Origin of the sequence: Mycobacterium sp. E2479 (assembly GCF_001667925.1) — a bacterium.
Classification (GTDB): domain Bacteria; phylum Actinomycetota; class Actinomycetes; order Mycobacteriales; family Mycobacteriaceae; genus Mycobacterium.
Genome location: NZ_LZJR01000091.1, coordinates 1 through 44,897, shown reverse-complemented (window position 1 = coordinate 44,897; position 44,897 = coordinate 1). Strand labels below are relative to the sequence as shown.

Sequence of the window (44,897 nt, the reverse complement as noted above, 5' to 3'; positions counted from 1 at the left end):
CGCCGAGCGCGATCTGCGTCCGCCGGGTTTTCAACGATAAGGCAGGCACAGATCTCATCTCCGATCACACGTTCGCCGCCATCGGCAATCATCCCCGCCGGTGCGGTTTCACGCCGCTCCCCGGCGGGGCGGCAATTTCAGTCGGCCCGAGCCGGGTCAGCCGCCCTGGCCGGGCTGCTTGGGCTTACCGCATTTGCCGTCAACGGCCTGTCGTAGCTTGATGCTCGTGGCCTGCAGCGCGCCGCTGTTGTCCTGAGTTCCGCGCGCGAGCAGGCATTTGCCCGGCGTGATCGCGTCGGTGTTGGCCGACGACTGCTTGCTGTATTTGGTCTTGTCATCGACCGTCACGGTCGTTTGCTTGGTGTTGCCGCTGGGATCGGTGTTGGTCAGATTGATGGTGTTACCGGACACCGACGCCACCGAGCCCCGGACCCAGGCCGGCTTCGCGGGCGCCTGCGACGGCGGGAGGGACGGCGGCGTAGTGGTCGAACCGCCGGGTGCCGACTGCGGCGGTTTGGGGCACGCACCGTTGACGGACTCGCTGATCTTCACCGACGCGGCGGTGACCACCTGCCCGGGTGCCGATCCCTCGGTCGGCTTCACGCTGACGCAGCTGCCCGGGGTGACGTCCGGCAGCCCGGCCGGCACGGCCTCGGTGATCTTGGTGGTCGAGGTGAAGTTGACCGACGCGGTTGCGTTGTCTTCCTTGGTGACCTGAATGGAGTTGCCCGCCACCGAGGCGATCAGACCGCTGACGCGTGCTTCGGCGTTAGGGGTGGCCGACGTGGTGGTCGGCGTAACCGTGGACGTCGAGGTTGAGGTGGATGTGGAGGTTGAGGTGGAATTGTTCGAAGAGCCGCATGCGGTCAGGGACAATGCGGTGGCTCCCGCGACGGCGCACACCGCTAGCCGCGCGAGCCGGGGAACTTGGCAGCTGGCAGACATCAACGTTTCTCCATTCGTCGGTTTAAAGCCAACGCAATGGTTTACCCGTTTAACCTGTGCCTAACCTGTGGCCCTCAGAACGCCTCTTCGGCCAGGTTCATGATTTCGTCGTCGATGGCCTCGATGACGCCGCGCAACGAGGTCAGCTGCGGCAGCATGTTCTTGGCGAAGAACCCGGCGGTCGCGATCTTGCCCCGGTAGAACGCTTCGTCACGCCCGGCGCCGTCAGCCAGCGCGCGGGTGGCGACGTCGGCCTGCGCCAAAAGTCGCCAACCGATCAGCAGATCGCCGACCGCGAGCAGAAAGCGGACCGATGCCAGGCCCACCTTGTAAATCTCGCCTGGTTGCTGCGCCGCGGACATCAGGTAGCCGGTCAACGCACCCGTCATCGCCGTCACGTCGTCGTACGCGGTCTGCACCAGCTGGGCGATCGGCTTGAGCGCCTCGTCGCATTTGTCGATGGTCGCCGTGATCTGAGTCGTCAAGAACTGCAGGGCCTCACCCCGGTCGCGCACGATCTTGCGGAAGAAGAAGTCGAGCGCCTGGATGGCGGTGGTGCCCTCGTAGAGCGAATCAATCTTGGAATCGCGGATGTACTGCTCGAGCGGATAGTCGGTCAGGAAACCCGAACCGCCCAGTGTTTGCAGCGACTCGGTCAGCACCTCGTAGGCCCGCTCCGAGCTCACCCCCTTGACGATCGGCAGCAGCAGATCGTCGACCCGGTGCGCCATGTCGTGATCGGCACCCGAAACCCGTTGCGCAACCACGTCATCCTGATGAGCCGCGGCGTACATGTAGAGCGCCCGCAGGCCCTCGGCGTACGCCTTCTGGGTCATCAGGCTGCGGCGCACGTCGGGGTGATGGATGATGGTGACCCGCGGCGCGGTCTTGTCGGACATCTGCGTCATGTCCGCGCCCTGTACGCGCTCCTTAGCGAAGGCCAGTGCGTTCAGGTAACCCGTGGACAGGGTGCCGGTCGCTTTGACACCGATCGTCATGCGCGCGTGCTCGATTATGGTGAACATCTGCGAGATGCCGCGGTGCACGTCGCCGACGAGGTAACCGACGGCGGGCACATCCGTTGCGCCGAAAGTCAATTCGCAGGTGGGGGAGGACTTGATGCCCATCTTGTGTTCCACGCCCGTCACGTAAACCCCGTTGCGGGGGCCGAGTTCGAAGGTGTCCGGATCGAACAGGAAGTTGGGCACGTAGAACAGGCTCAGGCCTTTGGTGCCCGGTCCGGCGCCCTCGGGACGGGCGAGCACCAGGTGGAAGATGTTCTCGGCGGTATCACCCACGTCGCCCCCCGAGATGAAGCGCTTGACGCCCTCGATGTGCCATGTGCCGTCGGGTTGTTCGATGGCCTTGGCGCGGCCGGCGCCGACATCGGAGCCCGCGTCGGGTTCGGTGAGCACCATGGTGGCCGCCCAGCCCCGCTCCACGCCATGAGCGGCCCATTGCCGCTGCTGCTCGCTGCCCTCGACGTACAACGCGTTAGACATGACCGGGCCCAGATTGAAGAAATTCGCTGAAGGGTTGGCGCAGATCAGCATTTCGTTGACCGCCCACGCTAGCGGGGGCGGGACGGCCATGCCGCCGATCTCTTCGGCCAGGCCCAGCCGCCACCAGCCGGCCTCCTTGAGCGCTGCCACCGTCTTGACCAGCTCGTCGGGCACGGTGATTTTGTGCTCGGCCGGGTCGAATACCGGCGGATTGCGGTCGGCGAAGGCGAAGGATTCGGCTACCGGGCCTTCGGCAAGGCGCGCGGCTTCGGCCAAAATGGTACGGACCGTGTCCTCGTCGAGGTCGCTGTAGCCGCCGGTGCCCAGGACGGCGCCGACACCGAGCACCTCGAAGAGGTTGAACTCGATATCACGGACGTTAGCGATGTAGTGGCTCAAGGCGATTCCCTCACTGGTCCTCGAGGCGGCGGATCGTCAGCTCAGTCTGTCCGACGCGGGAAAACGTACGCAACCGTAACCAGCGACGGCCGGTAGGGCGCCGCGCGCCGGTAGCTGTCCGCGCGCCGGTGGCCCGTATGCCCAACTCCAGGCGCATCGGGGAACACCGGGTCGGCACCGGGCGTTACAGCAAACGTGACAACACTTGATCTCACGGCTGAGAAGTTCAACGAAACCATCGAGGGCAACGACATCGTGCTCGTCGACTTCTGGGCGTCCTGGTGCGGTCCGTGCCGCCAGTTCGGCCCAACTTTTGCGGCGTCGGCGGAGAAGCACCCCGACATCGTGCACGCCAAAGTGGACACGGAGGCCGAGCAACAGTTGGCCGCGGCCGCCCAGATCCGGTCCATCCCCACGCTGATGGCCTTCAAGAAGGGCAAACTGCTGTTCAACCAGCCCGGAGCGCTGCCGCCGGCCGCACTGGAGGATCTGGTCCAGCAAGTCCGGGCGTTCGACGTGTCAGAAGTCTAGGGCCGCCGCGGCCCGGCACGCCGAATGGCGTTCAAGGACGCGCTGTGCGCGGAAGCACGGTTAGCTACGCGCTAGGTTGCATGGGTGAGTTTGGTACTGGTAGAGCACCCGCGGCCCGGCGTTGCTCTGATAACACTGAATCGGCCCGAGCGGATGAACTCGATGGCGTTCGACGTCATGGTTCCGCTCAAAGAGGCCCTGGAAAAGGTCACCTACGACAATTCGGTGCGGGTGGTGGTGCTGACCGGGGCGGGTCGCGGTTTTTCCTCCGGCGCCGATCACAAGTCCGCGGGCTCGGTGCCCCACGTTGAGGGGCTGACCCGTCCCACCTATGCGCTGCGCTCCATGGAGATCCTCGACGAGGTCATCCTGGCGCTGCGCCGGTTGCACCAACCGGTGATCGCCGCGGTCAACGGCCCCGCCATTGGCGGCGGCTTGTGCCTGGCCCTGGCCGCCGACATTCGGGTGGCTTCGACCAGCGCGTACTTTCGCGCCGCCGGCATCAACAACGGGCTGACCGCCAGCGAGCTGGGCCTGTCCTACCTGTTGCCGCGAGCCATCGGCTCGTCGCGTGCGTTCGAGATCATGCTGACCGGTCGCGATGTCACCGTGGAGGAGGCCGAGCGCATCGGGCTGGTGTCCTGCCAAGTGCCCGAAGAGCAGCTGCTGGACACCTGCTACGCCATCGCCGCGCGGATAGCGGCCTTCTCGCGGCCGGGCATCGAGTTGACCAAGCGCACGCTGTGGAGTGGACTGGACGCCGGTAGCCTGGAAGGGCACATGCAAGCCGAAGGCTTGGGACAGCTTTTCGTCCGCCTGCTCACCGCCAACTTCGAAGAAGCGGTTGCCGCGCGCGCAGAACGTCGACCACCGGTGTTCACCGACGACCAATAAGCCTTTGTTCAACCAAGGAGAGCGATCGTGATCACGGCCACGGACCTCGAGGTCCGCGCTGGCGCGCGCATCCTGCTCTCGCCGGACGGCCCCGATCTGCGCGTGCAGCCCGGCGATCGCATCGGGCTGGTGGGCCGCAACGGCGCCGGTAAGACGACCACCCTGCGCATCCTGGCGGGGGAGACCGAACCGTATGCCGGGGAGATCAACCGTGGCGGCGAAATCGGTTATCTCCCACAGGATCCCAAAGAGGGCGATCTCGATGTGCTGGCGCGTGACCGAGTCTTGTCGGCCCGCGGGCTCGACGTTTTGCTGACCGATCTGGAAAAGCAGCAGGCGTTGATGGCCGAGGTCGCCGACGACGACGCCCGCGACCGCGCGATCCGCCGGTACGGACAGCTGGAGGAGCGTTTCGTCGCCCTTGGCGGTTACGGTGCGGAAAGCGAAGCGAGCCGCATCTGCGCGAGTCTCGGCCTGCCGGAACGGGTGCTGACGCAGCAGCTACGCACCCTGTCCGGCGGGCAGCGCCGCCGGGTGGAACTGGCGCGCATCCTGTTCGCGGCGTCGGAAGGCGGCGCTGGGATGTCGGGTTCGTCGACCACGCTGCTGCTCGACGAGCCGACCAACCACCTGGACGCGGATTCCATCGGCTGGCTGCGGGATTTCCTGCGCGCGCACACCGGTGGGCTGGTGATCATCAGTCACAACGTCGAACTGCTCGCCGACGTCGTCAACCGGGTGTGGTTCCTGGATGCGGTGCGCGGCGAGGTCGACGTCTACAACATGACGTGGCAGAAGTATCTCGACGCGCGGGCCACCGATGAGCAGCGCCGGCGCCGGGAGCGCGCGAACGCCGAACGCAAGGCCGCCGCGCTGCGCTCACAGGCCGCCAAGCTCGGCGCGAAAGCCACCAAAGCCGTTGCCGCGCAAAACATGTTGCGCCGCGCCGACCGGATGATGGCCGTGCTCGACGACGAGCGGGTGGCCGACAAGGTGGCCCGCATCAAGTTCCCCAACCCGGCCGCATGCGGGCGCACGCCGCTGGTGGCCACCGGGCTGAGCAAGTCCTACGGGTCGCTGGAGGTGTTCACCGGTGTCGACCTGGCAATCGACCGGGGCTCGCGGGTGGTGGTGCTGGGCCTCAACGGCGCCGGCAAGACCACCCTGCTGAGAATCCTGGCCGGCACCGAGGCCCGCGACACCGGAGCACTCGAGCCCGGGCACGGCCTGCGGATCGGCTACTTCGCTCAGGAACACGACACGCTCGACAACGATGCGACCGTGTGGGAGAACATCCGCCACGCCGCGCCGGATTCGGGTGAGCAGGATCTGCGCGGTCTGCTGGGCGCATTCATGTTCAGCGGGCCCCAACTCGACCAGCCGGCGGGCACCCTGTCCGGCGGTGAGAAGACCCGCCTGGCGCTGGCCGGTTTGGTGGCGTCGGCCGCCAACGTGCTGTTGCTCGACGAGCCGACGAACAACCTCGACCCGGCCTCGCGCGAGCAGGTGCTCGACGCGCTGCGCAGCTACCAGGGCGCGGTGGTCTTGGTGACGCACGACCCCGGTGCCGCCGAGGCCCTCGACCCACAGCGCGTCGTTCTCTTGCCCGACGGCACCGAAGACTTCTGGTCCGAGGAGTATCGGGATCTCATCGAGCTGGCCTGAATTGATGGCGGCGACCCGCTTCGCCCGGCTGCGCCGCGCTCGCGATCGCCACGACTTCGCGTGCGATTTGGCGAAATCGGCCCGCCGTCGACGGCGGCTTTTTACTCTGGGTGCTTGCGATCGTGTCCCGCGTCGGAGGAGCCATGAAGAGAACGCTGCAAAGGTCGGTCAAGACACGCGACCAGTTGTTGAACGAGCTGCGCCACGCTTACGAAGGCGGAGCCAGTATTCGCAGCCTGGTCGCCAAGACCGGCAGGTCGTATGGGTCCATTCATAGTTTGTTGCGGGAATCGGGCACCACGATGCGCAGCCGCGGCGGCCCCAACCGGACCGCCAAAACCACGCGGGCGTAGCGACACTGCGGAACCACATCCCCTGGTTCGCAGTGGCGTTACGCTTGCTTCTCAGAATCGTTGCGGCGCACCGAATTCTCCACCAGGTCGAGAACCGCGGATAACCGCTGCGGGTCCTCGCCCGACGCCGACCGGGCCACCAGGCCGTCGAGCACCAATTCCAGATAGCATTGCAGCACGTCGCTGGGCACGTCGTCGCGCACCCGGTGTGCCTGGGTCTGCCGGCGCAGCCGATCGGTGGTTGCCGCCGCCAGCTCGGCGGAGCGCTCCGCCCAGCCCTGGCTGAATGCGGGATCGTTGCGCAGCTTGCGGGCGATCTCCAATCTGGTGGCCAGCCAATCGAACTGGTCCGGCGCGGCCAGCATGTCGCGCATCACCTGGATGAGTCCCGCGCGGGAAGCTACGTCGGCCATCCGCTCGGCGTCCTCATGGGCGAGGGCGAAGAACAGCGCATCCTTGTCCCGGAAGTGGTGGAAGATGGCGCCGCGCGACATCCCGATCGCCTTCTCCAATCGGCGCACGGTGGCTTTGTCGTAGCCGTATTCGGCGAAGCAACGGCGGGCGCCGTCGAGGATCTGGCGGCGGCGAGCCGCCAGATGGTCCTCGCTGACCTTGGGCACGGGTGACTGGACTCGGGTAGCGGCTAGCCGGACTTGAGCATGTTGCGCAGCACGTATTGCAGGATGCCGCCGTTACGGTAGTAGTCGGCCTCACCGGGGGTGTCGATGCGCACCACCGCATCGAACTCGACTGCGTCCCCGCCGGAATCCTTGCTCGCCTTGACGTGCACGGTCTTCGGCGTCTTGCCGTTGTTGAGCTCTTCGATCCCGGTGATGTCGAACACCTCGGTGCCGTCCAGCCCCAGATCCTTGGCCGACTTCCCGTCGGGGAACTGCAACGGGATCACGCCCATGCCGATCAGGTTGGAGCGGTGAATCCGCTCGAACGACTCGGCGATCACCGCGCGAACGCCCAGCAGCCGCGTTCCCTTGGCGGCCCAGTCCCGTGACGAGCCCGACCCGTACTCCTTGCCACCCAGCACTACCAGCGGAATGTCTTGTGCCGCATAGTTTTGCGCTGCGTCATAGATGAACGCCTGGGGTGCGCCATCCTGGGTGAAGTCGCGGGTGTAGCCGCCGGATACGTCGTCGAGCAGCAGGTTGCGCAACCTGATGTTGGCGAACGTGCCGCGGATCATCACCTCGTGATTACCGCGCCGGGAGCCAAAAGAGTTGTAGTCCTTGCGCTCCACGCCGTGCTCGTCGAGGTACTGCGCCGCCGGGGTGCCCGGCTTGATGCTGCTGGCGGGGGAGATGTGGTCGGTGGTCACCGAATCGCCCAGCAGCGCCAGCACCCTGGCGCCGGTGATGTCGGCGACCGGCTCGGGCTCGGCCGGCATGCCTTCGAAATACGGCGGCTTACGCACGTACGTCGAGTCGGCGTCCCACTCAAAGGTGTTGCCGCTCGGGGTGGGCAGGTTGCGCCACCGCTCATCGCCCTTGAACACGTCGCCGTAGTTTTTGGTGAACATCTCGGAGTTGATTGCCGAGGCGATGGTGTCGGAGACATCCTTCTGCGAGGGCCAGATGTCTTTCAGGAAGACGTCATTGCCTTCTTTATCTTTGCCCAGCGGCTGCGACTCGAAGTCGAAGTCCATGGTGCCGGCCAGCGCATAGGCGACCACCAGCGGCGGCGATGCCAGGTAGTTCATCTTGACATCGGGGTTGATGCGGCCCTCGAAGTTCCGGTTGCCCGAGAGCACGGCCGTCACCGACAGGTCGTTGTCGTTGATGGCCTTCGAGATTTCGTCGGGCAGCGGACCGGAGTTGCCGATGCAGGTGGTGCACCCGTAGCCGACCAGGTAGAAGCCGAGCTTCTGCAAATACGGCCACAGGCCGGCCTTGTCGTAGTAGTCGTTGACCACCTGCGAGCCGGGCGCCATGGTGGTCTTCACCCAGGGCTTTGACGTCAGTCCCTTCTCGACGGCGTTGCGCGCCAACAGCGCGGCGCCCAGCATCACTTCGGGGTTGGAGGTGTTGGTGCACGACGTGACCGCGGCGATCACCACCGCCCCGTGGTCGAGGACGAATTCGCCTCGCTCGTCGGATTTCACCGTGACGGGGTTACTCGGGCGACCCTTGGCATGCGCGGCCGCCGAGTGCACTTCGGGAACGTCGTCGGCATGTCCGTTCGACACCGCGCCGGGGTCGCTGGCCGGGAAGGTCTCCTCGACCGACTCGTCGAGCTTCGAGTAGCCCTGCTGGCCGTGCTTGTCACCATCGACGTAGCCGAGGATCTGCTCGCGGAAGGTGGACTTGGCGGCCGACAGGGCGATTCGGTCCTGGGGACGCTTGGGTCCGGCGATCGACGGCACCACCGTGGAGAGGTCGAGTTCGAGGTACTCCGAGAACGCGGGCTCGTGGTCGGGGTCGTGCCACAGCCCCTGCTCTTTGGCGTAGGCCTCCACGAGTGCCAGTTGCCGCTCGGTGCGGCCGGTGAACTTCAGGTAGGAGATGGTCTCTTCGTCGATCGGGAAAATGGCTGCAGTGGAACCGAATTCGGGGCTCATGTTACCCAGCGTGGCCCGGTTGGCCAGCGGCACTTCCGACACGCCCTTGCCGTAGAACTCGACGAACTTGCCGACGACGCCGTGCTTGCGCAGCATCTCGGTGACGGTCAGCACGACGTCGGTGGCCGTGACGCCTGCCTGGATCTCACCGGTCAGCTTGAAGCCGACGACCCGCGGGATCAGCATCGACACCGGCTGGCCCAGCATCGCGGCCTCGGCCTCGATACCGCCGACGCCCCAGCCCAGCACGCCCAGGCCGTTGACCATCGTGGTGTGCGAGTCGGTTCCCACACAGGTGTCGGGGTAGGCAACCCCGTCGCGTTCCATCACCACACTGGCCAGGTACTCGATGTTGACCTGGTGGACGATGCCGGTGCCCGGGGGCACCACCTTGAAGTCCTGGAAAGCGCCCTGGCCCCAGCGCAGGAACTGATAGCGCTCGCCGTTGCGCTGGTATTCGATCTCGACGTTGCGCTCGAACGCGTCGGCGGTGCCGAACAGGTCGGCGATCACCGAGTGGTCGATCACCAAGTCCGCGGGCGCCAGCGGGTTGACCTTCTCGGGCTTGCCGCCGAGGTCGGCGATGGCCTCGCGCATGGTAGCCAGGTCCACGATGCACGGCACACCGGTGAAGTCCTGCATCACCACGCGGGCGGGCGTGTACTGGATCTCAACGCTGGGCTCCGCCTTGGGATCCCAGTTCGCGATGGCCTCGATGTGGTCTTTGGTGATGTTGCTGCCGTCCTCATTGCGCAACAGGTTCTCGGCCAGCACCTTGAGGCTGTAGGGCAGTTTCTCGGTATTCGGGACGGCGTCGAGACGATAGATCTGGTAACTCCGGTCGCCAACCTCGAGGGTGTCGCGGGCTTCGAACGAGTTCACGGAATCAGTCACTTCAACTCCCAGAGTCTTTAGTTCTCCCACCGCGACGGGCCGGCGTCGGCGGGGTCGTCCAAACGATGAGGCCGACTTTAACAGTACGCTTGTCCTGCATAACGCCGGCACTCCCGATGACAGTCTCGTCGCCGCCGCCGCCGGTTTAAACCCTCGATGGTGAAGTCGCGTACGGTGCCTCTAGCACTACCGCAGGAGGCGCAGATGACCGGGCACGCTTCGTTCGTTGCACCGCAGGACACCGGGTTCTCCCACCCGGTGCTGCCGCTCTACATTCCGGTGGACGTCGACATGGCCATGGTGAAGGCTCAGGTCGCCGCGACCGGGGTCAGCGCGCCGCCGGCGGCAATGCCGGGCCTGCTGGAGGTGGTGAACCACGCGCATGCCGAGGGCATCAACCTCAAGATCGTGCTGCTCGACCACAACCCCCCGAACGACACCCCGCTGCGCGACATCTCGACGGTCGTCGGTGCGGACTATCACGACGCGACGGTGCTGACGCTCAGCCCGAGCTACGTCGGCAGCTACAGCACGCAGTTCCCCCGCGTCACCCTCGAGGCCGGTGAGGACAACGCCAAGACCGGTAACCCGGTCGTCTCCGCGCAGCATTTCCTGCACGAGCTCGACACGCCCGAATTTCCCTGGACCGGCCTGACGATTTTCCTGTTGATCGCTGTCTTCGCTGCAGCCGTCGGCACCCGGTTGTTGCAGTTGCGTAGCAAGCGCTCAGCAACATCGGACGACACCACGGCAGCCACCGTCGCCGACCCCAATACCCCCGTCTAGCCACAGACATTCGCTTCTTCGGGTTCCGTCAACGAACCGTCGCGACCTCCCTCGGCAAACCAGGTAGGTCACCGTTCGGTCACATTAAACGCACGTAGAGAGTGCGATTTCGGCGGAGCGTTTGCAGGCCCACTAGTGTGACGTACGGTGCAAATGATGCTGGTGTTGTCTTTGGCGCCTTTCGGGGAATCTGTGGCTGGCGCCACCCGTCGTGTTGAGCCGTAGGAGACCTGAGTCGAATGAGACGCACACGCTGCGGGTCTCCTGCGCGACCGGCCGCGAGGCTGCTGCGGCCCGTCGTCCCCTCCGTGTTGAGCCTGGCCCTGCTGATGGCGACGCCCGGCCTCGCGGAAGCCGATCCCACCGCCGACAACCTGGCCGCACTCATCGCCGACGTCGCCAAAGCCAACCAGCGGCTGCAGACCCTGAGCGCCGAGATTCAGACCGAACAAGAAAGCGTCAACAAGGCTTTAGTCGACGTCGAGACCGCGCGGGATAACGCCGCCACCGCCCAACACGACTTGGAGACCAGCCAGCAGTCGGTCAAAGACGCCAACGTCGCCATCGCCGGGGCGCAGCACCGCTTCGACACGTTCGCGGCGGCCACCTATATGAATGGTCCGTCGAACAGCTACCTGACCGCGAGCAGCCCCGACGACATCATCGCCACCGAAGCCGCCGTCAAGAACCTGACCACGAGCTCGCAGACCGTGATGGCCAAGCTGCAGCAGGCCCGCGCCGAAAAGCTGAACAAGGAGTCGGCGGCGCGGCTGGCCAAGCAGAACGCCGACAAGGCCGCCGCCGACGCCAAGGCCAGCCAGGACGCCGCCGTGGCGGCGCTGACCAACTCCAAGCAGAAGTTCGACCAGCAACGCGAAGACATCATTCGCCTTGCCGCCGAACGAGATCGGGCTCAGGTCAAGCTCGAGGCGGCCAAGCGCGAGGCCGCACGTCTTTGGTCCGCAGGTGCCGGCGGGCCCGGCGCGCCCGCGTCGGGTGACCGGTGGGAGACCGGATCGCCGGGCGCCCCGGCGCCGTCGGGCGGGGGGCGTCAGTGGGACGGCGCCTGGGATCCCACGCTGCCGATGATTCCGAGCGCCAACGTTCCCGGCGACCCGATCGCGGTGATCAACCAGGTCCTCGGCATCTCGGCCACCTCGACTCAGGTCACCGCCGGCCTGGGCCGCAACTTCCTGCAGCAGTTGGGCATCCTCAAGCCCGATGACACCGGCATCACCAACGCGGCGCCCGGCGGGGTGGGGGGGCGCATTCCCCGGGTCTACGGGCGGCAGGCCACCGAATACGTAATTCGGCGCGGCATGTCACAGATCGGCGTGCCCTACTCATGGGGCGGCGGCAACGCGGCCGGCCCGAGTAAGGGCATCGACTCCGGCGCGGGCATCACCGGCTTCGACTGTTCGGGTCTGGTGCTGTATTCGTTCGCCGGCGTGGGCATCAAGCTGCCGCACTACTCGGGCTCGCAGTACAACCTGGGCCGCAAGATCCCATCCTCCCAGATGCGTCGCGGCGACGTGATCTTCTACGGCCCCGGCGGCAGCCAGCACGTGACGATCTACCTCGGCGACGGCCAGATGCTCGAGGCCCCCGATATCGGGTTGAAGGTCCGTGTCGCCCCGGTGCGCACCAGCGGCATGACGCCCTACGTGGTCCGATACATCGAGTGGTGATCGAGTGAGTGCTGTACGAGAAGCCATGCGCCGCAATCGGTTTCGCCTCATCAACTTGGCCTGGATCACCGCGGTGGTGACCGGGCTGATGTGTTCTCCCGTCCCGCCGGCTCCGCTTGCCGGGGCCGACCCCGGCGAATGGGACCCCACCCTGCCCGCTCAGATCAGTGCCGGCGCGCCCGGCGACCCGCTCGCCGTCGCCAACGCCTCGCTGCAGGCCACCGCCCAGGCCACCCAGACCACGATGAACCTGGGAAAACAATTCCTGAGCGGTCTCGGGATCAACCTCGGTGGCGATCCGCCCGCTGCGGCGAGCTCTCCCAGCAATCCGGGCGGCAAGATTCCGCGGGCGAACGGCCGGCAGGCCATCGAGTACGTGATCCGCCGGATGGGCTCCCAGATGGGAGTGCCGTATTCCTGGGGCGGTGGTTCGCTGGAAGGACCGAGCAAGGGCGTCGGCGACGGCGCCAACATCACCGGCTTCGACTGCTCGGGCCTGATGCGGTACGGGTTCGCCGGCGTCGGCGTGTTGATCCCACGGTTCTCCGGTGACCAATACAACGCCGGGCGCCACATCCCGCCCGATCAGGCCAGGCGCGGCGACCTGATCTTCTACGGCCCGAACGGCAGCCAGCACGTCACCATGTACCTCGGCAACGGTCAGATGCTGGAGGCGTCCGGCAGCGCCGGGAAGGTTACGGTCAGCCCGGTGCGTAAACCCGGCATGACCCCCTTCCTGACCAGGATCATCGAGTACTGACCGCGAGTACGATTCGGCGGGCGGGTCCCCGGGCCGGGTGTACCAGCGTCGACGGAATTCGGTGGGCCTGGAATAGTTGGACGCGGGCGCGTCGCTGCCCTACGACATCCGTCGTGCCAGCAGTCGTGTCCGATGAGCTTTGTCGGTTGAGCGGTGGAAGGTAGCAGTTCATGACAGCAGCAGGTGGGCCGCCGCCAGGCGCCAGCGGTTACTCGGGCCCGGTCGGGCAATCCGGCCCGGCTCATGAAGGGCCGCCGGGCGGCGGCAATGGACTGGCCGCCGAGGTGCAGACCCTGGAGCGGGCCATCTTCGAGGTCAAACGCATCATCGTCGGCCAGGACCAGCTCGTGGAGCGCATGCTGGTCGGCCTGCTGTCCAAGGGGCACGTGTTGCTCGAGGGTGTCCCCGGCGTTGCCAAGACGCTGGCCGTCGAGACCTTCGCCAAGGTCGTCGGGGGGACATTCGCGCGGATCCAGTTCACGCCCGACCTGGTGCCCACCGACATCATCGGTACCCGGATCTACCGGCAGGGCAAGGAAGAGTTCGACACCGAACTCGGCCCGGTGGTGGTCAACTTCCTGCTCGCCGACGAGATCAACCGCGCGCCCGCCAAGGTGCAGTCGGCGCTGCTGGAGGTCATGCAGGAACGCCACGTGTCGATCGGCGGCAAGACCTTCCCGTTGCCCAACCCGTTCCTGGTGATGGCGACCCAGAACCCGATCGAGCACGAGGGCGTCTACCCGCTGCCCGAGGCCCAACGGGACCGTTTCCTGTTCAAGATCAACGTCGGCTACCCCTCGCCGGAGGAGGAGCGGGAGATCATCTACCGGATGGGCGTGCGCCCACCGGAGCCCAAGCAGATCCTGAACACCGGCGACCTGTTGCGGCTGCAGGAGATCGCCGCGAACGTCTTCGTCCATCACGCACTGGTGGACTACGTCGTGCGCGTGGTGACCGCCACCCGCCATCCCGAACAGCTCGGCATGAACGACGTCAAGACCTGGATCTCGTTCGGTGCGTCGCCACGCGCCTCACTGGGCATCATCGCCGCGTCCCGGTCGCTGGCGCTGGTTCGCGGGCGCGACTATGTGATCCCGCAAGACGTCGTGGATGTCATTCCCGACGTCCTGCGCCACCGGTTGGTGCTCACCTACGACGCGCTTGCCGACGAGATCTCACCGGAGATCGTCATCAACCGGGTGCTGCAGACGGTGGCCCTGCCTCAGGTGAATGCCGTTCCGCAGCAAGGCCATTCGGTGCCCCCGGTGATGCAGCCCGCCGGCGCGGCCAGCGCTCGGTGACCGACGCCAGATCCGCCGCGGGCGGGCCCGCGGCGCCTGTTCATCCGCCATCGATGCATCGCGGCAACATCGACGACCCGAAGCTGTCGGCGGCGCTGCGCACCCTCGAACTCACGGTCAAACGCAAGCTCGACGGCGTCTTGCACGGCGACCACCTCGGCCTGATCCCGGGCCCGGGCTCGGAGCCGGGCGAGTCGCGCGAGTACCAGCCCGGCGACGACGTCCGCCGCATGGACTGGGCTGTCACCGCGCGCACCACGCACCCGCACGTGCGGCAGATGATCGCCGACCGGGAGCTGGAAACGTGGCTGGTGGTCGACATGTCGGCCAGCCTGGACTTCGGTACCACCGTGTGCGAAAAGCGGGACCTGGCCGTCGCGGCCGCGGCCGCCATCACCTTTCTCAACAGCGGCGGCGGCAATCGGCTCGGCGCGATAGTGTCCACCGGCGCCAACATCACCCGGGTGCCCGCGCGCTCCGGGCGCCAGCACGAGCAGACGCTGCTGCGCACCATCGCCACCACTCCGCGCGCACCGGTCGGGGTACGCGGCGATTTGGCGACGGCGATCGACGCGTTGCGCCGTCCGGAACGCCGCCGCGGCATGGCGGTGATCATCAGCGATTTCCTCGGGCCGATCAACTGGATGCGGCCGCTGCGGGCCATCGCAGCCCGGCATGAGGTGCTGGCCATCGAGGTGCTCGACCCCCGCGACGTCGAGCTGCCCGACATCGGCGACGTCGTGCTGCAGGACGCCGAGTCCGGCGTCACCCGCGAATTCACCATCGACGCCCAGTTGCGCGACGATTTCGCCAAGGCCGCCGCGGCCCACCGCGCCGACGTCGCGCGCACGATCCGCAGCTGCGGGGCCCCGATACTTTCGCTGCGCACCGACCGCGACTGGATTGCCGACATCGTGCGGTTTGTCGAATCCCGGCGTCGCGGCGCATTGGCAGGGCGGCAGTGACGCTGCCGCTACTCGGCCCAATGTCGTTGTCGGGCTTTGAACATTCGTGGTTCTTCCTGTTCCTGCTTGTCGTCTTCGGGCTGGCCGCGCTCTACATCCTGATGCAGTTGGCGAGGCAGCGGCGCATGCTGCGGTTCGCCAACATGGAGCTGCTGGAAAGCGTCGCCCCCAAGAGGCCACCCAAGTGGCGGCACCTGCCGGCGATTCTGCTCATCGCCTCGCTGGTGCTGTTCACCATCGCGATGGCGGGTCCGACGAACGACGTCCGGATTCCCCGCAACCGTGCGGTGGTGATGCTGGTCATCGACGTCTCCCAGTCCATGCGAGCCACGGACGTCCAGCCCAATCGCATGGCGGCCGCGCAGGAGGCCGCGAAACAGTTCGCCGACGAACTGACCCCGGGCATCAACCTCGGGCTGATCGCCTACGCGGGAACCGCGACGGTGTTGGTGTCACCGACGACCAACCGGGAATCGACGAAGACCGCGCTGGACAAGCTTCAGTTCGCCGACCGCACCGCCACCGGGGAGGGCATCTTCACCGCTCTGCAGGCCATCGCGACGGTCGGCGCCGTGATCGGCGGCGGCGACAAACCGCCCCCGGCGCGCATCGTGTTGTTCTCCGACGGCAAAGAGACGATGCCGACCAACCCGGACAACCCGAAGGGCGCCTTCACCGCGGCGCGCACTGCCAAGGACCAGGGCGTGCCGATCTCGACCATCTCGTTCGGCACTCCGTACGGCTTCGTCGAGATCAACGACCAGCGCCAGCCGGTGCCCGTCGACGACGAGACGCTGAAGAAGGTCGCCCAGCTGTCGGGTGGGAACGCCTACAGCGCAGCGTCATTGCAGGAACTGAAGGCCGTGTATGCGACGCTGCAGCAGCAGATCGGCTACGAGACCATCAAGGGCGATGCCAGCGTGGGCTGGGTACGGCTGGGTGCGCTGGTGTTGGCGCTGGCGGCGCTGGCGGCGCTGCTGATCAACCGGCGCCTTCCGACCTGACGTTCGACAGCTCGCAGGGAACCGTCAGCCGGCCGCGATGATCGCCGAGGCCGGGTAGGACGCCGGGATTGGGTTGAGATTCGACACCACGGGGGTGCCCGGTGACACCGGGTCGACGCGGCTGAGTGTGAAGCGTGCCCCGGCCGCAATCTCTTGCGGGGTGCAGATGAACTGTGGGGTCGCCTGAAGCCGCCAGCGGTCCTGTGCCAGGCAGGCGCGCTGTCCCTCGCGGGTGACGGCGTCGAGGAGCGCGAGCGCGTCGGCCCAGGATTCGTCGGTGCGTGTTTCCAGCACGATCGGCTTGCCGCGGGCATGCGCGGCCAGGTAGTCCAGCGCGATGGGCACCCCCGTCAGCTCGTCCTGGTCTCGGCGCAAGGCGTCCGTGGTGAGCGCGAACACCACCCCGACCGCCAGGCTGCCCGCGGCGGTGCCGGCCGCCAGGCGGGGGCCTACCGGCTCCGGCCGCGACACCGCCAGCACGATCAGGGCCGACGAGCCCAAGATGAGCAAAGCCAGGGGCAACGCGTAGGAGAAGACGCCTATATACGACTGCCACAGATGGTCCACGCCGTACCAGCAGTAGAAAGCGAAGAGCGCGGTGGCCAAGGCGGTGACCCGGAGCAGATGGCGGGAAAATTCGTGCACCGCGCCGTCAACACCGGCGGGTGCCAGCCGGCGGACCAGCGCCAGATCCGCGGCGAACAACACCACCAGGAACACCGCGCCGAGGGTGGGCCCGGGACCCCAGAACTGCGCGAGAAACCGTGCGGCCGCGACCGGTGGGTTCGGCGCGCGATGGCCGTAGGCCAGGTACTGCGGAATCTCGCCCGGCCAGTGCAGGGCCACGTTGAGCACCATCGGGAGCAGAAACAACGTGAAAACCCCTGAAGCGATCAGCAATTCGCGGCGGTGCGTGAGCAGCCGGCGCCGCTGGGGCAGGAGTGCCGCCAGCGCGATCAAGGGCACCAGAAGCAGGAATTCCGCGTGGCCGTGGACCAGCAAGCCGCCCGCGAGCACCATGATCCACAGGTGGCGCAGCCGTCCGGCAGCCACCGACGCGACCGCGAAAACGTAGAGCAAAAAGGGGGCGAAGCAGACGTGGGGCATCCAGGTGGAGCAAACCAGCTGCGGATGTGCGGCGAGGAAGATCAGGGTGATGCCGGCCGCCGCCAGTAGCGCCGCCACCGAACGCACCCACGTGTACACGATGGTCAGCGCCAGTGCGGTCAGCGCCGCGTTCAGTGCCATGATCGCGATCGCCTGCCCGTTATAGGCCGCCGGAACGACGTGAGTCAGATCGTGCAGCAACCATTCGCCGCCGGCCTGCACGTAGAAGAAAGCCGGGCCGGGATGGTGGAAGCCGACCCTGGAGTAATGCCCGGTCAGCAGGGTGAAATGCTTGGCCTGCAAAGTGAGGATTGAGTTGGCCGCGGGATCTCCGGCCTCGTAGACAGCATGGGCGAACAGCCCGCGGTTGCGCACCAGCAGCAGGACGAGCAATCCGCCCCAGCAGAGCGCGAAGAGCGCCAAGGTGCGGGAGTTGAGCCGTACGAGGCGGGTCAGGGCAGCGGCCATGAGGCTCAAATCCTAGGTGAGCCAAGCGAGGCTTTGCGCGGTGGCGGCGCTGCGGGGTGGATTGACGTTGCACTCGCGCTGAGCCGATTGCAGCCCTGGCCGGCCGAGGCGATAAGTTGGCCGGGTGACTGACATGGCCACCGAACAAGCCACCGAACCCGCCGCCAACGGCGGCAAACCGCCATTCGTATCCCGTTCGGTCCTGGTCACCGGCGGAAACCGGGGCATCGGGCTGGCGATCGCACAGCGGCTGGCCGCCGACGGCCACAAGGTGGCGATCACGCACCGCGGGTCCGGAGCGCCCGAGGGACTGTTCGGCGTCGAATGTGACGTCACCGACAACGACGCCGTCGACCGCGCCTTCAAAGAAGTCGAGGAGCACCAGGGTTCGGTGGAAGTGCTGGTGTCCAACGCCGGGGTCTCCGCGGACGCGTTCCTGATCCGGATGACCGAGGAGAGGTTCGAGAAGGTCATCAACGCCAACCTCACCGGAGCGTTCCGCGTCGCCCAGCGCGCCTCGCGCAGCATGCAGAAAAAGCGGTTCGGCCGGATGATCTTCGTGGGCTCGGTCTCCGGCAGCTGGGGCATCGGTAACCAGTCCAACTACGCGGCTTCCAAGGCCGGGCTGATCGGTATGGCCCGCTCGATCTCTCGCGAGCTGTCCAAGGCGAACGTGACCGCGAACGTGGTGGCCCCCGGCTACATCGACACGGAGATGACCCGCGCGCTGGATGAGCGGATTCAGGCCGGCGCGCTGGAATTCATTCCCGCGAAGCGGGTAGGCACCGCCGCGGAGGTCGCCGGGGTGGTCAGCTTCCTGGCATCGGAGGACGCCAGTTACATCGCCGGCGCCGTCATCCCGGTCGATGGCGGCATGGGCATGGGCCACTGAGTAACGACACGATCTTCAACCAGTAAGGACGAACATGGCAGGACTGCTCGACGGCAAACGGATTCTGGTCTCCGGGATCATCACCGATTCGTCGATCGCGTTTCACATCGCCAAGGCGGCCCAGGAGGCGGGAGCGCAGTTGGTGCTGACCGGGTTCGACCGGTTGCGCCTGATTCAGCGCATCGCCGACCGGCTGCCGGAGCACGCGCCGTTGATCGAACTCGACGTGCAGAACGAAGAGCACCTGAACTCGCTCGCCGAGCGGGTGACGTCCGAGATCGGCGAGGGCAACAAGCTCGACGGTGTGGTGCACTCGATCGGATTCATGCCGCAGACGGGAATGGGCATCAACCCGTTCTTCGATGCCCCGTACGAGGATGTCTCCAAAGGCATTCACATCTCGGCGTATTCGTACGCCTCGCTAGCCAAGGCCACGCTGCCGATCATGAACGCCGGGGGCTCCATCGTGGGCATGGACTTCGACCCCAGTCGGGCGATGCCGGCCTACAACTGGATGACGGTGGCCAAGAGCGCGCTGGAATCGGTCAACCGATTCGTGGCACGCGAGGCGGGCAAATTCGGTGTGCGCTCCAATCTCGTTGCCGCGGGCCCCATCCGGACGCTGGCCATGAGCGCGATCGTCGGCGGTGCGCTGGGCGAAGAGGCCGGCGCGCAGATGCAGCTGCTCGAGGAGGGCTGGGACCAGCGCGCCCCGATCGGCTGGAACATGAAGGACCCGACGCCGGTGGCGAAGACGGTGTGCGCGTTGCTCTCGGACTGGCTGCCGGCGACGACTGGGACGATCATCTACGCCGACGGTGGCGCAAGCACCCAATTATTGTAAACGGCAATGGAATTCGATGCCGTCCTGCTGCTGTCCTTCGGTGGGCCGCAGGGCCCTGAGCAGGTCCGGCCGTTTCTGGAGAACGTAACCCGGGGCCGCAACGTGCCGCCGGAACGTCTCGACCGCGTCGCCGAGCACTATTTGCATTTCGGCGGCGTGTCGCCGATCAACCGGATCAACCTGGCGCTGATCGACCAGTTGCGCGCCGAGCTCGCAGACCGAGGCCTGAAACTGCCGGTCTATTTCGGCAACCGCAACTGGGAGCCTTACGTCGAAGACACCGTTGTTACGATGCGGGACAACGGCATTCGTCGGGCTGCGGTATTCACCACATCGGCGTGGAGTGGCTATTCCAGCTGCACGCAATACGTCGAGGACATCGCTCGGGCACGTGCGGCCGCCGGGCCGGATGCACCCGAATTGGTCAAGCTGCGGCCGTATTTCGACCACCCGCAGTTCGTGCAGATCTTCGCCGACGCCATCGGTGCGGCCTCGGGCGCGTTGAGAGCCGAGCAACAGGCCGGCGCGCGCTTGGTGTTCACCGCGCATTCCATCCCGGTGGCCGCCGACGACCGCCTGGGCCCCCGGCTTTACAGTCGCCAAGTCGCCTACGCCGCAAGCCTTGTCGCGACCGCTGCCGGCTACGCCGAGTACGACCTGGCGTGGCAGTCGCGGTCCGGTCCGCCGCAGGTTCCGTGGCTGGAGCCCGACGTCGCCGACCACCTGGCCGATCTGGCGCAGGCCGGCACCAAGGCCGTCATTATCTGTCCCATCGGATTCGTGGCCGATCACATCGAGGTGGTGTGGGACCTCGACAACGAGTTATCGGCGCAGGCGGAGGCGGCGGGCGTGGCGATGGTGCGGGCTTCGACACCCAACGCCCATCCGCGTTTCGCGCAACTGGCGGCGGACCTGATCGACGAACTGCGGTACGGCCGGACCCCCGAAAGGGTGGCCGGGCCGGAGCCGGTGCCGGGTTGCCTGGCCAGCGTTAACGGCGCTCCGTGCCGCCCGCCGCACTGCGCGGCCGCCACTAGCCCTTCGATCGAATAGCCCGGGCGAATCAGTCGCCCCAGGCCGAATGCAGGATCGCGGTCACCGCCGCCATCCGCGCCGAACGCACCACGGCGTTCAGCGGCCGCAGCGCATTACTGGCGATGCGGGCCGCCGAGGATGATTGCGTTCCCGCCGGTTCCAGACCGGCGGCCACGGGCGCGGTGAAACGGTCCGGAGAGTCGGATCGACTCAGCCCCGCGCTGACCGCGATGATGGCGTCGACGTGCGCGGCGTTCTCCAGCACCCGCAGCGCGCGCGTCGGCGCGTGGTCGGGAATGCGGTGTTGGCGTGAGGATTCCAGAAGTTGCTCGACCAGTCCGCGTGGGTCGTCGACGTCGGCGGCCGCGGCTCCGAGCCCGATGGCACCCAGGGCGTCGGCCGCCGAGCGCACGGCCGACCGCAACGTGTACTCGGCGTCGCCGAGTTCATAGTGGTCCTGCACCGGTGCGCCGGGCAGCGAGTACACCGTCCACGTCAGCGCGCACAGTTCCGCCAGCCGCGTCTCGTAGTCCTCGTGCGCGTCCTCGTCGTCTTCGTAGGAGAACTCGGGCACCAGGCCCACTGCGGTACCGGGGTTGCGGGGATTGGCGATGATGACCGCCTCGCCGGCGGCCAGGGCGTCTTGCTCGAACTGCGTTCCGGCGGCCAGTCCGCGCACGTCTCCGGGTACCGGCAAAACTACGTTGATCGTCGGGCGCATCGGGCCGGAGCCGCCGGACGGTGTGGTCGGCCGCCCGACCGCGGCGCGCAATGTCTGCAGCAGCGTGACCGTTCCGGCGTCGTGCACGTCGGGCCAGGGCAGCCCGGTGTGGCCCGCGGCAACGGCATCATACGCGGTCACCGATTGCTTTGGCGCCCAAACGGATAACGCGTCCAGGACGTCGTCGGGCGCGGCCTTTCCGGCGAGCCAGGCATTGGCCCACAGGGACAGCGAGACACTGGGACACCACACGATCACGCAGTGTAGTTGTTTTGCCCGGCGAAGGCGGATCACGCGTATTCTTGCCGCATGCCCGCGGCGGTGCTTTGGCTAATATTCGCGCTGATGCTGATCGGTGCGGAGGCGCTCACCGGCCATTTGTTTCTGGTGATGCTCGGAGGGGGCGCACTGGCCGCTGCGCTAACCAGTTGGGTGACCGACTTTCCGGTGTGGGCCGACGGGGCGGTGTTCTTCATCGTTTCGGTGCTGCTGCTAGTGCTCGTTCGCCCGCCGCTGAAGCGGCGGCTGACGCCGGCCGCGGCGCCGCGCCTGGGAATCGAGGCGCTGCAGGGCAAAACCGCGCTCGTACTCAAACGGGTCGCGCGCGATGCGGGCCAGGTCAAGCTCGACGGCCAGGTGTGGTCGGCGCGCCCGCTCAACGAGGGCGACGTCTACGAACCCGGCGAGCCGGTCACCGTGCTGCAGATCGACGGCGCTACCGCAGTCGTCTTCAAGAGCAGCCCGTAGCGGCGAGACGAAGCCGCCAGGGACTGGTAAGGAAAGGAAATCCGATGCAAGGTGCGGTTGCTGGTTTGGTGCTGCTGGCCGTCTTGGTGATCTTCGCGATAGTCGTGGTCGCCAAGTCCGTGGCGCTGATACCTCAGGCAGAAGCGGCGGTGATCGAACGGTTGGGACGATACAGCCGTACCGTCAGCGGACAACTGACGTTGTTGGTGCCGTTCATCGATCGGGTTCGGGCGCGGGTGGATCTGCGTGAGCGGGTGGTGTCCTTTCCGCCGCAGCCGGTGATCACCGAGGACAACTTGACGCTCAACATCGACACCGTGGTGTACTTCCAGGTCACCGTTCCCCAGGCGGCCGTCTACGAGATCAGCAACTACATCGTCGGCGTCGAGCAACTCACCACCACCACGCTGCGCAACGTCGTCGGCGGCATGACGCTCGAGCAGACGCTGACGTCGCGCGACCAGATCAACGGACAATTGCGCGGCGTACTCGACGAAGCGACCGGTCGCTGGGGGTTGCGGGTTGCCCGCGTGGAATTGCGCAGCATCGATCCGCCTCCATCGATTCAGGCGTCGATGGAAAAGCAGATGAAGGCCGACCGCGAGAAGCGGGCGATGATCCTGACCGCCGAGGGTATGCGCGAGGCCGCGATCAAGGAGGCCGAAGGCCAGAAGCAGGCGCAGATCCTGGCCGCCGAGGGTGCCAAGCAGGCCGCGATCCTGGGCGCCGAGGCCGACCGGCAGTCGCGGATGCTGCGCGCACAGGGTGAACGCGCCGCGGCGTACCTGCAGGCGCAAGGCCAGGCCAAGGCGATCGAGAAGACGTTCGCGGCGATCAAGGCCGGCCGGCCGACACCCGAAATGCTGGCCTACCAATATCTGCAGACCTTGCCGGAGATGGCCCGCGGCGACGCCAACAAGGTGTGGGTGGTGCCCAGTGACTTCAGCGCGGCGTTGCAGGGATTCACCAAGCTGTTGGGAGCCCCGGGCCAGGACGGCGTGTTCCGCTTCCAGCCATCGCCCGTCGATGACGCGCCCAAGCACAGCGCCGACGATGACGCCGAGGTCGCCGACTGGTTCTCGACCGAAACCGACCCCGCGATCGCCCAGGCGGTGGCCAAGGCGGAGGCGATCGCCCGCCAGCCCGCGGAAGGCCCGGCGGGGGAGCTGACTCCCTAGGAGTGCGGAATGAGTGTGTTGACGTCCCCGAAGACCTACACGGCGCTCGGCGTTTTCCACGCCGCCGACGCGGTAGCCTGCGGCGTCCAGGTGGCGCCCATCAAGAAGGTCCTGGACGATGTGGGCGTCCCGGAGAACATCCGGCCGGTGTTGCCGGTGGTCAAGGCGGCCGCCGCGGTCGGATTGCTGTCGGTCAACCGATTTCCCGCTCTGGCGCGGCTGACGACCGCGATGCTGACGTTGTACTTCGTGCTGGCGGTAGGCGCGCATGTCCGGGTTCGCGACAAAGTCGTCAACGGCCTTCCGGCCGCGCTGTTTTTGGCGCTGGTCGCGGCGATGACGATCAAGGGACCGGACCAGAACTAGTCCAGGCGCAATTCAACCAGCGGCAGCGGAACATCGCTGTCGGTGATCGGGGCGCCGAGTGTGCCTTCCAGCACCGGGCGCATCCGCTCCCACGCTTTCGGGTGACGGGTTCGGTAGGCGGCCAGAATGCGATCCGCCTCCGAGGTGGTCAGCACTCGCGCGGTCGCGGTTTCGGGCGCCTTGCTGCCGGCGTAGACGCGCACCCGGGGATTGGCTTCGATGTTGCGGAACCACTGGGCTTTTCGGCCGAAGCCCGAGGCGACGACGTAGATATCGGGCCGGGAGTGGTCGATGACCTCCAGCGCCGCATAGCGCGACAATCCTGACTTGCGGCCGGTGTGCTCGAGCAGCAGGATGCGCGAACCGAACAGCGCGCCCGCGCGGGCTTTGTAGATCCAGATCGGTGCGCGCACGAGGCGGCGCGAGCGCAGCAGTCGTCCGGCGACCTTGGTGGGAAACGACGATCGATCTCGTGACACCTTCTTATCCTGCACGCGGGATGTGCGGCAGCTGAGCGCGGTGCCGCCGCCGTCACGATTCACCGCCGCTCGGGCGAAGGCGTGATCAACCGACGGTGGCCGGCTCCGGGGAAGGCTTCTCGTCGAGGGGACGGTGCGCCCGGCGGTGGTGCCTGCGGAAGTGCCGGATCTCGATGATCAGCCCCGTCAGGCCCAGAGCGCTGGTGACCGCCGACACCAGATACAGCAGCGCGCTGATGTGACCGGCGAGCGCATCGCCGAGAACCACCACGGCTGTGGTGCCGGGCAGCAACCCGACCAGAGTGGCTACCGCGTAAGGCAGCACCCGCACGCTCGATGCCCCCGCGGTGTAGTTGAGCGCCGAGAACGGCACCGCGGGAATCAGCCGCAGCGACAAGATGGCCAGCCAGCCGCGTTGTCGCAGGCGCTGTTCCACGGTGTCGATCGATCGGTGGCGCACCAACCGGTTAAGCCGCCACCCGAGTGCGCGCACCAGCAGCATCGCGATCATCGCGCTCGCGGTGCTGGCGGCCACCGCGATGGTGACACCCAGCAGAGGGCCGAACAGCAGTCCGGCCGCCAGCGTGAACGCCGTACGCGGGATGGGCACCACCGTCACAAGGATGTGGGCGACCAGGAACGCCAGTGGAAACCACGGTCCGACGGACTGCGCCCAGTCACGCATCTGCACGGGCGAAGGCAGCGGCAGCCACGATGCCAGCACCACCAGCGCTGTGATGCCCACCACTGTCCAGGCGATCCGCGACCGGGACACGCCTCGCGCGGCGGAGCCGATGGCGCAGCCGACATCGCGGAGCGTTTCGGTGATTTTGCTGGTGGCGGAACCCGTCACGCCTTCCTAGGGTACGGGGCACAGATGAATAAGCGGTTTCCCCCGGGTGGTGTTTCACCGGAAATCGGGAACGCTTTCCGCACCTGGCGGTTTTAGCGACGAGCGGTCATCAATTAGCCTCAGTAGCTAAGTGGTATCCCCGGAGTTGTAGCCCAAATGCTGGGAAAAGGGAGCAATCGGTGTCCATTGATGTACCCGAGCTCGCGGACCTAGAACAGGTTCGCGGGCGTTGGCGCAGTGCGGTCGCCGGTGTGCTGGCCAAAAGCACCAGGAAAGACCTCGGGCAGTTGGGGGACGCGCCCGAGCGGCTCCTGGAAACCCAGACGTATGACGGAATCGCGATCCGCGCGCTCTACACCGCGCTCGACGAACTGCCAGAACCGCCGCTGCCGGGCGAGTGGCCCTATGTGCGCGGCGGCGACCCGTTGCGGGACGTCAAGTCCGGCTGGAAGGTCGCCGAGGCCTTCCCGGCCACCCCGGTGCCCGGCGTCGCGGCAAAGGACGTGAACTCCGCGGTGCTGGAAGCGCTCGGCAACGGGGCCAGCGCCGTGATCCTGCGGATCGGGGAATCGGGCGTGGCGCCCGATCAGCTGGGGGAGACGCTCGAGGATGTCTATCTGAGCATGGCCCCACTGATCCTGGAAGCCGGCGCCGACTATCCGGCCGCCAGCGACGTGGTGCTTGCGCTGGCGGAGGGGGTGGAACCCGATCAGCGCGCCACGTTGTCAATCGACCTGGGCGGCGATCCGCTGAGCGCGGCGTACAGTGGACGGCCCGCGCCGACGATCGAAGATGTGATCGCGGTGGCCAAGCGCGCCGCCGGTCACACCGGCGTGCGTGCGATCACCGTCGACGGGCCCGCGTTCCACAACCTCGGTGCCAACGCGACGTGGGAGCTCGCCGCCGGTGTCGGGGCCGGGGTGAGTTACCTGCGGGTGCTCACCGAATCGGGGTTGTCCATCGGCGAGGCGTTGCGGCAGATCAGCTTCCGGTTCGCCGCCGATGACGACCAGTTCATGACGATCGCCAAGTTCCGCGCCGCGCGCAATCTTTGGGCGCGGGTGGCCGAAGTCGTCGGCGAGCCGGACGCCGGCGCGGCCGTGGTCCACGCCGAGACGTCGCTGCCGATGATGACCCAGCGCGACCCGTGGGTGAACATGCTGCGTTGCACCCTGGCCGCTTTCGGCGCCGGCGTCGGCGGCGCCGACTCGTTGCTGGTATTCCCGTTCGACGTCGCGATCGACGGTGGATTCCCGGGCGTAGCAACGAGTTTCGCCCGTCGCATCGCACGCAACACCCAGCTGTTGCTTCTCGAGGAGTCACATGTGGGTCGTGTGTTGGACCCGGCCGGTGGCTCCTGGTTCGTGGAGGACCTCACCCGGCGCCTGGCCGAGCGGGCCTGGGAGCATTTCCAGGCTATCGAGTCGCACGGCGGATTCACGAAGGCCCGCGACCTCATCGTCGGCCAGATCGCCGAGGTAACCGCCCGCCGCAACGACGACATCGCGCATCGCAGGACCGCGATCACCGGTGTCAACGAATTCCCGAACCTCGCCGAAGCTCCTCTGCCGCACAGCGACTCGACGTACTCGCCGCTCGCTTCCGGAAACCTGGTGCGGTACGCCGCGGAGTTCGAGAAGCTGCGGGACCGCTCGGACGCGTACCTGGCCCGCACCGGATCCCGGCCCCAGGTTTTGCTGCTGCCGCTGGGCCCCTTGGCCGAGAACAACATCCGCGCGACATTCGCTTCGAATCTGTTGGCTTCCGGCGGCATCGAGGCCATCAACCCGGGAACGGTCGATGCCGACGGTGTCGCATCAGCGGTGTTGCACGCGGGGTCGCCGACGTCGGCCGTCGTCTGCGGCACCGACAAGCGCTACCAAAAGGAGGCCTCGGGCGTCGTACAGGCGGCCCGCGGCGCGGGTGTCTCGTGGGTCTGTCTGGCCGGGCCCGAAAAAGCCGTGGCCGACGCCGAACACCAACCGGACCAGTTCCTGACCGCGAAAATCAATGCGGTCGAAGCTCTGTCGGATCTGCTCACGAGGCTGGGGGCGTAGTTACGATGACGACCACTGCACCTGCGGTTGGCAGCTTCGCCGATGTGCCGCTGCATAGCGAGCGAACTGTCACGCCTGCGACCGAGGCCGCCGTCGAGGAACACGTAGCCGCGGCCGCGGCCGCCTATTCGTACACGTCCGACCAACTGAAGTGGCAGACACCGGAAGACATCGACGTCAAACCCGTTTACATCGGCGCAGACCGTGCGGCCGTGCAGGCCGAAGGGTATCCGCTGCACAGCTTCCCCGGCGAACCACCCTTCGTGCGCGGGCCTTACCCGACGATGTATGTCAACCAGCCGTGGACGATTAGGCAGTACGCCGGTTTCTCCACCGCCGCGGAGTCCAACGCCTTCTACCGGCGCAACCTGGCCGCGGGCCAGAAGGGTTTGTCGGTGGCCTTCGACCTGGCCACCCACCGCGGTTACGACTCCGATCACCCCCGGGTGCAGGGTGATGTCGGAATGGCCGGTGTGGCAATCGATTCCATCCTCGACATGCGCCAACTGTTCGACGGCATCGATCTGTCGACGGTGTCGGTGTCGATGACCATGAACGGCGCGGTGCTGCCGATCCTGGCGCTGTACGTGGTAGCCGCGGAGGAGCAGGGCGTACCGCCGGAGAAGCTGGCCGGCACCATCCAGAACGACATCCTCAAAGAGTTCATGGTGCGCAACACCTACATCTATCCGCCCAAGCCATCGATGCGAATCATCTCCGACATCTTCGCCTACACCAGCGCGAAAATGCCGAAGTTCAACTCTATCTCGATCTCCGGCTACCACATCCAGGAAGCCGGTGCCACAGCCGATTTGGAGTTGGCCTACACGCTGGCCGACGGGGTCGACTACATCAAGGCCGGGTTGGATGCCGAGCTGGACATCGACAAGTTCGCGCCGCGGCTGTCCTTCTTCTGGGGCATCGGGATGAACTTTTTCATGGAGGTCGCCAAGCTACGGGCGGGCCGGCTGTTGTGGAGCGAGCTGGTCTCCCAGTTCGGCCCGAAGAACGCCAAATCGCTGTCGCTGCGCACACATTCGCAGACCTCCGGCTGGTCACTGACCGCGCAGGACGCCTTCAACAACGTCGCCCGCACCTGCATCGAGGCGATGGCGGCGACCCAGGGGCACACGCAGTCGCTGCACACCAACGCGCTCGACGAGGCGCTCGCATTGCCCACCGACTTCTCGGCTCGCATCGCCCGCAACACGCAGCTGGTGTTACAGCAGGAGTCGGGCACCACGCGACCGATCGACCCGTGGGGCGGTTCGTATTACGTCGAATGGCTGACCCATCAGCTCGCCCAGCGTGCCCGCGCCCACATCGCCGAGGTGGCCGAGCACGGCGGCATGGCGCAGGCCATCAGCGACGGCATCCCCAAGCTGCGCATCGAGGAGGCGGCCGCACGGACCCAGGCGCGGATCGACTCCGGGATTCAGCCGGTGATCGGGATCAACAAGTACCAGGTCGAAGAGGACCAAGAGGTCGAGGTCCTCAAGGTCGAGAACAGCCGAGTGCGCGCCGAGCAGCTGGCCAAGCTGAAGGAACTGCGGGAAAGTCGCGACCAGTCGGCGGTGGACGCCGCGCTGGCGGAACTGTCGCGTGCCGCGGCGGCCCACGGTCGCGCCGGTGTGGATGGGCTGGGCAACAACTTGCTGGCCCTGGCCATCGACGCGGCCCGCCATAAGGCCACCGTCGGCGAGATCTCCGACGCGCTGGAGAAGGTGTATGGCCGTCACCAGGCGGAGATCCGTACCATCGCCGGGGTCTACCGCGAAGAAGCAAGAGGAGGCGGAAACATGACTTCCTTCTCTGCCGCGACCGAACTCGTCGAAAAGTTCGCGGAAGCCGACGGTCGCCGGCCCCGGATCCTCGTCGCGAAGATGGGCCAGGATGGCCACGACCGCGGCCAGAAGGTGATCGCGACGGCGTTCGCGGACATCGGATTCGACGTCGACGTAGGGTCGTTGTTCTCCACGCCCGAGGAGGTGGCCCGCCAGGCCGCCGACAACGACGTGCACGTAGTCGGGGTGTCCTCGCTGGCGGCAGGTCATCTGACGTTGGTGCCCGCGCTGCGCGAGGCGATGGCCGAAGTGGGGCGGCCCGACATCATGATCGTGGTCGGCGGCGTCATTCCGCCGGGCGACTTCGACGAGCTGTACCAGGCCGGGGCCGCCGCCATCTTCCCGCCCGGCACCGTAATCGCCGACGCCGCAATCGGCTTGCTGCACAAGCTCGCCGACCGGCTGGGTTACACGCTCGACTAAATGGCTTCCAAACGAAAGGACTCCGTCGAGCAGTTGGCCGAGGCGGTTCGCAACGGCGACCGCTCGGTGTTGCCGCGGGCCATCACGCTGCTGGAGTCCACGCGGGCCGACCATCGCGAGAAGGCTCAGCAGCTGCTGCTGGAGCTGACGCCGGACGCCGGTGACGCGTATCGGGTCGGCATCACCGGGATTCCCGGGGTGGGCAAGTCCACCTGCATCGAGGCCCTCGGCATGCATCTGATCGAACTGGGCCATCGGGTGGCGGTGTTGGCCGTCGACCCGTCGTCGACTCGCACCGGCGGCTCGATCCTGGGTGACAAGACCCGGATGGCGCGCCTGGCCATGCATCCGAATGCATACATTCGGCCCTCGCCCACGTCGGGCACCCTGGGCGGGGTGGCGAAGGCCACCCGCGAAACCGCGGTCCTGCTGGCGGCCGCCGGGTTTGACGTGATCCTGATCGAGACCGTCGGGGTCGGTCAGTCCGAGGTGACCGTGGCGAACATGGTGGACACGTTCGTGTTGCTGACGCTGGCGCGCGGCGGCGACCAGCTCCAGGGCATCAAAAAAGGTGTGCTGGAGCTGGCCGATGTCGTCGTGGTGAACAAGGCCGACGGGGACCATCTCGCCGAAGCTCGGTCGGCGGCGCGCGAGCTGTCCGGGGCGATCCGGTTGATACATCCGCGTGAAACACTTTGGCGGCCGCCCGTTCTCACGATGAGCGCGATCGAGGGAACCGGCCTCGAGGAATTGTGGGACACCATCGAACGTCATCGGCAGGTCTTGAACGAGGCCGGGGAATTCGAGGCGCGCCGCCGGGCCCAGCTGGTCGACTGGACCTGGCAGATGGTACGGGACACGGTGCTGGACCGACTGTTGTCCAACCCGAAGGTGCGCAAGATGCGTGCCGACATCGAAGCGCGGGTCAAGGCAGGGGAGTTGACCCCCGCACTGGCGGCCCAGCAAATATTATCGGTAGCGTCAGAATAACGGATAGATAAACAATCTGATTACGCTCCTGCCAGGTGTGTAATCCAAGTAAATTCGAAAATGTGACGGTGGAAACCCGAGTCGATCGCCGCGCGGTCCCTGTCCACGATGACCTTGACGCAGGTCACCGTGTGTCCGGCGCGGCGGACTCACACTTCGGATGCGTCGTTCGCAGTTTTTCCAGCATGTTCCCCGCCCGTCGTTTCGGCGGCGGCGCGCTGGCCGTGTATCTCGACGGCCAACCGGTCGTGGACGTCTGGACGGGGTGGGCCGACCGGGGCGGACAACGGCCATGGACGGCGGACACCGCGCCGATGGTTTTCTCGGCGACCAAGGGGATGGCCGCCACGGTCATTCACCGGCTTGCGGATCGAGGGCTGATCGACTACGAAGCTCCCGTTGCCGAGTACTGGCCCGAGTTCGCTGCCAACGGCAAGGCAGACATGACCGTGCGGCAGGTGATGCGACACCAGGCCGGCCTGTCGGGCCTGCGCGGCGCCACCATGGATGAACTGCTCGATCACGTCGTGATGGAGGAAAAGCTGGCCGCGGCGGCTCCCGGCCGGCTGCTGGGCAAATCGGCATATCATGCGCTGACCTTCGGGTGGCTGATGTCCGGCCTGGGCCGAGCGGTGACAGGCAAGGGCATGGGCACGCTGATCCGCGAGGAGCTCGCCCAGCCGTTGGACACCGACGGCCTGCACCTCGGCCGGCCGCCGGCTGAGGCGCCGACCCGGGTCGCCGAGATCATCTGCCCGCAAAACATGATCGGAAACCCCGTTCTGGGCTACGTGACGCGCAAGGTCGCCAACGAGCTTTCGGGCGCGTACCGGTCGATGTATTTCAAGGGCCTGATGGCCGCCGTTCAAGGCGATGTCCCGCTGCTGGACGCGGAGATCCCGGCTGCCAATGGCGTTGTGACGGCGCGCGGGCTGGCCCGGATGTACGGCGCGATCGCCAATGGCGGCGAGGTTGACGGCACCCGATTCCTCTCCCGCCAGCTGGTTGCGGGACTGACGGGGGAGCGCAGCCTGCGCCCGGACCGAAACCTCTACGTGCCCTTGGCTTTCCACCTGGGCTACCACAGCCTGCCGATCGGGGGTGTGATGCCCGGCTTCGGCCACGTCGGCCTGGGTGGTTCGCTCGGCTGGACCGATCCGGCGAGTGGTGTGGCTTTCTCACTGGTGCACAACCGCCTGCTGACACCGTTCGTGATGACCGATCACGCGGCGTTCGTCGGAATCTATGCGCTGATCCGCAAGGCCGCCGAGAAAGCGCGCAAGCGCGGTTTCGAACCGATCACCGAATACGGTGCACCCTACTTCGAGCCCGGAGCGGTCGCCGGCTGACACGGATGGTCGGCCACCCGGCGTTGGAGTGAGCGCTCCGCGGCAGCCCGGCCTAGTAGGACGGAAGCCTCGAAGGCCTCGGGATCGGGGCGGTCACCGCATCGTCGCCACCGAACTTCTCCCCGAGCAGTTCGCGCACGACCGGCCGCGGTGGCAGCGAACGAAGCATTCGGCTGGCCGGGCGTGGACGAACTAGCTGCGGCCACCAGAACCAGCGTCCGAGCAGCGCGGCGATTGATGGCGTCATGAATGAACGCACGATCAGAGTGTCGAACAGCAGGCCCAGGCCGATCGTGCTTCCGACCTGACCGATGATCTGCAGGTCGCTGAAGACCATGGAGGCCATGGTGAATGCGAACACCAGGCCCGCGTTCGTCACGACCTTGCCGGTGCCGCCCATCGCGCGGATGATGCCGGTATTGATTCCGGCGGCTATCTCGTCTCTCATCCGGGACACCAGCAGCAGGTTGTAGTCAGACCCGACCGCCAGAAGGACGATCACAGACATCGGAAGCACCATCCAGTGCAGCTTGATACCGAGGATGTCCTGCCATATCAGTACCGAGAGTCCGAACGATGCCCCGAGGGATAGCGCCACCGTGCCCACGATCACCAAGGCGGCCACGAAACTCCGGGTGAGGACGAGCATGATGATGAAAATAAGGCAGAGCGCACCAATCCCAGCGATATACAGATCGTATTTTGCCCCGTCGTGAAAATCTTTGAAGGTCGATGCCGTGCCGGCAAGATAGATCTTGGCGTCTTCAAGGGGTGTGTTTTTGAGCGCCTCCTGGGCCGCATTCTTTATTTTATCGATTCGCGCTATGCCCTCAGGTGTCGCCGGATCTCCCACATGCGAAATGATGAATCGAGCCGCTTTGCCGTCCGGAGACAAGAACGAGTTCATCGCCTTCTTGAAGTCTTCGTTCTGGAAGACTTCAGGCGGCAAGAAAAACGAATCATCGTTCTTGGCCGCGTCGAACGCTTCTCCCATGGCGGTGACCTTGTCGGTCGAATCGTCCATCATGCTGAAGGTCCCGGCCATGGTGCTGTGCATTGTCAAAATCATCGTGTGCGCGCTCTCCGCCATTTCAATCATTGGCGGGAATTGCTCGAGCAGCTGCGGCAACAGCACGTCCATCTGGGAAAGGTCTACATTGACGAGATTGTCCATCTTGTCGGTCAGCTCGTCTACGCCGTCGAGCGTATCGAAAATTGATCTGAGCGAAAAACATATTGGGATGTCGTAGCAGTGCTTTTCCCAGTAGAAATAACTACGGAGCGGCCGCCACATGTCCTCGAAGTCCGAAACGTGATCTCTTAGGTCATGAACAACGAGCTGCATTTCTCGCGTCGTCCCGATCGAGTGATGCGTAGTCGCCGTGATGTCTTTCTGCAGCTCGTACAGCCGCTTCATGATCGCGATCTGCTGGTTCATCATTTCAGCCTGCTTGAGCATGTCATCGGTACGTAATTTCATGTACTTCATGTTTTGTAGCATTGTCGCGTTCTGCAGGCTTATCAGAAACGGTATTGACGTGTGCTCAATCGGCGTTCCCTCGGGTCGGGTCACTCCCTGCACCCGAGAGATACCCGGAACGCGGAAAACTGCTTTGGCAAGCTTGTGCAACAAGAGAAAGTCGGCCGGATTGCGAAGATCGTGATTCGATTCAATCATCAGGATCTCGGGCATCATCCGGGACTGGGAGAAGTGACGGTCCGCGGCCGCGTACCCTACATTGGCCGGAATATCTTTGGGTATGTAGAGCCGGTCGTTGTAGCTTGTTTTGTAACCCGGCAGAGTCACGAGACCGACAAGCGCGATGGTGACCGTCGCCACGAGAATGGGCGCGGGCCATCGGACAATCGCGGTACCGATGCGGCGCCATCGACCGTATCCAAGCATCCGCTTCGGGTCTAGGAGTCCGAACCTACCTCCCACGACGAGAACCGCGGGCACCAAGGTCAGTGCGATCGCAACGGATAGGAACATGCCCACCGCGCATGGGACACCGATGGTTTGGAATATGGGCATTCGAGTGAAGCTCAAGCACAACATCGCCCCCGCGATCGTCAAGCCCGAACCCAAAACAACGGGGGCAACTCCGCGGTAGGTGCTGTAATAGGCCCTTTCACGATCCTCGCCGGCCTGGCGCGCCTCTTGATAACGGCCGAAAAAGAAGATTCCGTAGTCTGTTCCCGCCGCCATGGCGAGGGCCACCAGCAAGTTGATGGCGAATGTGGAGAGAGCGACTAAGTTGTTGTCGCCGAGAAATGCGATAATTCCGCGCGCGGCAAATACCTCGATGCCGACCGTGACCAGCAACACGATCACGGTAACAACCGAACGGTAGACAAAAAGCAATACCGTGAAAATAATCACGGCGCCGATAATGGTCATCTTCAAAATTGATCTGTTACCGGCGTTCTGCATATCGGAGATGAGCGCCGACGGACCGGTGACATAGGTCCGAACGCCTGGGGGCGGCGGTGTCCGATCAATGATGTTCCGTACCGCCGCCACGGAATCCTGCCCCAAGGTCGTACCCTGGTTGCCGGCCAGGTTCACTTGGACATATGCGGCCTTGGCATCGGGACTCTGGGCACCCGCCTGTGTAAGTCGATCTCCCCATAAATCCTGCACATGCTCGATATGCTGCGGATCGGCTTTGAGCTTGCGAACCAGTTCGGCGTAGTAAGTATGCGCATCCTCGCCGAGGGGCTGCTGTCCCTCGAGCACGATCATCGCGAAGCTGTCCGAATCGGACTCCTTGAAGTCCTTGCCCATGCGCTTCATGGCCTGCACCGCCGGTGCGTCCTGGGGAGCCAGTGGTACGGAGTGCTCCTGACCGACGTGCTCGAGCGACGGGACCCCAAAGGTCACAACCAGAGTCAGCGCCACCCATGCCAAGATGATCAGTATCGCAAGCTTGCGGATCGAACGCGCCATGAACGGGGCGCGCGGGTAGTCTTCTGAGCTCATTCGGCGCTCAACCGGATACAGCGCCATTACTGCGGCTGTTTCAGCAGCGCGCGTACCAATGGACGGGGTCCTAAGGGTCGAAGTAATGCGCTGGCAGGGCGAGGGCGTACGTTCTGCGGCCACCAGAACCAGCGCCCCAGCAGGGCGGCGATGGATGGTGTCATGAATGCACGCACAACCAAGGTGTCGAACAGCAGACCCAGACCGATCGTCGTGCCTATCTGACCGATGATCACGAGGTCACTGACGATCATGGATGCCATGGTGAACGCGAACACCAGACCTGCGTTGGTCACGACCTTGCCCGTACCACCCATGGCGCGAATGATGCCCGTTTTTATGCCGGCGCCGACTTCTTCTTTCATCCGGGCGACCAATAGCAGGTTGTAGTCAGACCCCACCGCTAGAAGGACTAGCACAGCCATTACCAGCACAAGCCAATGTATTTGTATGCCGAGTAGGTCCTGCCAGAGCAGTACGGACAGACCGAAGGAGGCGCCCAGCGACACCAATACCGTACCCACGATGACCAGGGCGGCAACGAAGCTTCGCGTCATGATCAACATGATGATGAAGATGAGGCACAGCGCGGCAACTCCCGCGATCAAGAGATCGAACTTGGAGCCGTCCACCACGTCTTTCGTTATTGCGGCCGTGCCCGCGAGGTAGATCTTGGCACCCTCCAACGGAGTTCCCTTGAGCGATTCGATGGCCGCGTTCTTTATCGCATCGACCCGTCCGACGCCCTCGGGAGAGGCGGGATCGGCCCTTTGCGTGATCAGCAAACGAGCGGTCTTTCCGTCGGGAGACAGGAAGAGCTTCTCTACTCGCTTGAAGTCGGCGTTTTTAAATGTCTCGGGGCCGATATAGAAGGAATCGTCGTTCTTGGAGTCATCGAAAGCCTTACCCATCGCCGTGGAATTTCCACTGTTCTCGTCCATCGCGTGCATGGTTCCGGCCATGGTGCTGTGCATGGTCAAGAGCATGGTGTGCATGCTCTGCATGATCTCGATCATCGGCGGAAACGAGACGAGAATCTGCGGCATAATCACGTCAATGTGATCGAGGTCTGCCACCAAATCCTTCAATTTATCGGTGATTTCGTCGACACCATCAAGTGTGTCGAATACGGATCGCAGAGAAAAGCAGATGGGAATATCGTAGCAGTGCTTTTCCCAGTAGAAGTAACTCCGGATCGGCCGCCACATGTCCTCGAAATCCGAAATGTGATCTCGTAGTTCGTCGGTGACTTGCTGCACGTCATGCGTCGTGCCGACCATGTGGTGGGTCACACCGACGAGCTGCTGCATCAGACCATACATGTGCTGCATGATCCCGATCATTTGCTGCATCTCGTCGGCCTGCTTGAGCAGGTCATTCATGCGCTCTTGCTGGAAAGGCATGATTTGCAGCTGTGCGGCTTGCTGCATGCTGAGCATGAACGGGATGCTCGTATGGCCGAGAGGCGTTCCCTGAGGATGCGTCAAGCCCTGCACTCTCGAAATACCCGGAACCGCGAGTATGCCTTTTTCTAGTTTGTTCAAAACTAACGCATCTGCCGGATTGCGCAGGTCGTGATCTGCCTCGACGAGCAGGATCTCGGGCGACAACATTCGTGAGACGCCGAAGTGCTGTTCCGCGGCCGCAAGACCGACGGCTGCGGGAATGTTTTTGGGGATGTAATTCATGTCGTTGTAACTGGGTTTGTAGCCCGGCAGCGTCAATAGCCCAATCAGTGTGACTGCCAAAGTCACGATGAGAATCGGCGCAGGCCAACGGACGATTGCCGTGCCTATGCGTCGCCATCCGTGTAATGCGATCGTCCGCCTCGGATCGAAGAGACCGAACCGACTACCTACGTGAAGGACTGCCGGAACCAGCGTGAGGGCGACCGCGACCGCGACGAGTACGCCTACCGCGGAAGGAACAGCCAGAGATTGGAACTGGGGAAGCCGGGTGAATTTGAGGCAGAAAAGCGCTCCGGCGATAGTCACACCGGAAGCTAAGACAATCTTGGCCACACCGTGGTATGTGGTGTAATAGGCCATTTCCCGGCTCTCGCCGGCCTGCCGTGCCTCTTGATACCGCCCGACGAAGAAGATCCCGTAGTCGGTTCCGGCCGCAATAACGAGGGATACCAGCAGATTGACGGCGAAAGTACTAAGACCGATGATTCCGTAATTGCCGAGGAACGCGACAAGCCCGCGGGCCACCTGCAATTCGATCCCGACCATCAGCAACAAGAGAATTACGGTGAGGAAAGAACGGTAGACGAGAAGCAACATTGTGCAGATGACGGCGAGGCTGACCAGCGTGATGACGATGACGGTACGGTCGCCACTGCTGCCCATGTCGGAAACGATCGCCGCTGGGCCGGTGACATACGCTTTGACGCCTGGGGGTGCCGGGGTCCGCGACACGACGTGCCGGACGGCGTCGATCGATTCGCTCGCCAGGGCCGAGCCGGGGGCACCGTGGAGGCTCAGTTGCGCATACGCGGCCTTACCGTCGGCGCTTTGCGCAGCGCCCTCCAAGAGTGGATCGCTCCAGAAATCCTGAATGTGCTCAACGTGTTTGGGATCATCGCGCAACTGACGAATCATGCGATCGTAGTACTTGTGAGCGTCCTCGCCCAGGAGCTGCTGACCCACCAAGACGACCATCACGGTACTGCCCGAAGAGCTCATCACGGAACTTTCGGAACCAGTTTCCTTGAAGTCCTCAGCCATGCGCACCGTCGCCTTGAACGACGGCGCATCGCTGAGAATCTGCGGTATCGAATGTGTTCGCTCGACCTGCTCCAAGGAGGGGACGGCGATGCCAAGTATTACGACGAGCGCCACCCACGCCAAGATGATCGGGACCGAAAATCGGTGAATTATCCGAGCCGCCAGCGGCGGCTTGGTGGGCACGGTGTCCATATGTTGTTCGCTCATGCGGACTTCAGCAGGCAGAAGGTGAATGCATTCGTTTCGTGTGAAACCTTTTCGGCTTTGACCACATCGTCGATGAGGATGCGACAGCCAATGGTATTGCTATCGCCTTGAGCGATGACATTTCCGACTGCCGACGCAGCGCCGAGCGGGAATTCCAGCGACCACGGCAACGGTGCCCCCTTGAGACGCTGCGGGTCACCATTGACGTCGAAATAGGCGATCTCCGCCACCGTCCCCGGCGGCCCATAAACCTCGTACCTCAAATGCTTGGGGTTGTAGGGCTTGGTGTCTTGGCTCCGTGTGTCGGTGTAAGAAAGTTGCTTCTCAGAGCCGAAGACCCCGTGCAAGCGGGACACGGTGAAACCTCCCGCGACAACGACGGCGAGTATGACCAACGGCACCCATAGCCTGCCCACAACCTTGAAAATGGAAAACCCCCGGTTTCGGCGGACGTCACGAGACCCGGCCACCGTCGCGGGCGCGGCGGGCGGCCTGCCAGCACCCCTCAAGAGACCGCGCCGGTGACCGGCCTCTTGCGAGATGGCAACAGGAGCCGTGTCAGCGACATCGGAGTCGGCTCCTGCAATGTCTCGGACCCCCCGCTCGACCATCGCATCCAACCTTCCACCCGCTTCCACCCGGCGTACGTCAGTTGTTCGAACATGCAACCTACAGACCATCCGCGGCCCATCGGACAGCAGCATCTTGGAAGATCCACGCCGCAGCCTAGCCGCGCGGCGGTCACTTCAAAAGAGCAGCGCCTCAGGGACCGTCACCTGATTGACGAGTAAAGCATGCCGGAGGCCCCTGTATCCGCGGTTTGCCGACGCGATATTGGCGCGATATTGGATTGTGATGCATTTGGCCTGCGTACGGCATGTTACTGACGTTTTGCATGTGCCCGCAATCGCGACCCGCAGGTCCCCGGCGGCGGAGCGGAGCCCACCGGGTCGAAACGACCGGAGTGTTGCCGCAAGGCATAGAGCGACGGTTTCGTGGGCGACGCCGCGGCGGCGAAGCCAGCCTGAGTGGCAGCGGCCCGTTGCTTCTTGGCCTCTCAGACGGGCCGCAACTTTCGGGTTAGCTTGTGTCCGGGTTCGCAACTGCGAGGTCTACCCGTCACTGCAGTTCACGACCTCGAACAGCGTGTGACCGCAATCCTTGCGCCGCGGTCCTTAGAGCTTCGCCAGAAAGTTCGCCGAAATTCCATCACGGCGCGTTGACCTCCACTATGGTTTGGAGCGGTTTCGCATTCCTTGCCTTCGGGCCGGCTGGGGGCACATTGACGATTGATCCGTTCGACGACGGCGGTGCGGGGAAGCGTTCTGCCTTGGGCAACGAAGCAAAGCACCACAGCGTGTGGGCGGCCATCGCCGATGTTGCAACTGGCTCGCGGACGGCATGCCCCGTAGCGACGGGTACTCCCTGTCTGGACTCCGGCGAGCTAAACCGTTGTCATCTGCAGCCACCAGGTCTAGGCACGAATCTTATCGGCGGGCTGGGCTTCTGATCGGCAGCTCTGTTACTTAAAGGAGTCGATGGTGCTTGGGGACCGGGCACTTCCACTGACGCGGGGTCAACTAGAAATTTGGCTTGCGCAGGAGACGGGTCAGCTCGGCACGGGGTGGCAGTTGGGCCTGTTCGTGAAGTTCGAGGGCCCGGTAGAACTTGAAGCCCTGGAGTGGGCGATCCGCCGATCCGTAAGCGAGGCCGAGCCAATCAGGGCCGCCTTCTTCGAGGAGGACGGCCAGGTCCTGCAAAGGGTGATCGAGTACGCGGACGTCAAGGTCGATTTTTATGACCTGAGCTGCTCGAGCGATCCGCTGCAGGAAGCCCATCGGATCGCGTCGTCAATACAGAACACGCCCATGCCGTTTACCGGACCGCTGTTCAAGTTTGCACTGTTCCAGGTGCGCCACGATGAGTTCTACCTGTTCTGGTGCGTCCATCACATAGTCCTGGACGGGTCCGGCATAGCGCTGATCGGCCAGCGGCTGGCGGCGGTCTACTCTGCCGTTGTCTCCGGGGCGCCTATTCCTGCTGCCGTCTTGGGGTCCTTGGATGACCTGGTTGAGTGCGAGCAGGAATATGAGGCGTCCAGGGAATACCTGGAAGATCAGAGTTATTGGTCGCAGAACCTTCCCGGGGAGAGCGGAGAGCAGCACCGCTTGCCCCAGCACGGCGGCGAACGGGAACCTGAGCCGCCTTCTGATCCGGTTCGGTTGAACCCTTTGACAATTCGGCGCATCGATGAGTTATGCCGGGTGTGGAGCGTGCCTCGCTCATCGGTGATCACGGCGGCATGCGCGCTTCTGGTCCGCGGGTACCACGCGGATGGGTCAGAGGTAGTACTCGATTTTCCCGTCAGCAGACGCGTGCGTCCGGAGTCGAAAACGCTTCCAGGGATGGTTGCAGGAGTCGTGCCCCTGGTGTTGAGGCTGTCGCCTGTGTCCACCGTTGCCGATTTTTGCGGATACGTGGACACCCGAATACGAGAAGCGGTGCAGCACCAGAGGTTTCCGGTGGAAGCCCTCGAGCGCAAAACGCGAGGGCATGGACGGTCATTCGACAGGGTGACCGTCAATTTTCTCCCGTCTCGATTCACTTTGCCTTTTGGCGGCGTCACGGCTTCGGCCTCCTTGACCAACAGCGGCGTCGTAGATGGCTTCGGCCTGATGTTTTCCAGCTCCGGTGACGACCTTTTCCTGAGCACAGCGTCCGATGGACGGTCCTCCTGGAATTTCGAGGTCCGCGATCTGGCGAAACGGTTGGAGCGGCTCTTAGCTGCCATGACCGCTGACCCGACCCGGCGGCTATCCACGATCGACCTCCTGGATGCCAATGAGCATGACTGGTTGAGTAATTGGGGCAACCGGGGGATTCTGACTCGGCCGCCAGGCACGTCGGTGTCGCTGCCCACGTTGTTTGCCGCGCAGGCCGACCTGACTCCGGAAGCGATAGCGCTGACCTATGAGGGCAGCTCGATGTCATATCGAGAGCTCGATGAGGCGTCCAACCGGTTGGCGCATCTGTTGGCCGCTGACGGCGTGCGTCCCGGGCAGTGTGTGGCGTTACTGTTGGCGCGTTCGGCCAAGACGGTCGTCGCAATGTTGGCAGTTCTGAAAACCGGTGCGGCCTATGTGCCTATCGACCCGGCGCACCCCGACGCACGCATCAAATTCATGGTCGCTGATGCCGAGCCGGTCGCCGCCGTCGCCACGGCAGACCTGCGCCCGCGGCTAGACGGGTACGACCTTCACGTCATCGACATCGACGACCGTCGCATCGCTTCCTACCCGGACGCGAGCTTGCCGGCGCCCGCGCCCGACGACATCGCCTACCTGATCTACACCTCGGGAACTACCGGCGTTCCCAAAGGGGTGGCCGTCAGCCACCGAAACGTCACCCAATTGCTCCAGGTGCTGGATACCTATCTGGCCACGCCGGGGGTGTGGACGCAGTGTCATTCGTACGGGTTCGACTCGTCGGTGTGGGAGATCTTCGGTTCGCTGCTGACTGGTGGCCGGCTGGTGGTGGTGCCCGAAGATGTGGCCAGTTCCCCGGAGGACCTCCACGCATTGCTGGTGACCGAGCAAGTCAGTGCGCTCGCCCGGACCCCTTCTGCGCTGGGCGTGTTGTCTCCACAGGGCCTGGGATCGATGGCGGTGACGGTCGCGGGCGAGCCCTGCCCGGCTGAGCTGGTGGATCGATGGGCGCCGGGACGCGTGATGCGCAACGCCTACGGCCCGACCGAGACCACGATGGTCGTGGCGATCAGCTCGCCCCTCGATGTGGGGGCAGGGCCGGTGCCGATCGGTGTACCTGTACCCGGAGCGGCCTTATTCGTGCTGGACGGTTGGTTGCATCCCGTGCCTGCAGGTGCGGTGGGTGAGTTGTATGTGGCCGGCGACGGGGTGGCCTACGGGTATCTGGGCCGGGCGGGCTTGAGTGCTTCGCGCTTTGTGGCGTGTCCGTTCGGCGGGCCGGAAACGCTTGGGAAACGCATGTACCGGACCGGGGACCTGGTGAGTTGGGGTGCCGACGGGCAGTTGCGGTATGTGGGTCGCGCAGACGAGCAGGTCAAGATCCGCGGGTATCGCATCGAGTTGGGTGAAGTGCAGGCGGCGCTGTTGGGGCTTGACGGGGTGGAGCAGGCGGCGGTGATCGCCCGTGAGGATCGCCCCGGCGACAAGCGGCTGGTCGGCTACATGACCGGTACCGCCGACCCGGCCCAGGTGCGCAGCGCGTTGGCGGAGCGACTGCCGACGTATATGGTGCCGACCGCGGTGGTGGTGCTGGACGCACTGCCGCTGACGACCAACGGCAAACTCGATGTCCGCGCACTACCGGCGCCGGAGTATCAAGGCGGCGACCGTTACCGGGCCCCGGCCAACGTGACCGAGGAGATCCTGGCCGGGATCTATGCCCAGGTGCTGGGGCTGGCGCGGGTCGGGGTTGACGATTCGTTCTTCGAGCTGGGTGGCGACAGCATTTTGTCGATGCAGGTCGTGGCCCACGCGCGGGCCGCCGGCCTGGTGTTTCGGCCGCGCCACGTGTTCGTCGAGCAAACGGTGGCCCGACTGGCCCGGGTTGCCGCGGTGGGCACGTCTGAGGCCTTCCGCATTGACGAGGGTGTCGGGCAGGTCATCCCGACGCCGATCATGCGGTCGCTGCTGGAGGCCGGTGGCCCGGTTGAGCAGTTCAACCAGACCGTAGTTGTGCATGCCCCGGCCGGGGTGGATGAGACCGATGTGGTGGCCGTGTTGCAGGCGCTGCTGGATCGGCATGCCATGTTGCGGTTGCGCGCTGACGACGATGGCGCCGGGAACTGGTTGCTAGAGGTTCCCGAGCCTGGGTCCCAGGATGCAACCGATTGCCTGCGAGCAGTAACCGCGTTGTCCGAGGAAGCGCTGGCCGAGGCACGCTCGCGATTGGACCCGGCCGCCGGGGTGATGCTCAGCGCGCTGTGGGCTGGGTCGACGGGCGAGTTGGCGTTGATCATTCACCATCTGGCCGTCGACGGGGTGTCGTGGCGGATCTTGCTGGAAGACATCAACCTCGCATGGGTCCAGCGTCGCGGCGGGCAGCCGATAGCTCTGCCGCCGACGGGAACCTCGTTTGCCCGGTGGTCGTCGCTGCTGGCTGAGCACGCGCGCACGCCGGCGGTCGTTGATCAGGCCGAGGCGTGGCGGCAGGTGGCGGCCGCGCCGGCGGTGTTGCCAGCGGTGCAGCAAGGGGTGGATACGTTTGCCGCGGCCGGTCACTTGTCGGTGTCGCTGGACGCCGAGACCACGCGGGTCCTGTTGGGCGAGGTGCCGACGGCGTTTCACGCTGGAGTGCACGACATTTTGCTGATCGCGTTCGCCTTGGCGGTCGCAGAATTCTCCGGACGCCCTACCGCGCCGATCGCCATCGACGTGGAAGGTCATGGGCGCGACGAGGAGCTGGCCGACGATGTGGACCTGACGCGCACGGTGGGTTGGTTCACCACTAAATACCCCGTGGCGCTGAGCGTTGCTGGGCTGACGTGGGACCAGGTGGTCGCCGGTGAGACGGCGTTGGGCGCGCTGGTCAAGGGCGCCAAGGAACAGCTGCGCGCCCTGCCCGATCCTCTGAGTTACGGTTTGCTGCGATACGTGAATCCCGAGGTTGAGCTGGCCGGCTCCGACCCGGTGATCGGGTTCAACTACCTGGGACGACTGGGCGCGGCGGCCGAGGTTTTCGACGACCTGTGGCGGGTTCGCCGGGACGGGCTGTCGCTGAGCGGTGCGGTCGCGGGGATGCCGATGGCGATGCCGATGCCGCACACCGTGGAACTCAACGCGGGCACCGTGGATACCGAATCCGGCCCGCGGCTACACGCGAACTGGACATGGGCGCCGTCGGCGGTGGACCACGAACAGGTCGATCGGCTGGGCCGGTTGTGGTTTGAGGCCCTGGCCGGCATCTGTACGCATGTTCGCGCTGGCGGGGGAGGCTGGACACCGTCAGATTTCGCTCCCGCTCGTCTGACCCAGCACCAGCTCGATGAGCTGCAGGAACAGTACCGCATTGCTGACGTGTTGCCGTTGACCCCTCTGCAACACGGACTGCTGTTTCACACCAGCACCGCGCAGGGCGGCCACGACGTGTACGCGGTACAGCTCGACATCACTTTCAGCGGTGGCCTCGACCGGGACCGGCTGCGCGAGGCGCTGCACACGGTGGTGAGCCGGCATCCCAACTTGGCGGCCCGATTCTGGGCACAGTTCGACGAGCCGGTGCAAATAATCCCGGCCGATCCGGTGCTGCCGTGGCGGTACATCGACTTGGACGGTGTTGACGTGGACGTCGACGCATGGATCGACGAAGTCGGCGCTGCTGAACGTGCAGCGGTTTGCGATCTGGCCGACCCGCCGTCATTTCGGGCGGTGTTGATCCGCACGGCCCGAGATCGGCACCGATTGGTGCTGACCAATCACCACATCGTCCTGGATGGCTGGTCGTTGCCCATCCTCATGGGAGAAATCTTCGCCGGCTATTACGGACGCCAGCTGCCCGCGGCACCGTCGTATCGCCAATTTGTGGGATGGCTCGCCGGGCGGGACCGCGATGCGGCCCAGACGGTCTGGCGTGAGGTGTTGGCGGGTCTTGACGCCCCAACCGTGGTGAGTCCGCCCGGGCGATTAGAGCCCGGGCCGCCAGGCGTCGAATCGTTCTGGATCTCTGCGGAAATCACCCATGCCGTCGGCGAGTTGGCCCGCACGCGACAAACCACCGTCAACGTCGTGCTGCAGGCGGCGTGGGCGCAGGTGTTGGTTTGGCTGACCGGCCAGTATGACGTGGCCTTTGGCACCGCGGTGTCGGGGCGGCCGGCGGAGCTGGCCGGCGCGGATTCGATGGTGGGGCTGTTGATCAACACGGTTCCGATGAGGGCACGGATCACCGCCGCCACCACGGTCGCCGACCTGCTGGATCAGCTACAAGACTTCTCTAACCGCACGGTGGAGCATCACCATCTGGCGCTCGCCGAGATCCACCGACTCGCCGGACATGACCAGTTGTTCGACACTTTGTTCGTCTTCGAAAACTACCCGGTGGACACCGCAGAGTTGGTCGGCGGACACGAGTTGGTCATCACCGAGTTCCACATGCACGAATCGACCCACTACCCGCTGGCGGTCGCTGCCATTCCAGGTCCCGAGTTGGGCCTTCGCGTCGAGTACGACGCCAACGTGTTCGACGCGGCCAGGATCGAGTCGTTGTTCGCCCGCTTGCGAACGGTGCTGGTGGCCATGACCGCCGATCCGACTCGGCGGTTGCTGTCGATTGATCTGCTCGATGACGATGAGCAGGTCGGGCTGGATGAGTGGGGCAACCGGGCGGTGTT

Annotated in this window: 32 protein-coding genes; 21 read left to right on the top strand and 11 right to left on the bottom strand. The window is 65.1% G+C overall.

The window, feature by feature from the left end:
• Positions 1-156: 156 nt before the first annotated feature.
• Together A5686_RS13885 and A5686_RS13875 are read right to left on the bottom strand one after the other, a co-directional pair.
• The gene (locus A5686_RS13885) at positions 157-945 is read right to left on the bottom strand and encodes a DUF5666 domain-containing protein (RefSeq protein WP_197520573.1); all 789 of its coding nucleotides are present in this window, start codon (positions 943-945) and stop codon (positions 157-159) included.
• Positions 946-1,019: 74 nt separating this feature from the next.
• Positions 1,020-2,846 (bottom strand): acyl-CoA dehydrogenase, encoded by a 1,827-nt coding sequence (locus tag A5686_RS13875; RefSeq protein ID WP_067934977.1) that lies wholly within the window; start codon positions 2,844-2,846, stop codon positions 1,020-1,022.
• A 195-nt stretch (positions 2,847-3,041) separates the two neighbouring features.
• On the opposite strand from A5686_RS13875, the gene trxA reads away from it, so the two are divergent.
• The 4 genes from trxA to A5686_RS13855 all read left to right on the top strand — a co-directional run bounded on the left by trxA (position 3,042) and on the right by A5686_RS13855 (position 6,289).
• Positions 3,042-3,377, top strand: coding sequence for a thioredoxin (gene trxA, locus A5686_RS13870; RefSeq protein WP_067349114.1), 336 nt, complete (start codon positions 3,042-3,044; stop codon positions 3,375-3,377).
• A gap of 84 nt (positions 3,378-3,461) precedes the next feature.
• Positions 3,462-4,271, top strand: coding sequence for an enoyl-CoA hydratase (locus A5686_RS13865; protein ID WP_067934973.1), 810 nt, complete (start codon positions 3,462-3,464; stop codon positions 4,269-4,271).
• 27 nt (positions 4,272-4,298) lie between these two features.
• On the top strand, positions 4,299-5,936 hold the full coding sequence (locus tag A5686_RS13860) for an ABC-F family ATP-binding cassette domain-containing protein (RefSeq protein ID WP_067934972.1): 1,638 nt from the start codon (positions 4,299-4,301) through the stop codon (positions 5,934-5,936).
• Positions 5,937-6,091: 155 nt separating this feature from the next.
• Complete coding sequence (locus tag A5686_RS13855; protein ID WP_067934985.1) at positions 6,092-6,289, top strand: helix-turn-helix domain-containing protein; 198 nt, start codon at positions 6,092-6,094, stop codon at positions 6,287-6,289.
• A 38-nt stretch (positions 6,290-6,327) separates the two neighbouring features.
• On the opposite strand, the gene A5686_RS13850 is transcribed toward A5686_RS13855, so the two are convergent.
• Both A5686_RS13850 and A5686_RS13845 read right to left on the bottom strand, forming a co-directional pair.
• Positions 6,328-6,909, bottom strand: coding sequence for a TetR/AcrR family transcriptional regulator (locus A5686_RS13850; protein WP_067934969.1), 582 nt, complete (start codon positions 6,907-6,909; stop codon positions 6,328-6,330).
• Between the two features lie 23 nt (positions 6,910-6,932).
• On the bottom strand, positions 6,933-9,752 hold the full coding sequence (locus A5686_RS13845; protein ID WP_067934967.1) for an aconitate hydratase: 2,820 nt from the start codon (positions 9,750-9,752) through the stop codon (positions 6,933-6,935).
• A gap of 204 nt (positions 9,753-9,956) precedes the next feature.
• Between A5686_RS13845 and A5686_RS13840 the strand changes: the two genes are divergently transcribed.
• From A5686_RS13840 to A5686_RS13815, 6 genes are all read left to right on the top strand, one after another.
• Entirely contained in the window at positions 9,957-10,538 is a 582-nt protein-coding gene (locus A5686_RS13840) for a DUF6676 family protein (RefSeq protein ID WP_067934966.1), read from the top strand.
• Between the two features lie 239 nt (positions 10,539-10,777).
• The gene (ripA, locus tag A5686_RS13835; RefSeq protein WP_067934964.1) at positions 10,778-12,226 is read left to right on the top strand and encodes an NlpC/P60 family peptidoglycan endopeptidase RipA; all 1,449 of its coding nucleotides are present in this window, start codon (positions 10,778-10,780) and stop codon (positions 12,224-12,226) included.
• Positions 12,227-12,251: 25 nt separating this feature from the next.
• The gene (ripB, locus tag A5686_RS13830; RefSeq protein ID WP_067934962.1) at positions 12,252-12,986 is read left to right on the top strand and encodes an NlpC/P60 family peptidoglycan endopeptidase RipB; all 735 of its coding nucleotides are present in this window, start codon (positions 12,252-12,254) and stop codon (positions 12,984-12,986) included.
• Positions 12,987-13,156: 170 nt separating this feature from the next.
• Positions 13,157-14,287 (top strand): MoxR family ATPase, encoded by a 1,131-nt coding sequence (locus A5686_RS13825; RefSeq protein WP_067934960.1) that lies wholly within the window; start codon positions 13,157-13,159, stop codon positions 14,285-14,287.
• 53 nt (positions 14,288-14,340) lie between these two features.
• Positions 14,341-15,252 carry a DUF58 domain-containing protein gene (locus tag A5686_RS13820; protein WP_067934984.1) on the top strand — a complete coding sequence of 304 codons (912 nt, stop codon included), beginning with the start codon at positions 14,341-14,343 and terminating at the stop codon, positions 15,250-15,252.
• Positions 15,249-16,256 (top strand): VWA domain-containing protein, encoded by a 1,008-nt coding sequence (locus A5686_RS13815; RefSeq protein WP_067934959.1) that lies wholly within the window; start codon positions 15,249-15,251, stop codon positions 16,254-16,256. The genes A5686_RS13820 and A5686_RS13815 overlap by 4 nt, the downstream gene beginning before the upstream one ends.
• A gap of 24 nt (positions 16,257-16,280) precedes the next feature.
• On the opposite strand, the gene A5686_RS13810 is transcribed toward A5686_RS13815, so the two are convergent.
• Positions 16,281-17,831, bottom strand: coding sequence for a hypothetical protein (locus tag A5686_RS13810; RefSeq protein WP_067934957.1), 1,551 nt, complete (start codon positions 17,829-17,831; stop codon positions 16,281-16,283).
• Positions 17,832-17,964: 133 nt separating this feature from the next.
• On the opposite strand from A5686_RS13810, the gene fabG1 reads away from it, so the two are divergent.
• The 3 genes from fabG1 to A5686_RS13795 are packed head-to-tail and all read left to right on the top strand — an operon-like array spanning position 17,965 to position 20,620.
• Complete coding sequence (gene fabG1, locus A5686_RS13805) at positions 17,965-18,723, top strand: 3-oxoacyl-ACP reductase FabG1 (protein WP_156750066.1); 759 nt, start codon at positions 17,965-17,967, stop codon at positions 18,721-18,723.
• 34 nt (positions 18,724-18,757) lie between these two features.
• Positions 18,758-19,567, top strand: a complete 810-nt coding sequence (inhA, locus tag A5686_RS13800) for an NADH-dependent enoyl-ACP reductase InhA (protein WP_067934953.1) — start codon at positions 18,758-18,760, stop codon at positions 19,565-19,567.
• Positions 19,568-19,573: 6 nt separating this feature from the next.
• Positions 19,574-20,620, top strand: coding sequence for a ferrochelatase (locus tag A5686_RS13795; RefSeq protein ID WP_067934951.1), 1,047 nt, complete (start codon positions 19,574-19,576; stop codon positions 20,618-20,620).
• Between the two features lie 10 nt (positions 20,621-20,630).
• Here the strand turns inward: A5686_RS13795 and A5686_RS13790 are convergent, their stop codons facing one another.
• Positions 20,631-21,575 carry a hypothetical protein gene (locus A5686_RS13790; protein WP_067934983.1) on the bottom strand — a complete coding sequence of 315 codons (945 nt, stop codon included), beginning with the start codon at positions 21,573-21,575 and terminating at the stop codon, positions 20,631-20,633.
• Between the two features lie 57 nt (positions 21,576-21,632).
• Between A5686_RS13790 and A5686_RS13785 the strand changes: the two genes are divergently transcribed.
• From A5686_RS13785 to A5686_RS13775, 3 genes are read left to right on the top strand one after another with little or no spacing between them, the layout of a single operon-like run.
• Positions 21,633-22,070 carry an NfeD family protein gene (locus A5686_RS13785; RefSeq protein ID WP_067934950.1) on the top strand — a complete coding sequence of 146 codons (438 nt, stop codon included), beginning with the start codon at positions 21,633-21,635 and terminating at the stop codon, positions 22,068-22,070.
• Positions 22,071-22,114: 44 nt separating this feature from the next.
• The gene (locus A5686_RS13780; protein WP_067934948.1) at positions 22,115-23,248 is read left to right on the top strand and encodes an SPFH domain-containing protein; all 1,134 of its coding nucleotides are present in this window, start codon (positions 22,115-22,117) and stop codon (positions 23,246-23,248) included.
• A gap of 9 nt (positions 23,249-23,257) precedes the next feature.
• Positions 23,258-23,614 (top strand): DoxX family protein, encoded by a 357-nt coding sequence (locus A5686_RS13775; RefSeq protein ID WP_067934946.1) that lies wholly within the window; start codon positions 23,258-23,260, stop codon positions 23,612-23,614.
• Here the strand turns inward: A5686_RS13775 and A5686_RS13770 are convergent.
• Together A5686_RS13770 and A5686_RS13765 are read right to left on the bottom strand one after the other, a co-directional pair.
• On the bottom strand, positions 23,611-24,093 hold the full coding sequence (locus A5686_RS13770) for a nitroreductase family deazaflavin-dependent oxidoreductase (RefSeq protein WP_067934982.1): 483 nt from the start codon (positions 24,091-24,093) through the stop codon (positions 23,611-23,613). The genes A5686_RS13775 and A5686_RS13770 overlap by 4 nt on opposite strands.
• A gap of 85 nt (positions 24,094-24,178) precedes the next feature.
• Entirely contained in the window at positions 24,179-24,946 is a 768-nt protein-coding gene (locus tag A5686_RS13765; RefSeq protein WP_067934945.1) for a TVP38/TMEM64 family protein, read from the bottom strand.
• 179 nt (positions 24,947-25,125) lie between these two features.
• On the opposite strand from A5686_RS13765, the gene mutA reads away from it, so the two are divergent.
• The 4 genes from mutA to A5686_RS13745 all read left to right on the top strand — a co-directional run bounded on the left by mutA (position 25,126) and on the right by A5686_RS13745 (position 31,609).
• Positions 25,126-27,003 (top strand): methylmalonyl-CoA mutase small subunit, encoded by a 1,878-nt coding sequence (gene mutA / locus A5686_RS13760; protein WP_067934943.1) that lies wholly within the window; start codon positions 25,126-25,128, stop codon positions 27,001-27,003.
• 5 nt (positions 27,004-27,008) lie between these two features.
• Positions 27,009-29,270 carry a methylmalonyl-CoA mutase gene (scpA, locus tag A5686_RS13755; protein ID WP_067934941.1) on the top strand — a complete coding sequence of 754 codons (2,262 nt, stop codon included), beginning with the start codon at positions 27,009-27,011 and terminating at the stop codon, positions 29,268-29,270.
• Positions 29,271-30,260 carry a methylmalonyl Co-A mutase-associated GTPase MeaB gene (meaB, locus tag A5686_RS13750; protein WP_067934940.1) on the top strand — a complete coding sequence of 330 codons (990 nt, stop codon included), beginning with the start codon at positions 29,271-29,273 and terminating at the stop codon, positions 30,258-30,260.
• A 62-nt stretch (positions 30,261-30,322) separates the two neighbouring features.
• Positions 30,323-31,609, top strand: coding sequence for a serine hydrolase domain-containing protein (locus A5686_RS13745; protein WP_067934938.1), 1,287 nt, complete (start codon positions 30,323-30,325; stop codon positions 31,607-31,609).
• Positions 31,610-31,661: 52 nt separating this feature from the next.
• On the opposite strand, the gene A5686_RS13740 is transcribed toward A5686_RS13745, so the two are convergent.
• The 3 genes from A5686_RS13740 to A5686_RS13730 are packed head-to-tail and all read right to left on the bottom strand — an operon-like array spanning position 31,662 to position 37,944.
• Entirely contained in the window at positions 31,662-34,592 is a 2,931-nt protein-coding gene (locus A5686_RS13740; RefSeq protein WP_067934981.1) for an RND family transporter, read from the bottom strand.
• 26 nt (positions 34,593-34,618) lie between these two features.
• Positions 34,619-37,528 (bottom strand): RND family transporter, encoded by a 2,910-nt coding sequence (locus tag A5686_RS13735; RefSeq protein ID WP_067934936.1) that lies wholly within the window; start codon positions 37,526-37,528, stop codon positions 34,619-34,621.
• Positions 37,525-37,944: an MmpS family protein gene (locus A5686_RS13730; protein WP_067934934.1), complete on the bottom strand. Its 420-nt coding sequence runs from the start codon at positions 37,942-37,944 to the stop codon at positions 37,525-37,527. The genes A5686_RS13735 and A5686_RS13730 overlap by 4 nt, the downstream gene beginning before the upstream one ends.
• A gap of 1,122 nt (positions 37,945-39,066) precedes the next feature.
• Here A5686_RS13730 and A5686_RS13725 point away from each other — a divergent pair.
• The coding region (locus A5686_RS13725) for a non-ribosomal peptide synthetase (protein WP_156750062.1) at positions 39,067-44,897 on the top strand (5,831 nt) is incomplete at its 3' end.

Bases quoted from the DNA above. Each gene is read 5' to 3' on its own strand.
- A5686_RS13820 (WP_067934984.1), top strand. From the start codon at position 14,341: ATGCATCGCGGCAACATCGACGACCCGAAGCTGTCGGCGGCGCTGCGC.
- A5686_RS13795 (WP_067934951.1), top strand. From the start codon at position 19,574: ATGGAATTCGATGCCGTCCTGCTGCTGTCCTTCGGTGGGCCGCAGGGC.
- meaB (WP_067934940.1), top strand. From the start codon at position 29,271: ATGGCTTCCAAACGAAAGGACTCCGTCGAGCAGTTGGCCGAGGCGGTT.
- A5686_RS13840 (WP_067934966.1), top strand. From the start codon at position 9,957: ATGACCGGGCACGCTTCGTTCGTTGCACCGCAGGACACCGGGTTCTCC.
- A5686_RS13825 (WP_067934960.1), top strand. From the start codon at position 13,157: ATGACAGCAGCAGGTGGGCCGCCGCCAGGCGCCAGCGGTTACTCGGGC.
- A5686_RS13785 (WP_067934950.1), top strand. From the start codon at position 21,633: ATGCCCGCGGCGGTGCTTTGGCTAATATTCGCGCTGATGCTGATCGGT.
- A5686_RS13810 (WP_067934957.1), bottom strand. From the start codon at position 17,831: ATGGCCGCTGCCCTGACCCGCCTCGTACGGCTCAACTCCCGCACCTTG.
- A5686_RS13885 (WP_197520573.1), bottom strand. From the start codon at position 945: ATGTCTGCCAGCTGCCAAGTTCCCCGGCTCGCGCGGCTAGCGGTGTGC.
- A5686_RS13780 (WP_067934948.1), top strand. From the start codon at position 22,115: ATGCAAGGTGCGGTTGCTGGTTTGGTGCTGCTGGCCGTCTTGGTGATC.
- ripA (WP_067934964.1), top strand. From the start codon at position 10,778: ATGAGACGCACACGCTGCGGGTCTCCTGCGCGACCGGCCGCGAGGCTG.
- inhA (WP_067934953.1), top strand. From the start codon at position 18,758: ATGGCAGGACTGCTCGACGGCAAACGGATTCTGGTCTCCGGGATCATC.
- ripB (WP_067934962.1), top strand. From the start codon at position 12,252: ATGCGCCGCAATCGGTTTCGCCTCATCAACTTGGCCTGGATCACCGCG.
- A5686_RS13740 (WP_067934981.1), bottom strand. From the start codon at position 34,592: ATGAGCTCAGAAGACTACCCGCGCGCCCCGTTCATGGCGCGTTCGATC.
- A5686_RS13735 (WP_067934936.1), bottom strand. From the start codon at position 37,528: ATGAGCGAACAACATATGGACACCGTGCCCACCAAGCCGCCGCTGGCG.
- A5686_RS13775 (WP_067934946.1), top strand. From the start codon at position 23,258: ATGAGTGTGTTGACGTCCCCGAAGACCTACACGGCGCTCGGCGTTTTC.
- fabG1 (WP_156750066.1), top strand. From the start codon at position 17,965: ATGGCCACCGAACAAGCCACCGAACCCGCCGCCAACGGCGGCAAACCG.
- scpA (WP_067934941.1), top strand. From the start codon at position 27,009: ATGACGACCACTGCACCTGCGGTTGGCAGCTTCGCCGATGTGCCGCTG.